Genomic DNA, 57,671 nt, shown 5'->3' with positions numbered 1-57,671 from the left:
CTGCGCTTTCTGGTCTATACGCCAGATGCCCCGGATCGACGCGCCTGGCGCGAATATCGCAACGCCCGGCACATGCTGCGCACGCTACGCGAGAAGCCAGCCCTGCGTGCCTATGTCAAAGAGCGCATGCCGTTGGCCAACCCGGATGAGATCGAGCGCTGGCTGTCCAAGGGCGGGCTGGGCTCACGGGTCAGCCGCCCGGAAATCACCGGCGACTTTCAGCACGCCCGCTATCAGGCCGAAGTCCATGCAGCCCTCGCAGCGGTGGACGCGGCCACCAACACCAAGCTGGAGTTACTGGGCGATTTCAGCCTGCATGTGCTGTGGATCATCCTCGACCTGCTCAGCCTGGTTCTGCCTAACCGTGCCCTGTCACCGCTGTCGTTCGCCCGTGCTGCGATCTCGGTAATCGACACCCACAAGGCGCGCGTCGAAGGTGATCGCATCGGCATGCTGCGCTCGCTGGTCGATGCCTTTACCCACACCAGTGATGGCATCAACAGCATCGCGGGCTCAACCGTGGTGCGCCGGGCAATTCGAGCCATGCCGCCGACACCGCCGCTGTCGCTGCCTCCGACCATGGCCAGTGCGGTCAATACCAGCAAGCTGCGCTACCGGGTCGACGGCATCCACAAGGAGGGCATCTATGAGCAGCCTTCACCCTATCCCGGATTGAGCTTCTACTTCATCAAGGACAGCACGGGCCAGAGTTACCAGGTCGCGTTCGATGGTTACCGCTGGCGGGTGGTCGATCCGCGCAAGCCGGACACCTACACCAAGGTGCCGGTCAAGCGTCGCAAGGATGGCGAATGGGTCGTGGACTCCCCCGTCCTGTGGTACGACGGCCTGCCAGACCTGAAGGCGATGTTCGACACCTGTCGCCTCGCCGAGGTGCCTGCAGGGAGCAAGCGGGAGGATACCGACGGGCTGTACGAGAGCGAGCAAGGGCTTTACCTGCTTGCAGGTGGCCATGCCCTGCCGCTGCGCGCGCATCTGCTGAAGCATTACTACCACTTGCTGCTCGCCGAGCAAAACCGCGAAAGCCCCACCTCGACCATCCTGCGCTGGCAGGACGGCCAATGGCGCCTTCGCGTGCGCCAGGCCGGTCGCAGCAGCGAATGGCTGCCGCTACCGCAGGCTTATTCGGTGAGCCGCGGCAGCAACTGATCGAGGCGCTGGTGCAAGGCACTGCTGCTCGGCCAGTTGCGCAGCAAACGCGCACGATCACGTGCGTAGGCGGGAGCGAAGCTGAGCTGGGTGGCGTGCTGGGTCATGGCATCGAGGTCGATCAAGGCCCACTGGCCGTCCTGCCAGAACAGGTTGTGCCCCTTGAAGTCACCATGGCTGATGCGCTCGGCAATCAGCTGCTGCATCAGCCTGACCAGCGCCTGTACCTGTGCCTCCGGCACTTCGCCACTCTCGACATGGGGCGCGAAGCATGCGGTCAGATCCGGGCCGTCGATGTATTCGGTGACCAGGTAGGCGGTGCTGCGCAGCCCCATCACCCGTTGCTCCAGCACCGCCAGCGGGCGTGGCGTGGCGATGTCGAGAAACGTCAGGCGATGGCCTTCGATCCACGAATGCCAGGCGCGGCTCGGGCGCCAGAAACGCTTGAACCAGTGGGCGGTGTTCTTGATGTTGTAGCGCTTGAGCACCAGCGTGCGACCACCGGCCTCGATACGTGCGACGCTGGCGGCGCCGCCGGTCTTGTACAGGTGGCCCTGCTCGATCAGCGTGTCGGCCTGCTCCAGCACCGGCAACAGGGCAGCCACCTCCTCGCGCCGAATCGCCCGCAAGCCTGAGAGGCTGCGCTCGACGCTGAACAACGTGCAGTCGCGCCCGGCTTTGTCCAGGTAGTCTTTCAAGCGCCAGCTGCGCACCTTGTCGACCTGCTTCTGCAAAGCTTCGAGCGGAAGCGCATGCTCGCCATTGGCCAGCAGGTAATGCACCAGTGCCTCTTCGATGAAGGGTTCCAGGCGCTTGGGCAACTGGGCGAACAACACCCCGAGGTTTTCCAGCACGCGCTGGCGCGACAACTGCTGGCCCGGCGTTTCGGCCTTGATGCCGGCACCGTCGATCAGGTAGAGCTTGCCCTTGTGGCGCAGCAGGTTGTCCAGGTGCAGGTCTTCCTGCCACAGGCCCTTGGCGTGCATCTGCGCCACCGCGGTCAGTGCCTCGCCGAGCACACCATGCTGCTCATCCGCCAGCATCGGCAGATGCTCGACCCTGGCCCAGGCATCGCCCAGGTTCTCGGCGTTCTCAAGGAACTCGAACAGCAGCCAGCCACCCTCGCCATCCTTCAGGCCATCGGCCAGCAGGCGGGGTGTGGTCAACCCCTGTGCAGCCATCAAGCGCACACCCTCCAGCTCACGCTGGAAATGACGGGCGGCGCTGCTGCCGACCAGCAGTTTGGCCAGCACCGGCGTGCCACGCCAGATACCGGCACCGACATAGCGCTGCCCCGGCAGCACGCGCAGCAGGCTGAGCAACTGCAGCTCGGCACTGCCGGCAGCATCTTCGAGCGTCACATTCAGCGGCAGGCTCGGGCTGCGCCCGGCGTCCTTCAGTTCAGACAAACGCATCAGCGGGCCTCTTTTTCACGACGGCGTTGCGTCAGGCGTTGCAGCCAGGTGCCGACCAGCGCGCTGTCGGCCGGCTGCGCCAGGTAGGCGGCGAGCAGGCTGCGCACGTCTGCCTCGCTCCAGGCACGGGCGCGACGCAGCAAGGGCTCGAGGTCCTTGAGGCGGTCACGCATGCCAAACAGCAGTGGCCGCGTCTTTTCCAGGTCGATCAGCTGGGCCTGCCAGCCATCGCGGCGTTCACGAAGGAAAATATGCTTGGGATAGAAACAGCCATGCACCTGGCCGGCGCCGTGCAGGGTACGCGCCAGCTCGCCACAGGCCGCGAGAATGCCCTGGCGCTGCTGTTCAGGCAGTTGCGGCCATTGGCCGAGGAAGCTCTCCAGATCGCTCCACTCGTCGAGCGCGCGGGTCATCAGGATCGCCCGGTGCTTGCCGCCCTGCTTGCGCTCGCCATAGAACACCGCCTGCAACGCCGGGATGTTGAGCTTTTCGTAGCGGCTTATATTGCGGAACTCGCGGGCGAAGGTAGGCTCGCCGAACGGCCGATGCAGGGTACGCGTGTGGTAGTCGCTCTGGCGCTTGAGGTAGTAGCCCTTGCCCTCGAGCTCCAGGCGGAACACGCTGCTCCAGCCGCCGCGCCCGGTGTTGGGTTCGTCAACGGCGTCCAGTTGCAGCGCCCACAGCGCCTCGAAGTCGTTCAGGCCATGGCGTTGCAGCAGCGCCTGATCGACGCTGGCCAGGTAATCGGTCATTCCCTTCCCTCGAAGAAGCTCACCACCTGGCGAATCCGTCGCTTGTCACGGGCATTGAGCCGCGCGTGCCCGCGATATTGCAGGTAGAAGCGCAGGCGCTGGGTGGCCGAGAGGTGATATTTGGCGACCTTGTCCAGGCACGCCAGGTCCTTGATAAGCCGGTGGCGGAGCATGAAGCCGCGCCAGAAATCGCCCGTCGGGCAATCGATGAAGAACAGCGTCGCCTGATCATCCACCAGCAGGTTGCGCCACTTCAGGTCGTTGTGGGCGAAGTGGTGATCGTGCATGACCCGGGTATGGCGCGCCAGCTGACGACTGACATGCTCGACCCAGGCGCGGTCGGCCAGACGCGGATCGTTGCGCTCGGCCAGCGCCGAAAGGTCTTCGGTGCGCGGCAGCTCGCGGGTGATCATCGCCCCGCGGCCGAACGACAGGCCATTGCGCTCCAGCCCCCAGGCCACCACTTCGGCGGTAGGGATGCCCCACTTGGCGAACTGCTTGAGGTTCTGCCATTCGGCCTTGATCCGGGGGCGCCCGAGGAAGCGACGCATGTGCTTGCCGGCACCGGTGTAGCGTTTGACGTAGTAGTTGATCCCATCGCGCTCGATGCGGATGACTTCGCTGAGCGGGTCACGGGTCAGGCGTTCGCCGTCAAGGGCGAACACCGCGTCGATACTGCCGAAATCCGCCGCCAGGTGTTCGTAGCCTGGCGCCAGTGTCCAACCCGCCATCAGAGCGCATCCCCATAGCGTTGCTTGCGATCGTAGAGTTTCTGCGCCTTGCGTTCGAGCCAGGCGAGCAGTGCGGCTTCCTCGCCGAGCACCTGGCGCAGCGGGCGCTGGAAATAGCCCTTGAGGAAGCGCAACTTGTCGCGGCGCGTCAGGCCGATGTCCAGGGCCGAGAAATACAAGGCGGCCAGGTCCTTGTCGCGCCAGCGACGGGTGATTTTCGCCCGAGTCTGTGCGCGGTGCAGGTCGATCACCGACAGTTTGAAGTCTTCCGGCGTCACTGGCCGGTCGGTGTGCAGCAGGAAGTGGCAGATGTAGCAGTCACGGTGGTTGACGCCAGCACGGTGCATGCCGCCGACCATCTTCGCTACCTCGGCGATCAGCGCACGCTTGAGGCGCGGCTCAGGAGGCTGCCTGAGCCAGTCGATGCTGAAGTCTTCCAGGCTGACGGTAGGTGCCAGCTCCTCGGTGACGATGAACGAATGCTGGGCCGCCGGGTTGCTGCCCCGCTCGCCATAGGCGACGGCGGTCATGGTCGGCACGCCGACCTCCTGCAGGCGTTGGATCGCCAGCCATTCCTGGCCGGCACCGAGCACCGGCAGCTTGGCGCTGAACAGGTTCTTGAAGATCTCGCCCCAGCCAATGCCACGGTGAATCTTGACGAAATAGCCCTCGCCCTCGACCTCGGTGCGCAGGGTTCGGCGCCCTTCGAGCTCGCGGTATACCTCGCCCTGCAAGGCTTCGACGGCGTCGAAGGGGTCGCGCCCGGCCCACAGGCGCTTGAAGGGTTCGGCCAGCATCAGCTTCATGCGTGCTCCTGGCCGAGGATCACGTCGGCGGCGTGCTGCGGCATGCTGTAGAGATCGGCGCTGTCGGCAAAGGCCAGGCCGTTGCGCGCCCAGTCGGCGCGGGCCTGCGGGTCTTCGAGCATGCGCTGCAGGTAGGCGTTGAGCTGCTCTTGCTCGAACGGCTCGTCGAGCACCAGGCCGCTGTCGGCCTCGGCGATGTAATGGGCATAGCCGCAGACCTTGGATACCAGCACCGGCAAACCGGCGACCAGCGCTTCGAGCAGCACGGTGCCGGTATTTTCGTTGTAGGCCGGGTGGATCAGCAGGTCGGCGCCGAGCAGGAAGCGCGGGATATCGCTGCGCCCCTTGAGGAACTGCACCTGGTCACCCAGGCCGAGCGTGGCGCTCTGCAGTTGGAACACCTTCGGGTCGTCCTGGCCGATGACCATCAGCCGGGTGCGCTTGCGCAGGCTCGACGGCAGTGCGGCCAGGGCCTTGAGGCTGCGATCGACGCCCTTGGTCTTGAACCCCGAGCCGATCTGCACCAGCAGCAGGTCGTCGTCGCCCAACGCGAACTCCTGGCGAAACGCTGCGCGGATCTCGGCGGCATTGGAAGGTGCCCGGCGATCGTGAGAGATGCCCGGCGGCAGCAGGTGGAAACGCTCCACAGGGGTGTCGTAGTGCTTGATGAACAGCGGTTGCTGCACTTGCGAGATCATCAGGATCTCGGTGGCAGCATCCTTGGCGAACACGGCACGCTCGTATTCGGCGAAATGCCGGTAGCGGCCCCAGCGACGATACAGGCCGCCGCGCAGGGTCTGGGCCTTGTCTTCGAAGCAGCCGTCGGCGGCGTAGTAGACATCCAGCCCCGGCATCTTGTTGAAGCCGATCAGGCGATCGACCGGGCGCTTGGCCAGGTCGGCGGCCATCCAGGCGCTGAGTTTCTCGTTGCGGCGGTGGTTGAACAGCGCCTTGACCGGCGCCACCAGCACTTCGAAGCCCGGGGGGATATCACCTTCCCAGATGAGTGTGTAGACGCGGATCTGATGCCCGCGCTTCTGACACTCGAGGGCGATGCGCATGAAATCGCGCTGCAGCCCGCCGAAGGGGAAGTATTTGTAAAGCACGAAAGCCAGTTGCATCAACGAACATCCTCAGCCAGCAGCAGCGCGCTCAAGCGGCCCGCCACATGCTCGGGATTCAGGCGAGTGAAGCACAGCGGCCACTCGCGTTTGAGATCGAACCGGCGCAGGTCCTCGGCGCTCGGTTTGTAGGTGCACTTCTTCTGCAGGCACGGCGCGCAGGGGAAGTTGCTGGCCTGGTGGATCTGGGCGCGTCCGTAGGCACCGGTCAGACCAGGATTGGTGGGGCCGAACAGCGAGATGGTCGGCACGTCCAGCGCGGCGGCCAAGTGGCCGAGGCCGGTGTCCACCGCCACGCAGGCCTTGGCCGCAGCGAGTATGCGCGCGACCCCTGCGAGGTTCAATTTGGGGAGAACCTGGCAATTTTCCAAGCCTTGGGCGATGCGTTCGGCACGGGCCTTCTCCGCAGGATTGCCCCAGGGCAGCACGACTTTCATCTTGCGCCGCCCCATGCGCTCGGCCAGCTCGCGCCAGTAGGCTTCCGGCCAGTGCTTGGTGGCCCAGGTGGTGCCATGCAGGAACACCACGTAGGGGGCGGTCGGAGGCAGTTGCAGGCGGTTCAGATCGAGGCCGTACTGGCCAATGCCTTCAGGCAGGTCGTAGGCCAGGGACAAGGCGAACAGCTGGCGTACCCGCTCCACCGCATGCTGGCCGACGGCTACCGACAGCCGCCGGTCGTAGAAGCGGCTGGCCCAGCCTTCGCGCGCCGAATAGCGGTCGAGCCCGGCCACCGGTGCCTTGACGTAACGGGTCAACCAGGCCGACTTGACCAGCCCCTGGGCATCGATCACCAGGTCGTACTTGCGCTCGCGCAGGCGTTGCTTGAAGGCCTTCCACTCGCCGCTCTTGAGCGTTTGCCAGATATTCTTGCGCCAGCGCCGGATAGCCACCGGGATCACCTGGCCGACCGCCGGATGCCAGCTCGGGATCTCGGCGAACCCCTCTTCCACCACCCAGTCGAAGCGGATGCCGGGGATGGCGTGAGCGGCATCGGTGAGCGCCGGCAGGGTGTGGATCACATCGCCCAGCGACGAGGTCTTGATGATCAGTACCCGCACTTAGTCGACCTCGGCCACGCTATCGATCAGGTTAGGACCACCCAGGCTGTGCAAGGCGGCGATGACTTTTTCAGGCTCGAGCAGACGCAGGCAGTTGTAGTGGCCGAAGCGGCAGGTGCGTTCGAAGCACGGGCTGCACTCGATGCCGGTGCGCACCACCTCGACCTGGTCGGCCAGCGGCGGAGTGAAGCCCGGCGAGGTCGAACCGTAGACGGCCACCAGCGGACGGTTGAGCGCCGCCGCCACATGCATCAGGCCGGAGTCGTTGGACACCACCGCATCGGCGCAGGACATCAGGTCGATGGCTTCGGCCAGCGAGGTCTCGCCGGCCAGGTTGCTGGACTCTTCACGGAACCCCGGAATCAGCCGGTCGCGGATCTGCTCGCCGACCGGATGATCGTTCTTCGAGCCGAACAGCCACACTTGCCAGCCCTGACGAATCATCGCGTCGGCAACGGCGGCGTAATGCTCCGCCGGCCAGCGCTTGGCCTCGCCGAACTCGGCACCTGGGCACAGCGCCAGCACCGGGCGGTCCAGCTCCAGGCCGAACTTGGCCAGGGCGGCCTCGCGGCTCTGGTCTTCGATGCGCAGGCTCGGGCGGGGATAGGGTTGTGGCAGCGGCGCGCCCGGCTCATAGGCCAGGGCCATGAAGCGCTCGATCATCAGCGGGTAGCGCGCCTTGTCGAGCTTGCGCACGTCGTTGAGCAGCAGGTAGCGCATCTCGCCACGCCAGCCGGTACGCTGGGGGATGCCGGCGAAGTAAGGCACCAGTGCCGACTTGAGCGAGTTGGGCAACAGGATCGCCTGGTCGTACTGGCCGGCCAGTGATTTGCCGATGCGCCGACGCGTGGCCAGCTCCAGGGCACCGTGGCCGAGCGGGAAGCTCAAGGCCTGGCGCACCTCGGGCATGCGCTCGAGGATCGGCCGGCTCCACTCGGGGGCCAGCACGTCGATCACGCAGTCGGGGTGACGCTGTTTCAGGCACTGGAACAGGGTCTGCGCCATCACCATGTCGCCGACCCAGCTGGGTCCAATGATCAGTATTCTCATGCTTTATCCAGAAACATTCGGGGAGGCTGCAGGCTGCTCTACAACCTGGCCTCCCCTCTTTATATTCAGGCTATGTGGCGGACAGTGTACCACTGACATGCCTCGTTCGCGGGCAAGCCCGCTCCTACAGGCCCCCACAGATCTTGAGTGCTGTGGTGTACCTGCAGGAGCGGGCTTGCCCGCGAACGAAGCCAGCGCGGTAATCAGCTCAAACCCAGCTCACCCCAGATTCGCCGCACCTCGCGGCGCTCATCGACAAGCTGCCCGGCATCGATCACCCCGGCTTGCTTCTGCAATGCCTGGCGGTGCGAAGCGGAGCGGAAGGTCTTGTACACCTCGCGCAACAAAATCGCGTCCTCGGCGGGCATCAATCCGGCCTGCTCCAGCTCTTCGAGGATGCGAATGTTATCGGTCCAGCGCAGCAGGGCCGGATGATCGTGGGACCAGGCCAAAGCGGCGTATTGCACCATAAATTCGATATCCACGATACCACCGGCATCCTGCTTGACATCGAACGGCTGGCCGGGCTCGAAGGCGTTGTCGGCGGTACCGGCGACGGTACTCTTGCTGCCCAGGCTGGCGCGCATCTTGGCGCGCATCTCGCTCACTTCCTGACGCAGCGCATCGAGATCGCGGGCCTTGCCCAGCACGCCGGCACGCACCGTTTCGAAGGCACTGCCGACCTGCTTGCAGCCCACCAGCACACGGGCCCGCACCAGGGCCTGGTGCTCCCAGGTCCAGGCCTCGTTCTGTTGGTAGCGCTCGAAAGCCCCGAGCGAGCTGACCAGCAGCCCCGACGCACCGGAGGGACGCAGGCGCATGTCCACATCATAGAGCTGGCCGGAGTTGGTCTGGGTGGTCAGCAGGTGAATGATGCGCTGGCCCAGGCGGGTGAAGAACTGCGCGCCGTCGATGGGCTTGGCGCCATCGGTCTCGGCGTTCGGATCGCCGTCGTGGATGAACACCAGGTCCAGGTCCGAGCCATGCCCCAGCTCGATGCCACCGACCTTGCCGTAGCCGACGATGATGAAACTTGGGTCGCACAGGCTTCCATCACTGCGCTTGGGCTGGCCATGACGGGCCACGGTCTGACGCCAGGCCAACGCCAACACCTGGTCGAGAATGGCCTCGGCCAGCCAGGTCAGATAGTCGCTGACCTTCATCAAGGGCAGGTTGCCGCTGATTTCGGACGCCGCCACACGCAGGCTGTGCGCCAGCTTGAAGTGGCGCAGGGCCTCCATCTGCTGTTCCAGGTCGTCCTCGGGGATGCGCGTCAGCCGCTCGCGCAGCTCCGACGCCAGTTCCGGCGCCAGCGGCGGGCTGAACAGGCGGCCTTCGTTGAGCAGTTCGTCGAGCAGCAGCGGGAAACGCGTGATCTGCTCGGCGATCCACGGGCTGGCGGCACACAGAGTCAGCAGACGACGCAGGGCTCCAGGGTTTTCGGTCAGCAACACCAGATAGGCCGAACGCCGCGCGACCGCCTCCACCAGCGGCAGTACCCGCTCCAGCACTAGGTCGGGGTTGTCGTGCTCGACGGTCTGCGCCAGCAGGCGCGGAATGAAAGCATCCAGGCGTTCCCGGCCAATGCGCTGCATCGAGCGCAGCGACGGGCTGGCACGCAAGGCGGCCAAGCGCCGCAGGGCCTCGCCCGACTGCTTGAACCCGGCCTCTTCCAGTTGGCGGCCAGCGGCCTCCTCGTCCTGCGCCTGCTCCCACAGCGGCGACCACTCGCCGCCCACCACCAGCTCGCCCTCGGCTTCCTCTTCGTCCGGGTCGGCGATCACCTGGCGGAAGTGCCAGTCGACCCGACCACGCCACTGCATCAGTTGGTCATGGAACGCCTGCCAGTCGGCAAAGCCAAGGATGTAGGCGACCCGTTCACGATCGAGCTCGGCATCGGGCAGCATCTGGGTCTGGCGGTCGGCGATGGCCTGGATCGCATGTTCGGTGTAGCGCAGGAACTCATACCCCTCGCGCAGCTCGGCCACCACTGCCGGCGGCAGGTAGCCCTGCCCTTCAAGCGTGGCCAGCACCTTGAGCAGCGGACGTTGCTGCAAGCTCAGGTCGCGCCCGCCGTGGATCAGCTGGAACGCCTGGGCGATGAACTCGACCTCGCGAATGCCCCCGGCGCCGAGCTTGATGTTCTCGGCCATGCCCTTGCGCCGCACTTCCTGCTGGATCAGCTGCTTCATGGTGCGCAGCGCCTCGATGGCAGAGAAATCCAGGTAGCGCCGGTAGACGAACGGTCGCAGCATCTCCTGCAACTGCGCCCCGGCCATCTGGTCGCCCGCCACCACGCGGGCCTTGATCATGGCGTAGCGTTCCCAGTCACGCCCCTGGTCCTGGTAGTACTGCTCCAGGGCATTGAACGAGAGCACCAGCGCGCCGGCCGAGCCATAGGGGCGCAGGCGCATGTCGACGCGGAACACGAAACCGTCGACGGTGACCGGGTCCAGCGCCTTGATCAGGCGCTGGCCCAGGCGGGTGAAGAATTCCTGGTTATCCAGCGAGCGCTTGACCCCTTCGGTTTCGCCGCCTTCAGGGAAGGCGAAGATCAGGTCGATGTCCGACGACAGGTTGAGCTCCACCGCGCCCAGCTTGCCCATGCCCAGCACCACCATGTGCTGCGCCAGGCCGCTGCGGTTGCCGATCGGCGTGCCGAACTGCTGGCAATGGCGCGGGTACAGCCATTGGTAGGCTTCGTCGATCGAGGCGTCGGCAAGCTCGGACAGGTCGCGGCAGGTCTCGCCCAGTTCGGCCTGGCGGGTGATATCGCGCCAGATGATCCGCACCTGCTGACGGTTGCGCGCGCGGCGCAGGTTGCGCGCAAGTTCGTCTTCGCTCTGCGCAGCGTCGGCGGCGGCTTTTATATGGGCACGTAGTTGGCCGGGAGCATAGGTGCGGTCCATTTCGCCGCTGGCGAGCAGCTCGAACAGCGTCGCCGGCTCGCGCTGCGCCTGCTCGAGGACGAAATCGCTGGCAGCAGCCACCTGATCGAACTGCAGGCGATGCGCCGGGCTCCAACTGTCTGGATCAAGATCCGGATGCGCCGCCAGCGCCTCCTGCAGGAATTGTCGGTTACGGGCGACCAGCGGTTGCAGGGCGCCAGGCAGATCGAGCGGCAAAGGCAGGCGCATGGTCTATCCTTGATCGGCGTGAATGAGAGAGGTGGGTGCAGGCAAAGAGGGACGAGCCGCGGTTGGACTGTCATACAAAAGTTGTAAATAGCTGAAAAACTCGAATCATTGGTACGAAACATCAAGAAACCTCTTGTGCCAGTGCGATACCAACCAACAGGAACGTTTTTCTCCACAACCCGAAAGGCGGCCACAAGCCGTTTTTCTGTAGTATTACTACTCCCTCGACTGCTCAAAAGCATGAAATGCCGAAGCATTTGTAGTAAAACTACACGGCGCCGGATGACTGTCCGGCAAATCCAAGAATTCACGACGTCTGCCCAAAAGGCCAGTCGCAAACTCAGGCTTCCGATTCTGGTTGCCTTTCCGCCCTGGAGCAAGCCATGCAAGACCTCGATCCTATCGAAACCCAGGAATGGCTGGATGCCCTGGAGTCGGTCCTCGACAAAGAAGGCGAAGACCGCGCTCATTACCTGATGACCCGCATGGGCGAACTGGCCACCCGCAGTGGTTCCCAGTTGCCTTACGCCATCACCACGCCATACCGCAACACCATCCCTGTCACCCACGAAGCACGCATGCCTGGCGACCTGTTCATGGAACGCCGCATTCGCTCGATGGTGCGTTGGAACGCCTTGGCCATGGTCATGCGTACCAACCTGAAGGACTCGGACCTGGGCGGACACATCTCGAGCTTCGCCTCCAGCGCCACCCTCTACGACATCGGCTTCAACTACTTCTTCCAGGCCCCGACCGAAGAACACGGCGGCGACCTGATCTTCTTCCAGGGCCACGCCTCGCCAGGCGTCTACGCCCGCGCCTTCATGGAAGGCCGCATCAGCGAAGAGCAGATGAACAACTTCCGCCAGGAAGTGGACGGCAACGGCCTGTCTTCGTACCCGCACCCCTGGCTGATGCCTGACTTCTGGCAGTTCCCGACCGTTTCGATGGGTCTGGGTCCGATCCAGGCGATCTACCAGGCACGCTTCATGAAGTACCTGGAAGCCCGCGGCTTCATCCCGGCCGGCAAGCAGAAGGTCTGGTGCTTCATGGGTGACGGCGAGTGCGACGAGCCGGAATCCCTGGGCGCGATCGCCCTGGCCGGCCGCGAGAAGCTGGACAACCTGATCTTCGTCATCAACTGCAACCTGCAGCGCCTCGACGGCCCGGTTCGCGGCAACGGCAAGATCATCCAGGAACTCGAAGGCGTGTTCCGTGGCGGTGGCTGGAACGTCAACAAGGTCGTCTGGGGCCGTTTCTGGGACCCACTGCTGGCCAAGGACACCAACGGTGCCCTGCAGCGCCGCATGGACGAAGTCATCGACGGCGAGTACCAGAACTACAAGGCCAAGGACGGCGCGTACGTCCGTGAGAACTTCTTCAACACCCCAGAGCTCAAGGCCATGGTCGAAGACCTGTCCGACGACGAGATCTGGAAGCTCAACCGTGGCGGCCACGACCCGTACAAGGTCTACGCGGCGTACCACCAGGCTGTGAACCACAAAGAGCAGCCGACCGTCATCCTGGCCAAGACCATCAAGGGTTACGGTACCGGTGCTGGCGAAGCCAAGAACACCGCGCACAACACCAAGAAAGTCGACGTCGACAGCCTGCGTCACTTCCGCGACCGCTTCGACATTCCGGTCAAGGACGCCGACCTCGAGAACCTGCCGTTCTTCAAGCCTGAAGAAGGTTCTGCCGAAGCCAAGTACCTGGCCGAGCGTCGCGCCGCACTGGGTGGCTTCGTGCCACAACGCCGCGCCAAGAGCTTCAGCGTGCCTACCCCGCCACTGGAGACGCTCAAGGCGATCCTCGACGGCTCGGGCGACCGCGAAATCTCCACCACCATGGCCTTCGTGCGCATCCTGGCGCAACTGGTCAAGGACAAGGAAATCGGCCAGCGCATCGTCCCGATCATCCCGGACGAAGCCCGTACCTTCGGTATGGAAGGCATGTTCCGCCAGCTGGGCATCTACTCGTCGGTCGGCCAGCTCTACGAGCCAGTCGATAAAGACCAGGTGATGTTCTACCGCGAGGACAAGAAGGGCCAGATCCTGGAAGAAGGCATCAACGAAGCCGGCGCCATGTCGTCCTTCATCGCTGCCGGTACCTCGTACAGCTGCCACAACCAGCCGATGCTGCCGTTCTACATCTTCTACTCGATGTTCGGCTTCCAGCGTATCGGCGACCTGGCCTGGGCCGCTGGCGACAGCCGCACCCGTGGCTTCCTGATCGGCGGTACCGCCGGCCGTACCACGCTGAACGGCGAAGGCCTGCAGCACGAAGACGGTCACAGCCACATGATGGCGGGCACCATCCCGAACTGCCGCACCTACGATCCGACCTACGGCTACGAGCTGGCGGTGATCATCCAGGACGGCATGAAGAAGATGACCGAAGAGCAACAGGACATCTTCTACTACATCACCGTGATGAACGAATCCTACCAGCAGCCTGCCATCCCGGCCGGTGCCGAGGAAGGCATCATCAAGGGCATGTACCTGCTGGAAGAAGACACCCGCGAAGCCGCGCACCACGTTCAGCTGATGGGCTCCGGCACCATCCTGCGCGAAGTCCGCGAAGCGGCGAAGATCCTGCGTGAAGAGTTCAACATCGGTGCCGATGTATGGAGCGTCACCAGCTTCAACGAACTGCGTCGCGACGGCCTGGCCGTGGAACGCGCCAACCGCCTCAAGCCTGGCCAGAAGCCACAGCAGACCTACGTCGAGCAGTGCCTGAGCGGTCGCAAGGGTCCGGTCATCGCCTCCACCGACTACATGAAGCTGTTCGCCGAGCAGATTCGTCAGTGGGTACCAAGCAAAGAGTTCAAGGTCCTGGGTACCGATGGCTACGGTCGCAGCGACAGCCGCAAGAAGCTGCGTCACTTCTTCGAAGTCGACCGTCACTTCGTGGTGCTGGCTGCCCTGGAAGCCCTGGCTGACCGTGGCGAGATCGAACCGAAGGTTGTCGCTGACGCCATCGTCAAGTTCGGCATCGACCCGGACAAGCGCAACCCACTGGACTGCTGAGGAGTAACTTAAGTGAGCGAACTCATTCGCGTACCTGACATCGGCAGCGGTGAAGGTGAAATCATCGAGCTGTTCGTCAAGGTCGGCGACCGCATCGAAGCGGACCAGAGCCTGCTGACCCTGGAGTCGGACAAAGCCTCCATGGAGATCCCGGCCCCCAAGGCCGGCGTCATCAAGGAGCTGAAGGTCAAGCTGGGCGACCGCCTGAAAGAAGGCGACGAACTGCTGGTCCTGGAAGCCGAGGGCGCCGCTGCGGCGCCTGAGGCTCCGGCCGCCGCCCCGGCTGCTGCTGCCCCTGCGGCCCCTGCGGCCGCTGCACCCGCCGCTGAAGCCGCCCCTGCTCCGGCACCTGCCGCAGCACCGGCTGCCGCCAGCGTGCAGGACATCCACGTGCCGGATATCGGCTCGTCGGGCAAGGCCAAGATCATCGAAGTGCTGGTCAAGGTCGGCGATACCGTCGAAGCCGACCAGTCGCTGATCACCCTGGAATCCGACAAGGCTTCCATGGAGATCCCATCGCCTGCCGCCGGCGTGGTCGAAGAAGTCCTGTGCAAGCTGGAAGACGAAGTCGGCACTGGCGACCTGATCTTCAAGCTGAAAGTCGCAGGCGCCGCGCCTGCGGCCGCTCCGGCACCAGCTGCTGCCCCGGCAGCCGCCAAGGCCGAGGCTGCTCCGGCTGCCGCACCCGCCGCTGCCGCCCCGGCTGCTGCCCCTGCACCGGTTGCTACCGCACCGGCCGCTGGCAGCAATGCCAAGGTTCACGCAGGCCCTGCCGTTCGTCAGCTGGCTCGTGAATTCGGTGTCGACCTGGGTGCTGTTGCCGCCACCGGCCCGCACGGCCGCATCCTGAAAGAAGACGTGCAGGTCTACGTCAAGGCCATGATGCAGAAGGCCAAGGAAGCACCGGCAGCCGCTGGCGCAACCGGTGGTGCTGGCATCCCGCCGATCCCGGCCGTGGACTTCAGCAAGTTCGGTGAAGTCGAGGAAGTCGCCCTGACCCGCCTGATGCAGGTCGGTGCTGCCAACCTGCACCGCAGCTGGCTGAACGTGCCGCACGTGACCCAGTTCGACTCCGCCGACATCACCGAGCTGGAAGCCTTCCGCGTTGCGCAGAAAGCCGTGGCGGAAAAGGCCGGCGTCAAGCTGACCGTCCTGCCGCTGCTGCTCAAGGCCTGTGCCCACCTGCTCAAGGAGCTGCCGGACTTCAACAGTTCGCTGGCACCAAGCGGCAAGGCCATCATCCGCAAGAAGTACGTCAACGTCGGCTTCGCCGTGGACACCCCGGACGGCCTGCTGGTCCCTGTGATCAAGAACGTCGATCAGAAGAGCCTGCTGCAACTGGCTGGCGAAGCAGCTGCGCTGGCTGAAAAAGCCCGCACCAAGAAGCTGTCGGCCGACGACATGCAGGGTGCCTGCTTCACCATCTCCAGCCTCGGTCACATTGGCGGCACCGGCTTCACGCCGATCGTCAACGCGCCGGAAGTGGCGATCCTCGGTGTTTCCAAGGCGACCATCCAGCCAGTCTGGGACGGCAAGGCCTTCCAGCCGAAGCTGATGCTGCCGCTGTCGCTGTCCTACGATCACCGTGTGATCAACGGCGCTGCCGCTGCGCGCTTCACCAAGCGCCTGGGCGACCTGCTGACGGACATCCGCACGCTGCTGCTGTAATGCTGCACCCCGCCTCCCCTCACCGGGGAGGCGGTACCGATTTCGAGCTGCCACGCTCGTACCTCAACCCCGCCCCTGGCGGGGCTTTTTTTGCCTGAAAACAACCTTCCCATGAAGGGCCGCGAGGCGCGCAAGCTTCAGATTTCCGACGCCCAGCCGACAACCTGCATACGCTGCCCCACATGGCCGCTTGCCAGCCCACGGGACATGATGCACCCTTGCTCAACGCGCCGCCGCTTACCTGCGGCATACCGCGCCAACCGCCTTGTTCAAGCGAGTCTTCGATGAAAAGCCAACCCGATGCCGCCAGCCGTGTGGCGGCCGAGGTCGTGACGCAGTTACCCGTGCCCTCGCGGCTCGGGATGCTGCGTTTCGAGCGGCTGAACGAAGCCAGTTGGGCCATGCTCTACCTCGACCCGGGCTGCGATCGCCAGTTCGGTCTGCCCGCAGCCGAACTCTGTGCCCTGATCGGCTCGCCCTATGCCAGTCTCATGGAGCCTGAAGCGCGCTACAAGCTGCACGACGAGATCCAACTGCAGCTGGCGCGGCGCAACCACTACCGCGTGCGCTATACCCTGCACGCCGGCTCCGGGCCCCTGCGCCTGCTGGAGGTCGGCGAGGCCTACAAGCAGCACAATCGCCAACTGCTGCGCGGCTACCTCACGGTGCTGGACGACCAGGCAGAAGAAATCCCGGGCCTGGACGCAAACGATCTCGAGTCACGCAACAGCCGCCTGCAACTGGCCCTGCAACTCAACCAGCGCGCCCAACAGGAGCAACTCGAGCACCTGGAACGGGTGCGTGCCCAGCAGGACCTGATCCTGCGCCTGGCACGCCAGCGCTACAGCGCCAGCAACTCGCTGCTCGAAGCCGCCGAACTGATCACCCGCAGCGCCTGCGAGATCTACAAACTCGACTGCGCCAGCATCTGGTACCTCAACGAGCAACGCCTGGAACCGATCACCGCCTGGTTCCAGCACGAGCAGGCCCACCGCCTGCCGCAGCCGATCGACGCCAGCCGCTACCCCGATTACCTCGACGCCCTGCACGCCAGCCGCGCCATCGACGCCCACAACGCCAGCCATGACCCTCGCACCCGTGACATGGTCCAGGGCCTGCTCAACACCGCCGACAATGCCATGCTCGATGCCAGCATCCGCGTCGATGGCCAGGTGGTCGGCGTACTCTGCCTGGAGCAGACCGGCCAGCCGCGGGCCTGGCAGTCCGACGAAATCGCCTTTGCCGGCGAGCTGGCCGACCAGTTCGCCCAGGTCATCACCAACCACAACCGCCGCACCGCCACCAGCGCCCTGCACCTGTTCCAGCGCGCGGTAGAGCAGAGCGCCAGCGCCTTCCTGCTGGTCAACCGTGACGGCGTGGTGGAGTACGTCAACCCAAGCTTCACCGCCATTACCCAGTACAGCACCGACGAAGTGCAGGGGCATCATCTGGCCGAGCTGCCGGCACTGGAAAACCTCAGCCAGATTCTCTTCGACTCACCCTCGAGCCTGGCCATGGGCAACAGCTGGCAAGGTGAGTTCAAGAGCCGGCGCAAGAGCCTGGAACCCTATTGGGGCCAGCTATCGATTTCCAAGGTGTATGGCGACAACCGCGAGCTGACCCACTACATCGGCATCTACGAAGACGTCACCCAGAGCAAGCTTGCACAGCAACGCATCGAGCGCCTGGCCTACACCGACAACCTCACCAGTCTGGGCAACCGCCCGGCGTTCATCCGCAGCCTCGACGAACGCTTCGCCCGCGACGGCGACAGCCCGATCTGCCTGCTGCTGGTCGACATCGATAACTTCAAGCGCATCAACGACAGCCTCGGCCACCAGACCGGCGACAAGCTGCTGATCAGCCTGGCCCGCCGTCTGCGCAACAGCCTGAGCAGCGGTGGCAGCCTGGCGCGCTTTGCCAGCAACGAGTTCGCCGTGCTGCTGGACGACACCGGCCTCGAAGACGGCCAGAACATCGCCCAGCAGTTGCTGCGCACCCTCGACAAGCCCATGTTCGTCGACAACCAGCTGATCAACGTCACCGCCTCCGTGGGCCTGGCCTGTGCGCCCCTGCACGGCGCCGACCCGCAGACCCTGATGAAGAACGCAGGCCTGGCCCTGCACAAGGCCAAGGCCAACGGCAAGCATCAGGTCCAGGTGTTCACCGAAGTGCTCAACGCCGAGGCCAGCTACAAGCTGTTCGTCGAGAACAACCTGCGCCGAGCCCTGACCCAGAACGAGCTGGAGGTCTTCTACCAACCCAAGCTGTGCCTGCGCAGCGGTCGCCTGTTGGGCCTGGAGGCGCTGCTGCGCTGGAACCACCCCGAGCGCGGCATGATCCGCCCCGACCAGTTCATCAGCGTGGCCGAAGAGACCGGCCTGATCATCCCCATCGGTAAATGGGTGGTGCGCCAGTCGTGCCGCATGAGCCAGGAGCTGCGCGAGGCCGGCATGGGCAATCTGCACGTGGCGATCAACCTGTCGCCCAAGCAGTTCTCCGACCCCGAGCTGGTCAGCTCGATCGGTGCCATTCTCAAGGAAGAAGCGCTGCCCCCGCATCTGCTGGAACTGGAGCTGACCGAGGGCCTGCTGCTGGAGGCCACCGAAGACACCCGGCGCCAGCTCGACGAGCTCAAGCAGCTGGGTCTGACCCTGGCCATGGATGACTTCGGTACGGGCTATTCATCGCTGAGCTACCTGAAGAAGTTTCCCATCGACATCATCAAGATCGATCGCAGCTTCATCAGCGAGATTCCCGCCAACCAGGACGATATGGAGATCACCTCGGCGGTGGTGGCCATGGCCCACAACCTCAAGCTCAAGGTGGTCGCCGAAGGCATCGAGACCTCCGAACAGCTGGCGTTCCTGCGTCGCCACCGCTGCGACGTCGGCCAGGGCTACCTGTTCGACCGGCCGATCCCCGGGCGCGAGCTGGTCGACAAGCTCAGGCGCTATCCGCGCGGGCCGGTGGCCTGACAGGCGCGTAAACCTCGGGCACTATAGGGGCCATGCGGGCCTCTTCGCGGGCAAGCCCCAACCGCTCCCACTGTCAGACAGAGGAACAATCATGGTCCTGCGCTCGGAAATCCTCGTGAACAAAAACGTCCTGCCCACCGCGGAACAGGCCCTGCCTGGCCGCGAAACCCCTATGTCCCTGCCCGAATTCCACTACGTGTTCAAAGGCACCCCGCTGCTCGGCCCATTCTTCGAAGGCAGCATCGACTTCGCCATCTTCGGCCTGGGCTGCTTCTGGGGCGCCGAACGACGTTTCTGGCAGCGTGAAGGCGTGGTCAGCACCGTGGTCGGCTACGCCGGCGGTTTCACCCCCAACCCGACCTACGAAGAGGTCTGCTCGGGCCTGACCGGCCACACCGAAGTGGTGCTGGTGGTGTTCGACAAGGACAAGGTCAGCTACCGCGAACTGCTGGCGATGTTCTGGGAACTGCACAACCCGACCCAGGGCATGCGCCAGGGCAACGACATCGGCACCCAGTACCGTTCGGCCATCTATTGCACCTCGCCGGAGCAACTGGAGCAGGCCAAGGCCAGCCGCGATGCCTTCCAGGCCGAGCTGAGCAAGGCCGGTTTCGGCGAGATCACCACCGAGATCGACCAGGCGCCGACCGTCTACTTCGCCGAGGCCTACCACCAGCAGTACCTGGCCAAGAACCCCGGAGGCTACTGCGGCATCGGTGGCACCGGCGTGTGCCTGCCCCCCAGCCTGCAGGGTAACTGACCCATGATCCTGTTCCATTCGCCGCTGTCGCCGTTCGTGCGCAAGGTCATGGTGGTGTTGCACGAGACCGGCCAGCTGGACCGCGTGACCTTGCAACCCGTCAACATCAGCCCGGTGAGCGGTGACGAGCAGCTCAACCAGGACAATCCGATCGGCAAGATCCCGGCCCTGCGCCTGGACGACGGCAGCGTGCTGCACGACAGCCGGGTGATCTGCGAGTACCTCGACACCCAGCACGTCGGTAACCCGCTGGTTCCCCGCGAGGGCTCGGCGCGCTGGCGGCGCCTGACCCTGGCCTCCCAGGCCGATGCGATCATGGATGCGGCGGTGTCGAGCCGCTATGAAAGCTTCCTGCGTCCTGAAGACAAGCGCTGGGATGGCTGGCTGCAGGCGCAGTCAGAGAAGATCCGCCGAGGCCTGGCGGATCTTGAGCAGCATCACCTGGCAGAGATCGCCTCCGGCTTCGACATCGCCTCGATCGGCGTGGCCTGCGCGCTGGGCTACCTGGACCTGCGCCAGCCGGAGTTCGGGTGGCGTGAACAACAGCCTGGGCTGGCTGCATGGTATGCCCAGGTGTGCCAGCGGCCATCGATGCTGGCTACAGTGCCGGTAGCCTGAAGCCCCCGTTCACGGGCAAGTCGGAGCGCCGACTTGCCCGTGAATGCCTCAACCCGACCTGGCAGGAAACAACATCCCCACCCGAACCGCCAACCAGCGCCCGATCGCCTTGTCCTCCCTCATGCCACCCTCCCCACCCGCGACCAGTCCAGCCGCCGGGTCAGCACCATGAACACCCCGAGCAAGCCAAAACACAGCAGCGAGCCCATCAGCAGCGCATAGTCCTCGGCACTCAGCAGCCCGTAGAGCAGGCCATACAGCGCCGCCAACCCCAGCGCAAAACCCGCCCCGCGCACCGGGCTGTGCAGCACATGGCTCAAGTAGAAGCCGATCAGCAGCACACAGGCCGCCGCCGACAAGCCGTACGCCAGGCCGAAACCCAGGTGTTCCGACAGTGACAGCAGCAACAGATAGAACAGCGCCAGCGCCGCCCCCACCAGCATGTACTGCATCGGGTGCACGCTGAGGTTCTTCAACACCTCGAACAGGAAGAAGCCGGCAAAGGTCAGCGCGATGAACAGCAGCGCGTACTTGATCGCACGTTCGCTCTTGAGGTACTGGTCCACCGGATCGACGAAGCTCACACCAAAGGTGCGCCCACTGAAATCCGCGCACTTGTCCGCACCGGCGCATTGGCGCAGCGCGTCTTCCAGGTTGGTGGCAAAGAACGAGGTCTGCCAGCGCGCGGTGAAGCCCTGGGCATCGATCTCACGGCTGGCCGGCAAGTAGTTGCCGATGAAGCTCGGATGGGGCCAGTTGGCGCGCATCTCGACCCGGCTGCTGCGCCCCACTGGCAGTACATGGAGTTGTCCGGTGCCCTGCAACGCCAGGTCGAAGGCATAACTGAACTCGCGGGCAGCCTGGCCATCCAGCCCCGGCAGAGCGACGCGCACGCCACCGGCCATCCAGTCCAGGCCGGTGCCTGCTTCGAACGGCAGGCGCTGATCGTCGAGGCTCAGTTCCAAGGCGTTCTCGATGCCACGAATATCGCTGATGCCCACCACCATGAACGGTTTGTCGAACCGGTAGTCGTCGTAGTCCTTGTCGATACCCCAGCGCTCGGGCAGCTTGAAGCGGCCACTGACATGGTTCTTGGCATGGAACAACCGCGCCTGGTAGATGCCACGGGCGCGCAGCTCGGTATCGACCTGGCTGGCGACCTCGAAGGTTTCCGGCAGGAAGTACAGGTGGCCGCTGACAGTGCTGGTTTCCTGCACACTCTTGCCGTCCTTGTCGATCCAGCGGCGCTGGTACTTGCGGTACGGCACCACCAGCAGCGGGCCGCTGATCTGCTGATCGAAGCTCGAGCTCTGGGCGATGTCCTGCAGCACGCTATCGCGCGCGGCCTGGCGTTCATCGATCAGGCCACCGATCATCAACAGAGGGATCAATAACAGCAGCATCAGCAGGACGATCATGCCGAGCTTGAAACTCAGGGGCTTGTTCATGGGGCGTTGGCTCCGGTTGTGATGGGCGCAGGTTGCGCCCATCACATGGAGACAATGGGGAGGGTTTGTGCAGATTGTGTGGAGATGGCGAGCCGGTCTCGAATCCGGCGCCGGAATCAGCCCATGCGCCGCGCAGGCAGCCACAGCCTGACCCGCACCCCGCCGTCGACGTTATCGACCGCCAGCGCTCCACCATGCAGCTGCATCACTTCGTCGACAAAGTTGAGCCCAAGCCCGGTGCTCTTGCGTCCGGTCCCTGGCCGCGGCAAGGAATAGAAGCGCTCGCTGACCCGCTCGATGGCGTAATCCGGAATCGCCTCCCCCTGGTTGAACAGACTCAACGCAACCCGTTCGCCCTCCTGCACCCACTCGAACGACAACGTGCCGCCGGCCGGCGTGAAGTCGAGTGCGTTGTCCACCAGGTTCGCCAGCGCCTGGCGCAACAGGAAGGGGTCGCACAGTAACAACACACCACCCGGCACCTGTTGCCGGATCTGCAATCCGGCACTGTCGATCCGCGCCGCATACCCGTGCAGCAACTCGTCGAGCAGTGCCGCAAGCGGCACCTGCTGCTCATCCTCCAGCGCCTGCATCTGCTCGACCCGCGCCAGGTTGAGCAAGCGCTCGATCATCTGCTGCAAACGCTCGCTCTCACGCTCGATATTGCTGGCAAAACGCGCCCGCTGCTCATCCGGCATCGGCCCCTGCAACAGCTCGGAAGCCCCGCGAATCGCCGCCAGTGGGCTCTTCAGCTCATGGGTGAGGGTATGCACATAGCGCTCGACATACGCCTTGCCCTCCAACTGCGTGCGCATGCGCTCCACCGCCGTGGCCAGTTGCAGCAGTTCGCCGCCCTTGTAGTGCGGCAGCGCCGCGCGCTCGCCCTCACTCACCGCCTGGGCGTAGCGGGTGAGGCGGCGCAACGACCGCGCCAGCCACCAGGACAGCGCCGCGCCCACCAGCAGCCCGAGCACGATCAAGCCCAGGCCGAGCGTCAGCAAACGTTGCTCGGAGCGGTCGATATAGGGTTGCAGCGAACTGTTGGGCTTGGCCACCGTCACCACTCCGATGACCTGGCCGTTGTCCATGATCGGTGCCGCCACATGCATCACCGAGGTGCTTTCGTCGTCCGGATCGCTGCGGGTCGAACGCGCGCCATACTGGCCGCGCAGGGTCAGGTAGACGTCGTTCCAGCGCGAGTAATCCTTGCCCAGTGCCTGGCCACTGGAGTCGAGCAGGACGATGCCTTGGGCGTCGGTGACATAGATCCGGTGACTGACCTGGTTTTTCGCCAGCCCCCAGATATCGGCACCCGGGCGGCGCTGCCCGTAGGATTCGAGCACTTGCGGCAGACGACTTTGCCCAAGCGTGCCGGCCTTGACGTCATCGTGAAGGATTTCTGCCAACAGGTTGGCGGTGTCCACCAGGGTTTCCTCGGAAGACTGGCGCACCACCGGGCGAATCTGTTCGCGCACGGTATTGAGCAGGAAGTAACCCGACAACCCGACGAACAGGAAGTACACCAGAAAGATCCGGATCCCCAGGCGCATCAGGCGTGGTCCGGGCTGTAGCTGTAGCCCAGGCCGCGATGGGTCTGGATCGGCTCGGCGTCGGCCACGACCTGGCGCAGCTTGGCGCGCAGGCTCTTGATGTGGCTGTCGACGGTACGCTCGTAACCGGCATCGGAGGACACGCCCAGGCCGTCGAGCAGTTGCTCGCGGCTGAACACCCGCCGGGGTTGCTCGAGCAGGCAGTGCAACAGGCGAAACTCATGGCGGGTGAGTGTCAGCGCCTGGCCACGATAGAGAATGCGCATACCCCGCGTATCGACTTCGAACGGCCGGGCTTCGCCCACCGCCTCGCCCCGGGGCGCCATGCGCTTGAGGATCGCCCGCACCCGCGCAGCCACCTCGCGCGGGCTGAACGGCTTGACCACATAGTCGTCGGCACCGATTTCCAAGCCTACGACCCGGTCGATCTCACCATCGCGGGCACTGAGGAACATCACCGGCACCTCGCTGAAGCGGCGCAGCTGGCGACAGGTTTCGAAGCCGCTGATATCGGGCAGACCGATGTCGAGGATGACCAGGTCGGCCGGACGCTGGCGCATCTGATCGAGCGCGGCGCTGCCCAGGTTCACCCAGGTGGTGGTATGGCCGTCGGCCTGGAGAGCGTAGACCAGGGTGTCGGCGATGGCGGATTCGTCTTCGACGATGAGGATGTGGGGCATGGGTGAGGCTCTGAGGGTCTGGTCGTCGATTGTCCGACCGGGCCCTACCGCCGGACAAGCCCACTCCCACAATTGCAGGTTGACGCTGCACCTGCGGGAGCGAGCTTTGCCTGCGAGAGGCCAGCCCGGACGATCAGCAGTCCGGTTTGTCTGCGGTATAGCGCCGCGCCGGGTTCACCGCCGCCTTGAACTCACGCAGCGCCTTGGCGCCGATCAGCAACGGGTAGTTGAAGTTGCTGCGGTCGGTCAGGTTGACCTCCACCGTGCGCTTGACGTCGCCCAGGCACAGCTCCAGGTCCACCACCGGGCGGCGGGCGGCCTCGGCCGGTTCGTCCTCGTCTTCTTCATCGCCCGAGCGGGCCTTGATCTTGCTGATGCGCGCCACCTTGTGCTCGTAGACCTTGCCGTCGGCGTCCTTGGTCGCCAGGCGGAATCGCACCCACTCCTCGCCGTCGCGGGTGAAGGTCTCGATATCCTTGGCCGACAGCGAAGCGGTCAGCGCGCCAGTATCCATCTTGGCCTTGAGGGTCTGGCCGATCTCGGGGAGCTTGATGTACTCGTAGCGGCCATAGAGTGTCGGCTCGGCGGCCAGCACCGGCAGCGCCAGCAGTGACAGGAGGGCAAGCAGTGGTTTCACGGGAAACATTCCTTGAGATGAGACAGTGCTTAGACTACGCGGGCAGGATAGGTTCGTTGTCATAGCCTATCCAACATAATGTGAAACATTTGTGCCTTCCATTGGGCACTGGACGTTTGGCGTAGGGCCTCGCCCTGCTTATCATTGCCAACCGCAAATTTCACACAACAAGAGTCTCCTTATGCGTCGCCTGCTGACCGGCATTCTCACAACAGCCCTGCTGCTGCTCAACACCCTGGTGCTGATCGGGCCGCTGCTGGTCTTCGCCCTGCTCAAGCTGGTGCTGCCCGGCCGTGGCCGCGACTATGCCTCATGGGCGGTGATGTGGATCGCCGAGACCTGGTCGGAAATCGACAAGGCCATCTTCGCCCTGTGCATCCCCACGCAATGGGACATCCGTGGCATCGAGAACCTGAACCCGAACACCTCCTACCTGTGCATCAGCAACCACCAGAGCTGGGTCGACATTCCCGCACTGATCGAAAGCCTCAACCGCCGGGTGCCGTTCTTCAAGTTCTTCCTCAAGAAGGAGCTGATCTGGGTGCCGCTGCTGGGCCTGGCCTGGTGGGCGCTGGACTACCCCTTCATGAAGCGCTACAGCAAGGCCTTCCTCGACAAGCACCCCGAACTCAAGGGCAAGGACCTGGAAATCACCAAGGCTGCCTGTGAGCTGTTCAAGCGCCAGCCGGTGACCGTGGTCAACTACCTTGAAGGCACGCGCTTCACCGAAGCCAAGCGCGCACAACAGCAGTCGCCGTACCGCCACCTGCTCAAGCCCAAGGCTGGCGGCGTGGCCTTCGTGCTCGCCGCACTGGGCGAGCAACTCGATGCCCTGCTCGATGTGACCATCGTCTACCCCGGCAACAAGGCGCCGGGCTTCTGGGACCTGCTCAATGGCAGCATCAGCCGGGTGACCATCGACATTCAGGTGCGTGAGCTGGACCGCACCCTGTGTGAAGGCGACTACGAGAGCGATCCGGCGTTCCGGCAGCAGGTTCAGGCGTGGGTGAACCAGTTGTGGGAAGACAAGGATCAACGCATCGAGCAGCTGCGCGCCGAGATGCGCTGAGCATGATCTCTGCGTATTCGCGGATCTGGCCGCGAATACGCGTCTAGATGCTCGATTAAAATCCATATTTATAATTGAGATAAGCAACTCTTTGTTTGTCATCGTCCAGTCGCCTGGATAAAAATCGATCTACACAATTACAAAAAGCCAGGATCGATCGATGGCCCACACACCCTCCTCTTCCGCCGAGGCGCCAGCCCCACAACTGCGCCGCGTGCTCGGCCTCCCCGCACTGGTGTTCTTCGGCCTGGTGTACATGGTCCCGCTGACCATCTTCACCACCTACGGCATCGTCACCGAGATCACGGGCGGGCGCACCGCAGGTGCCTATCTCGTCACCCTGCTGGCGATGCTGTTCACCGCCACGTCCTACAGCTTCATGGTCAAGCGTTTTCCGGTCGCAGGCTCGGCATACTCCTACACAAACCTCGCCTTCGGTCCGAATATCGGCTTCCTGGCCGGCTGGTCGTTGCTGCTCGACTACCTGTTCATCCCGATGATCAACTACCTGCTCATCGGCCTTTTCCTCAACCTCGCCTTCCCTGCCATCCCGGCCTGGAGCATCGTCCTGGCATCGATTGCCCTGGTCACCCTGCTCAACGTGATCGGCATCCACTCGGTGGCCAAGGCCAGCAACCTGATCGTCGGCGCGCAGATCGTCTTCATCGGAGTGTTCGTCGCCCTGTCCTACCAGAGCCTCGCCGGACAACCGGTAGAGATGCTGGCTCCGCTGCGGGGCGACGGCAGTGCCCCGGGCTTCGCGGCGTTGATGGCCGGGGCGGCGGTGCTGTGTCTTTCGTTCCTGGGCTTCGATGCGGTGTCGACACTGGCCGAGGAATGCAGGGACGCCCGTCGCGACGTACCGCGGGCGATCATCCTCACCACCCTGGGTGCCGGGCTGCTGTTCACCGTGCTCGCCTATGTCAGCCAGTTGGTGCTGCCAGGCAGCGCATTCAGCAACGTCGACGCCGCCGCCAACGAGGTGATGTTCAAGGCCGGCGGCCAGTTCCTCGCCAACTTCTTCACGGCCGCGTTCGTCGCCGGCAGCCTGGGCTCGGCACTGGCCTCCCAGGCGGCGGTGTCACGTATCCTCTTCACCATGGGCCGTGATGGCGTGCTGCCAAGGCGCACCTTCGGCCACCTGTCGCCACGCTTCGGCACACCGGTGTTCGCCATCGTGCTGGTCTCGGCCTTTTCGCTGCTGGCACTGGTGATCGATCTGGCGACCCTGGCATCGCTGATCAGCTTCGGTGCGCTGGTGGCGTTCTCGGTGGTGAACCTGGCAGTGGTGCGCACGCACCTGATCGACGAGCGTACCCATCGCACTCCGACAGGGCTGCTGCGCTATGGCTTGGTGCCATTGGTCGGGTTGGGGCTGACGCTGTGGTTGTGGACCAGCCTGTCGGCGCTGACCCTGGTGATTGGCCTGTGCTGGTTCGCCCTGGGGCTGGCTTACCTGGCGGTGCTGACGGCCGGCTTCCGGCGGCCGGTGCAACTGGTGGACTTTTCCGAGGCGGGGTGACGGCGTGTCCGCGCCGGCTTTTTCGCAGGCAAGCCCGCGAAAGGGCCGGCTGGCTGTCAGACCGATGGCACCGCACTTGCCGGGCTGCCCCACAGGCTGCCCAGGTTCTGCAGCAACGAACCGGCAATGCCCTGCTGCCCCAGGTACTGCAGGATCAACGGCGCGAACTGGCCGATCATGCCGGTATCCATGCCCAGCGCCTTGAAGGCGTTATCCAGGTCGTTGCGATTCTCGACATTGCCCAGGGCATTGCTCAGCGCCGACGGGTGCTGGTTGTTCTGCCCCAGCAACTCGCCCAGCCCGTTGAGCCCGCCCAGGGCGTTGGCACCGGACAACAGGTCGAGACCGGGCACCGCCTTGGTCAACTGGCCGTAGTCGTCATTGCTCAGGTTGTTGCGCGCAAGGCCCAGCATGGCGCCAGCGCCGCCGACAGCCTGCTCGGGGGTGATCTTCAGTTCGCTGCCCAGGGTGTTGAGCAGATTGGCCTGGGCAGCCGGCGCCTGGACCTGGCCTTTCGGGGTCTGCATGGCCGAGACAGCATTGGCGGCATCGTTGAGGTTGAAGGCGAACACCGGGCTTGCGGCCAGGGTCATCAGGGTTGCCAGGGTGAATGCTTTCATCGGAGGACCTCGTAGGCCGGGATGGCCTGGGAAACGAGGCGTTGGACTGGGGGGCCCGGAGGTTTGTTCCTGCCGGGTGTCGGCAAGCAGCGAGCCCGCCCCACAGGCCTGTGGGAGCGGGCTCGTCCCGCGATTGGGCCGCAAAGCGGCCCCAAAAACCTCAGGCAGCGCTGAAGGTCCTGTGCGGATCGATCACGAATTTCTTCGGCACGCCCGCATCGAACTCACCGTACCCTTCCGGCGCCTGATCCAGGCTGATCACCTGCACGCCCACCACTTCGGCGATGTTGATCCGATCCCACATGATCGCCTGCATCAGCTGGCGGTTGTACTTCATGGTCGGGGTCTGGCCGGTGTGGAAGCTGTGCGACTTGGCCCAGCCCAGGCCGAAGCGGATGCTCAGCGCGCCGATCTTCGCCGCCGCGTCCACCGCGCCCGGGTCTTCGGTCACGTACAGGCCCGGAATGCCGATCTTGCCGGCCACACGGGTGACCTGCATCAGCGAGTTGAGCACGGTCGCCGGGGCTTCGTGCTTGGCACCTTCATGGCCGTGGCCGCGGGCTTCGAAACCTACCGCATCGACGGCGCAGTCCACTTCCGGCTCGCCGAGGATGTCGATGATCTGCTCGTGCAGCGGGGTGTCCTTGGACAGGTCGACCACCTCGAAGCCCTGGGACTTGGCGTGGGCCAGGCGCAGCGGATTGAGGTCACCCACGATCACGCAGGCGGCGCCCAGCAGGCGTGCCGAAGCGGCAGCGGCCAGGCCGACCGGGCCGGCGCCTGCCACATAGACGGTGCTGCCCGGGCCGACGCCTGCGGTGACAGCGCCGTGGTAGCCGGTGGGCAGGATGTCCGACAGGCAGGTCAGGTCACGGATCTTCTCCATGGCCTTGTCGCGGTCAGGCAGTTTCAGCAGGTTGAAGTCGGCGTACGGCACCAGAACGTATTCAGCCTGGCCGCCGGTCCAGTCACCCATGTCGACATAACCATAGGCACCGCCGGCACGGGCCGGGTTGACGGTCAGGCAGACGCCGGTGTGCATCTCCTTGCAGGAACGGCAGCGCCCGCAAGCGACGTTGAACGGCACCGACACCAGGTCGCCGATCTTCAGGCGCTCGACATCGCGGCCCAACTCGACGATTTCACCCGTGATCTCATGGCCGAGAACCAGGCCGACCTGAGCGGTGGTGCGGCCCCGGACCATGTGCTGGTCGGAACCGCAGATATTGGTGGAGACCACCTTGAGGATCACGCCGTGCTCGATCTTCTTGCCGCGCGGATCCTGCATCTTGGGGTAGTCGATCTTCTGCACCTCGACCTTGCCTGCGCCGAGATACACCACTCCACGATTACCAGACATGCTCTTACCTCGCTTGATTTGTATTTATGCAGCGGTGGTTGAAGCGCCGCCATCCCTGGGCGGCCTGTGTTACTGGAATGAGGGGAATTGTGGGCTTGATGGGGGATGTCGCAGTGACTGGATGCGACAGGGGATTATCTGTTTACGGCAGGTCGAAAGTGGTGAGGCCATTCGCGGGCAAGCCCGCTCCTACAACACTGTGGGAGCGGGCTTGCCCGCGAAGAGGCCCGTGCAGACGTCAGAGAACGACAGTCCGGTTGGCATTGAGGAACACCCGTCGCTCGATGTGATACCCCACCGCCCGCGCCAGGGTCAGGCACTCGATATCGCGCCCCTTGGCGATCAGATCTTCAGGATAGTGGCTGTGATCGACCACCTCGACGCCCTGGGCAATGATCGGCCCTTCGTCGAGGTCGTTGTTGATGTAGTGGGCGGTCGCGCCGACCATCTTCACACCCTTGTTGTACGCCTGGTGATAAGGCTTGGCGCCCTTGAACCCCGGCAGCAGCGAGTGATGGATGTTGATCGCCCAGCCATCCAGGCGCCGGCACAGCTCTGGCGAAAGCACCTGCATGTAGCGCGCGAGAATCACCAGCTCAGCGCCGGTTTCCTCGATCACCTTGAGCACCTTGCGCTCCTGGCCCGGCTTGTCGTTCGGGTCGAGCGCGAAGTGGTAGTAGGGAATCTTGTGCCAGTGCGCCAGCGGCTCCAGGTCGGGGTGGTTGGAGATCACTGCGACCACCTCCATGCCCAATTGGCCGATGCGCTGGCGATACAGCAGGTCGTTCAGGCAATGGTCGGCCTTGGACACCATGATCACCACCTTGGGGCGGTGATTGGGTGCCGTCAGCTCGAACGCCATGCCAAAGGCTTCACTGCGCTCGGCGAGCCCGGCACGGAAGGCATCTTCATCGAAACCGTCAGGTGCGCGGAATTCCACACGGATGAAGAAACGCCCCGACAGTCGGTCATCGAAGGAGTGATGCTCGGTGACGTAGCAGCGCTGCTCGAAGAGATGACGCGTGACCACATCGACCGTGCCGAGCATGCTCGGGCAGTCGGCGGTGAGAATCCAGGTGTCCGGTGCCCGACTCATGATCTGCGCTCCTTATGCCTCGATGGCCAGGCCGTACTCGGCCGATGCGTCCTGCAGCCACAGCCACCAGTAGTCGGAGAAGCTGCGGCGGATCACCAGCTCCCAGGTGTCTTCGGCAGTGCGGCGGATCACCAGTTGCGACTTGGCGAACACGGTGCCGACGGCCTTGCCCACAGGGAAGTTGTTCGGGTGTACATCATAGCTGGTGGATTTCATCAGCACGTCGCGCACGTTCGGGCCGCGCAGCTCGAGCAGGGTCTGCCCGCCACTGACATTGACCACCTGGACATGCTGGCCGTCGAGGGCATCGCGCAGCTTCTGCTCGACGCTGAACTCCTGGCCGCCCGGGACGATCAGCAGCCATTCGTCGGGGCCGACCCACTGCAGCGACATGTCACTGTTGGCGACCACCGTCAGCGCCACCGGCAGCTCCAGGCCCAGGGCCTTGTGCACGGCGCCGGCGAACTGCGGATCGTGGCCATCACCACGGATCGTCAGGTGACCGAGGAATTTCTTCTCGCGCAGGGTGACGCCTGCGTTGTTGCGGCCCTTGCCGACCAGGCTGGCCAGGTCTGCGTGGTGCAGCGGCGACTGGGCCTTGGCATCGCTGCCGGGGTTTTGCTGGAAGACGTTGATAGCGCTCATTTCTTACCTGCCTTGAATTCTTGTGCCAGGAACGGCGCCGACCTGTAGGAGCGGGCTTGTCCCGCGATTGGGGCGCAGAGGCCACCATCGCAATCGCGGGGCAAGCCCGCTCCCACAGGGTCCGGCGTGGTCTTCCAATGCCTTAGACGTTCTGCCGCTCACCCTTCGGATCGAAGAACACCGAAGACACGATCTCTGCCTCGATCACGCTGCCGTCGGCCTGTGGCGAATAGACCCGCTCGCCGAGGCGCTTGAGGCCACCCTTGACCACGCCCATGGCGAACGAATAGCCCAGGGAGTTGGCCTTGTAGCTGGAGGTGACGTGACCGACCATGTCCATCGGGATCGGCTGCTTGGGATCGAACACCAGCTGGGCACCTTCAGGCAGCCACACGTTCGGGTCCACAGGCTTGAGGCCGACCAGTTGCTTGCGGTTCTCGCGGGTGGTGTCCTCGCGGTTCATGCCGCGCAGGCCGATCCACGAGAACGGCTTGTTGCGGCCCACGCACCAACTCATGTTCAGGTCGTCCGGCGTCATCGAGCCGTCGGTGTCCTGGCCGACGATGATGAAGCCCTTCTCGGCACGCAGCACGTGCATGGTCTCGGTGCCGTACGGCGTGAGGTTGTACTGCTTGCCCGCCTCGATGATCTTTTCCAGCACGCCCATGGCGTAGTTGGCCTGGACGTTGACCTCGTAAGACAGCTCGCCGGTGAACGAGATACGGAACACCCGCGCCGGCACCCCACCGACGTTGCCTTCCTTCCAGCTCATGAACGGGAAGGCGTCCTTGTCCAGGTCGATATCGCTGATCTGCTCCAGCAGCTTGCGGCTGTTGGGGCCGGACAGGGTCATGGTCGCCCAGTGGTCGGTGACCGAGGTGAAGTACACCTTCAGCTCCGGCCATTCGGTCTGGTGGTACAGCTCCAGCCACTGCAGCACACGGGCGGCGCCGCCAGTGGTGGTGGTCATGATGAAGTGGTTGTCGCCGACGCAGGCGGTCACACCGTCGTCGAAGACCATGCCGTCTTCCTTGCACATCAGGCCGTAGCGGGCCTTGCCCACATCGAGCTTGGTCCAGGCGTTGGTGTACACGCGGTTGAGGAACTCGCGCGCATCCGGGCCCTGGATGTCGATCTTGCCGAGCGTGGAAGCATCGAGCAGGCCCACGCTGTCACGCACCGCCTTGCACTCACGAGCCACGGCGGCGTGAATGTCTTCGCCAGGCTTGGGGAAGTACCACGGACGCTTCCACTGGCCGACATCCTCGAACTCGGCGTTGTTCTTCACGTGCCAGGCGTGCAGCGCGGTGAAGCGCACCGGCTCGAACAGGTGGCCACAATGACGGCCCGCCACCGCGCCGAACGTGACCGGCGTGTAGTTGGGGCGGAACATGGTGGTGCCCATTTCCGGAATGGTGATACCCAGCGAGCGGGCGGCGATGGCCAGGCCGTTGATGTTGCCCAGCTTGCCCTGGTCGGTGCCGAAGCCCAGCGCGGTGTAACGCTTGACGTGCTCGACCGACTCGAAGCCTTCGCGGGTGGCCAGCTCGATGGCGGCAGCAGTGACGTCGTTCTGCTGGTCGACGAACTGTTTCGGGGCGCGCGCAGTGCCTTTGTCGTGCGGCACCTGGAACAGCGCCACGGTGGCCTCTTCCTTGCGCTGCACGGTCTTGGGCAGGCTGCCGACGCTGGCCTTGAAGCCGGCCTCGGTGGCGGCGCGAACACCGCCTTCGAAACCATCGGCGAGGGTGTCGCCCAGCGCATAGACGCCGTTCACGCCACCGACGCACACACGCTTCTGCGGCGCGTCGCCCGGCACGAAGCCGAGGATATCGTCACGCCAGACAGGGCGCCCGCCCAGGTGCGAGGCCAGGTGCACCACCGGGCTGTAGCCCCCGGAAGTGGCAACCAGGTCGCATTCGAGCCATTCGCCAGGGCTGGTGACCTTGTGCGCAGGCACATCGATGGCCGCCACACGGGCACCGGTGACGTGCTTGCCGCCACGGGCTTCGATCACCGCGCTGGAGGTGAGGATGCGGATACCCTTGGCACGCGCCTCCTCGACCAGCGAACCGCGTGGGTTGTGGCGCGCATCGGCGATGGCGACCACCTGCAGGCCGGCATCGTGCCAGTCAAGGGCGGTGCGGTAGGCATGGTCGTTGTTGGTCGACAGCACCAGCTTGCGGCCCGGCGCCACGCCATAACGGCGCACATAGGTGGAAACCGCTCCGGCCAGCATGTTGCCCGGCAGGTCGTTGTTGCCGTACACCAGCGGACGTTCATGGGCGCCGGTAGCCAGCACCACACGCTTGGCCCGCACACGGTGCACGCGCTGGCGTACCTGGCCGATCGGCGCGCGGTCACCGAGGTGGTCGGTGAGGCGCTCGTGGATGGTCAGGAAGTTGTGGTCGTGGTAACCGTTGACCGTGCTGCGCGGCAGCAGGGTGACTTCGGCCAGCCCCTGCAGCTCGGCAAGGGTCGCAGCCACCCAGTCGGCGGCCGGCTTGCCGTCGAGGGTCTCGCGGCTGTCGAGCAGGCTGCCGCCGAACTCTTCCTGTTCATCGGCCAGGATCACCCGCGCCCCGCTACGGCCGGCCGCCAGTGCAGCAGCCAGGCCTGCCGGGCCGGCACCGACGATCAGCACGTCGCAGTGCTGGTTCATGTAGTCGTAGCTGTCCGGGTCGTTCTGCAGCGGTGCACGGCCCAGGCCCGCCGCCTTGCGGATGTACTTCTCGTAGGTCATCCAGAACGACTTGGGATACATGAAGGTCTTGTAGTAGAACCCCGGCGGCATCATGTTGCCGCCGACCTTGCCGATGATGCCCATCACGTCGTTGTTGACGTTCGGCCAGCCGTTGGTGCTGCTGGCCACCAGGCCCGAATACAGGGCCTGCTGGGTGGCACGCACGTTGGGGATCTGGGTGGCTTCGCTGGAGCCGATCTGCAGGATAGCGTTCGGCTCTTCGGTACCGGCGGCGATGATCCCGCGCGGGCGCGAATACTTGAAGCTGCGCCCGACGATCTCGACACCGTTGGCCAGCAGCGCGGCGGCCAGGGTATCGCCGGCATAACCCTGGTAGGTCTTGCCGTTGAAGGTAAAGTTCAGAACCTTGCTGCGGTCGATGCGACCGCCGCTGGCGAGGCGATAGACCTGGCTCATACTTTTTCTCCCTGGCCCTTGGCGGTCGCCGGTGCGGCGCTTTGTCTGGATGCGGCGGTCACCTGAGGCTTCTCACCGATCTTGTAGGTTTCGAGAATCTCGTAGGTCACCGTGTCACGGGTCACGTTGAAGTACTGGCGGCAACCGGCGACGTGGTCCCACAGCTCGTGGTGGATACCGCGCGGGTTGTCGCGGAAGAACATGTAGGTGCCCCACTCTTCGTCGGAGCAGGTGTTCGGGTCCAGCGGGCGGGCGATGTGCGCCTGGCCTGAAGCGTGGAATTCTTCTTCGGAGCGCAGCTCGCCGCAGTGGGGACAGAAGATTTGCAACATGACGATTGTCTCCGGGTCAGTGGGCGACGGCAGCAGCGCCGTGTTCGTCGATCAGCGCGCCGTTGTAGAAACGGTCGATGGAGAAAGGCGCGGCCAGTGGATGCATCTCGCCCTTGGCCAGGCTCGCCGCGAAGACGTTGCCCGAGCCCGGAGTGGCCTTGAAGCCGCCCGTGCCCCAACCGCAGTTGAAGAACATGTTCTTGACCGGGGTCTTGGAGATGATCGGGCACGCATCCGGGGTGGTGTCGACGATGCCGCCCCACTGGCGGTTCATGCGCACGCGCGACAGGATCGGGAACATCTCGACGATCGCCTGCAGGGTGTGCTCGATGATCGGGTACGAGCCACGCTGGCCATAACCGACCCAACCGTCGATGCCGGCGCCGATCACCAGGTCGCCCTTGTCGGACTGGCTGATGTAGCCGTGCACGGCGTTGGACATGATCACCGAGTCGATGATCGGCTTGATCGGCTCCGACACCAGTGCCTGCAGGGGGTGCGACTCCAGCGGCAGGCGGAAGCCGGCAAGCTTGGCCATGTGCCCGGAGTTACCGGCAGTGACCACGCCGACGCGCTTGGCACCGATGAAGCCCTTGTTGGTTTCCACACCGATCACCGCACCGTTCTCCTTGCGGAAACCAATGACTTCGGTCTGCTGGATCAGGTCCACACCCAGGGCGTCGGCGGCCCGGGCGAAGCCCCAGGCGACCGCATCGTGGCGGGCCACGCCGCCGCGACGCTGCACGGTGGCGCCCAGGATCGGGTAACGGGTGTTCTTCGAGCAGTCCAGGTACGGGATCTCGGCCGCGACCTGGTCGGTGAGGATCAGCTCGCCATCGACACCATTGAGGCGGTTGGCGTTGACCCGGCGCTCGGAATCGCGGATGTCCTGCAGGGTGTGGCACAGGTTGTAGACGCCGCGCTGGGAGAACATCACGTTGTAGTTGATGTCCTGCGACAGGCCTTCCCACAGCTTCATGGCGTGTTCGTAGAGGTGCGCGGACTCATCCCACAGGTAGTTGGAACGCACGATGGTGGTGTTGCGCGCGGTGTTGCCACCGCCCAGGTAACCCTTCTCGACCACCGCGACGTTGGTGATGCCGTGTTCCTTGGCCAGGTAGTAAGCCGTGGCCAGGCCATGGCCGCCGCCGCCAACAATGACCACGTCGTAGACCTTCTTGGGGGTCGGCGTGCGCCACATGCGCTGCCAGTTCTCGTGGTGGCTGAGGGAGTGCTTGAGAAGGCCGAAGCCCGAATAGCGTTGCATGGTGTTCTACTCCACTCAGCGGTAGACCGGGAAGTCGGCGCACAGGGCGGCGACGTTCTTGGCGACATCGGCTTCGACGTCGGCGTCGCCCAGGTTGTCCAGCACATCGCAGATCCAGCCCGCCAGCGCCACGCACTGGGCAACCTTGAAGCCGCGGGTGGTGACGGCCGGGGTGCCGATGCGCAGGCCCGAGGTGACGAACGGCGACTGCGGGTCATTGGGCACAGCGTTCTTGTTGACGGTGATGTGGGCGCGGCCGAGGGCGGCGTCAGCATCCTTGCCGGTCAGGCCCTGGCGGATCAGGCTGACCAGGAACAGGTGGTTGTCGGTGCCGCCGGAAACCACGTCGTAACCACGCTCGATGAACACCTGGGCCATGGCCTGGGCGTTCTCGATGACCTGCTTCTGGTAGGTCTTGAATTCGGGCTCCAGAGCCTCCTTGAAGCACACCGCCTTGGCTGCGATCACATGCATCAGCGGGCCGCCCTGGGCGCCAGGGAATACGGCAGCGTTGAGCTTCTTCTCGATCTCTTCGTTGGACTTGGCCAGGATCAGGCCGCCACGCGGACCGCGCAGGGTCTTGTGGGTGGTGGTGGTGACCACGTCGGCAAAAGGAATCGGGTTCGGGTACAGGCCCGCAGCGACCAGGCCGGCAACGTGGGCCATGTCGACGAACAGCAGCGCACCGACTTTATCGGCGATCTGGCGGAAACGTGGGAAATCGAGGGTTTTCGAGTAGGCCGAGAAACCGGCGACGATCATCTTCGGCTTGTGCTCGACGGCGAGGCGCTCGACTTCGTCGTAGTCGATCAGGCCGGTATTGGTGTCGATTCCGTATTGAACGGCGTTGTACAGCTTGCCCGAGGACGACACCTTGGCACCGTGGGTGAGGTGGCCGCCGTGGGCCAGGCTCATGCCCAGGATGGTGTCACCGGCCTGCAGCAGAGCGAGGTAGACCGCGCTGTTGGCCGAAGAGCCGGAGTGCGGCTGGACGTTGGCGTAATCGGCGCCGAACAGCTGCTTGGCGCGCTCGATGGCCAGTGCCTCGACCTTGTCGACGTGCTCGCAGCCACCGTAGTAGCGCTTGCCCGGATAGCCTTCGGCGTACTTGTTGGTCAGGCCGCTGCCCTGGGCCTGCATGACGCGCTTGCTGGTGTAGTTCTCCGAGGCGATCAGCTCGATGTGATCTTCCTGGCGCTGTTCCTCGGCATTCATCGCCGCCAGCAGTGCATCGTCGTAACCCTGGATCTGGTCTTGCTTGCTGAACATCGTGTTTCTCCCGGCAGCGATCGCTTCTTGTCTGATGAGGGTCTTCTCACCCTTTGCAGCGATGGTATGACTGGGCCGGGGGGCACAGATGCCTGCGCGCGCCTTGCAATGGCGCGTTTACGACATAGCGCTCCGGGGAGGTTCACTGGCTTTCTTCGACAAGTCGGCTACCTAGTATTTCTGTCAGTTTCCAGGCAGGCCAGCGTAGGCTTACCCTCACTGGCACCAGTGACGCGTCAGTCAAATGCGAGGGTCGCCTTGGCTCTGTCTGAATAAGCCTTGAAAAGGTCAGCAAGGCGAAAACAGCCAAGGAACGGCCTGAGTCGCGCCCGACTTTACGGGGTGAAAGTGAGCATTTCGACTGGGCTGTTGCATCAGGCTGTCTTCAGCGATCACCGATTATCAAGGCTTTTCGTACAGAGCCTGACCATCAATAAGCCAGGAGCTCATTCATGAATACTCACCCAAGTGACAATCCGGCATTACTCCTACAGGCCAATGTTGGTAGCGTTTTCAAACAAGGTCAGGCTTCGCTGCCAGTGATCCATCGGCAGATCAAGCTCGCTGGAGGACAGGCGACCGTCACCGTGTTGTTCGGCGACGGTTCGTCCAAGGTGGCCACGGTCTCTGCGGACAAAACCGTGCCGTATCTGACGTTGGACGACATCGTATTCGAGGGCAACAGCCTTGGCCGTGTCAGCAGAGTGCTTGTCGACGACGCTGGCAATGAACAGCCGTCCTACAGCTATCAAACCTTGGAAGCGCCCGGCACTACATATCCAGCTGACGCGCCGAAAAGCCGTGTGAGCTACAACCCTACCCGTGGCGGTACTTTCCAACCAAGCGCCGCTGAAAAAAATACCGTACTGGATCGCACCGTGTATGAGTTGGCGAGCGGGGAAATTTTCCTTGTCCTCAGAACACAGGACATCAATGACACTTCCATACGCCGCACTTACTCTTCGAACAATGTATCCGGCTTGCCCATGCTGCCCGCCTTACTGGCGGTAGGTGATTACTACGTCAGCCCGGACAGTAGCAACCTGCTGTCTCTGGTAGTAGGACGGCGCAAGCGCTCTTCCAATGAAGTGGAAATAGTGTTGGCCAGCCTGGAGGAACAACCGAAACGCAGTACGCGCGTGTTCACCACCCCCCCCTCATCTGCCGATACTGCCGACATTGCCGGCGAGTTTAATTTCGCGCCCACCGCACCTTCAGCAACCAACGGCAACGTACAAGAAGTTGATTCATTGAAGAACGCCCGCGCACTGATCGCCAGTTCACGCAACCTGTCCGTGCACCTCAATCAATCGGGAACGACGTACTATCGGTTGTTTTACCCTGATCGCCCTGGAGAAAACATCAGGGTTCAAGCCGAGCATGGCTCATTCAACACTGAGCTTGTGAACGACGTGCTGCTGCCCCATTACGCCCCTGGGGATTTTGTCTATGAAAATGATGCATTTCATGACCTGACCAAAATCGTGGACGACGACGGCGCGTCTGTCATCACGCATGCCCTGACAGAGCCAGCGATCCCAGAAGCCCCGTTGCAGGATGATGGCCTCGCGCTCACGACAACCGGGCAGACGGTGACCATTAACGGCGAAGAAGAGATTGTGGTATCCCGCCAGGTTATCTCGGATTTTGAGTGGGGCTTCATCTTGCGCATGCTCACGCTCAGTAATCGTACGTTTCACATCAAGAGCTACGCCGCACAACCTATCCTTGGCGGCTTCGGCGATGTGATCATCCACAGATCGGCCGGCCGATGGTTGTACGCCACGGGGATGTATCGCAGCTACACCGCAAATTCTGGTGCTCCCGTGCAACTGATGACCGCACAACTGAACAATGCACTTGAGTGACCGCTTCACCTGCGCAGCGCTATAGGGAGCGTCTGCGCAGGTTTTGCGTTGTATAGGCAACTGGCGAATCCTTGGTTTAAAGTGCTGGCTCGCTTTGCTCACAGGACAGCGCCATGACAGACAAGAGCCAACAATTCGCCAGCGACAACTATTCCGGCATCTGCCCTGAAGCCTGGGCGGCGATGGAAAAGGCCAACCAGGGCCATGAGCGTGCCTATGGTGACGATCAGTGGACCGAACGCGCCTCGGAATACTTCCGCAAGCTGTTCGAGACCGACTGCGAGGTGTTCTTCGCCTTCAACGGCACTGCCGCCAACTCCCTGGCGCTGGCCTCGCTGTGCCAGAGCTACCACAGCGTGATCTGCTCCGAGACCGCCCACGTCGAGACCGACGAGTGCGGCGCGCCGGAGTTCTTTTCCAACGGCTCCAAGCTGCTGACCGCACGCAGCGTCAACGGCAAGCTGACCCCGGACTCGATCCGCGAGGTCGCGCTCAAACGCCAGGACATCCACTATCCCAAGCCGCGCGTGGTCACCATCACCCAGGCCACCGAAGTCGGCAGCGTGTATCGCCCCGACGAGCTCAAGGCAATCAGCGCCACCTGCAAGGAGCTGGGCCTGAACCTGCACATGGATGGCGCACGCTTCTCCAACGCCTGTGCGTTCCTCGGCTGTTCGCCGGCGGAGCTGACCTGGAAGGCGGGCATCGATGTGTTGTGCTTCGGTGGCACCAAGAACGGCATGGCGGTGGGCGAGGCGATCCTGTTCTTCAACCGCGACCTGGCCGAAGACTTCGACTACCGCTGCAAGCAGGCCGGGCAGCTGGCCTCGAAGATGCGCTTCCTATCGGCGCCCTGGGTCGGGCTGCTGGAAGACGGCGCCTGGTTGCGTCACGCACAGCATGCCAACCACTGCGCGCAGTTGCTGGCTTCGCTGGTCAGTGACCTGCCGGGTGTCGAGCTGATGTTCCCGGTGGAAGCCAACGGGGTGTTCCTGCATTTACCGGAATTCGCCATCGAAGCCCTGCGCGGCAAGGGCTGGCGCTTCTACACCTTCATCGGTAGCGGTGGCGCGCGCTTCATGTGCTCGTGGGATACCGAAGAAGCGCGGGTGCGTGAGCTGGCGGCCGATATCCGCGCAATCATCGGCAGCTGATCGAAAGGCACTCGGCGAGAGCGGGCTGTTTGGGACCGGGCTTGTGGGGGCCCGACAAGCCCGCTCCTCCACTCAAGGTCATCAGCAAGACGTTGCCCTGCCTCAAGCCTGGATTCAGGCCTCGCCGATGGTCCGGGCGATAGCGTCCACCGCAGCATCCACCTTCGCCTGAGTGCGTTCGAGCGTCTGCGCGTGCTCGCGCTGCAACTCGATCTGCTTGGAGCACAGGTTCAAAGCTGCCAGCACCAGCAACTTGTCGCCGATCAATGTGGGGTAGTTGCGCTTGGTCTCGGCCAGAGCGACGTTGAGCATGCGCACGGCCTGCGAGAGCGTCTCTTCCTGGCCCTCGGGCGCCTTCAGCGAGTAGTCGGTGCCGAGAATGTTCACCACATTGATCGGCTGCGCTTGCAGTCTCATGCGCCTACGACACCTGCACTGGCACGCTCGACCAGCGCCTGGATGCGCGCGGCGGTAGCGCCGTGCTTCTCTTCCTGCTCCATCAGCGACAGCTGCAGAGTCTCGTTCTCTTCCTTGGCCTGGGCCAGTTCCTGATCGAGCTTCTGGTTCTGCTCGGTCAGTTGTGCGTTCTTGTGCATCAGGTCGCCGACCAGTTGCTCCAGTTGATTCAGGGATGCTTCCAACATACGTCTATCTCGGTTGTTGCAAAGGGCGCACACGATAAAGAAAAGCTCGCGCCCCCGCCATTAAAAATCAGGTAAGGGAGGGTGTGTTCCGGCAGATTGACAGGCTTGCGGGCACCTTGTTCCGGCCTGGATCAACCGCCTGTCAGGAAGAACGAGTGTAAATCCTCGTTTAGCCCCCCATTGCCTAAAGACTCGTGCGTTCCGACCGATAGGCAGGTAGGTCAAATTCCTTCGCATGGACGCGAGCCTTCCCTCCGGATCTCGACGTCATGTCCCTACGCAATCTGAATATCGCCCCACGCGCCCTGCTCGGCTTTTCCCTGATCGGTGTGCTGATGCTTAGCCTGGGTATTTTTTCACTCATCCAGATGGGCAACATCCGGCAGGCGGGCATCATCATCGAGCAGGTCAATGTCCCGAGTATCAAGCTGCTGGACGAAATGACCGCGCTCAACCTGCGCCTGCGCACCCTGTCCTATCGCCTGCTGGTCAACCGGGATTCGCAGGCCGATACCATGCGCCTGATGGACGAACGCAACGCCCAGATCGACAAGGCTCGTAGCGCCTACGTGCCGCTGATCGCCGAGCCTGAGGAACAGGCCGCATTCGACCAGCTCGGCCAGTTGCTGACGCAGTACCGCCAGCTTGAAGCCCGTATGCGCAGCCTGAGCCAGGCCGACCAGCTCGATCCTCTGCGCGAGATGCTCAACCGCGACCTGCTGGCCAACTCCGACCAGATCAACAAGGCCATGGACCGCCTGCTGCAGATCAACACCGCGCAGACGCGCAAGGCCAACGAGGAAGCCGCACGCCAGTACGACAGCGCCTTCATGCTGGTGATTGGCCTGCTGGTCGCTGCCACGGTGCTCACGTTGCTGTTCGCGCTGCTGCTGACACGCAGCATCGTGCGTCCGATCGACGACGCCCTGCGCGCCGCCGAACAGATCGCCGAAGGCGACCTCACCCAGCGCGTCAGCACCGACGGCACCGACGAAGCCGCCCGTCTGCTGCAGGCCATGGCCAAGATGCAGGACAAGCTGCGCGACACCCTGCAACTGATCTCAGGCTCTGCCACCCAGCTCGCCTCGGCCGCCGAGGAACTCAACAGCGTCACCGACGAAAGCGCGCGCGGCCTGGCCCAGCAGAACAACGAGATCCAGCAGGCCGCCACTGCGGTTACCGAGATGACCAGCGCCGTCGAAGAGGTTGCCCGCAATGCCGTCAGCACCTCGGAGGCCTCGGGTGAAGCCAGCCGCTCGGCCGGCGATGGCCGCGACCTGGTGATCGAGACGGTCGGCGCCATCGAGCGCATGAGCAGCGACGTGCAGACCACCGCCAGGCTGATCGAGGATCTGGCCGGGCAATCACGCGATATCGGCAAGGTGCTGGACGTGATCCGCGGCCTGGCCGACCAGACCAACCTGCTGGCACTTAACGCCGCCATCGAAGCGGCACGTGCCGGCGAGGCTGGACGAGGCTTCGCGGTGGTGGCTGACGAGGTGCGGGCATTGGCCCATCGCACCCAGCAATCGACCAGCGAGATCGAGCGGATGATCGGCAGCATCCAGGGCGGCACCGAGCATGCGGTGGAATCGATGCGTACCAGTACCGATCGAGCCGAATCGACCCTGAACATCGCTCGCGGCGCTGGCCTTGCATTGGACACCATCACCAGCGCCGTGGCGCAGATCAACGAGCGCAACCTGGTGATCGCCAGCGCTGCCGAGGAGCAAGCCCAGGTGGCCCGCGAGGTGGACCGCAACCTGGTGAACATCAATGACCTGTCGGTGCAGAGCGCGACCGGCGCACACCAGACCAGCATGGCCAGCGCCGAGCTGTCACGTCTGGCGGTGGATCTGAACGGGTTGGTGGCGCGGTTCAGGACCTGAACACGCAAATCCTGCAGCAGCAACTGTCTTGTTCAAAACCTGAGGGCCAGCCCAATCCCCTGTGGGAGCGGGCTTGTCCCGCGAACACGGGCGTAGCCCGTGCCAGGCAGCAGCGGTTCGCCGCACCGACAGGTACGGTACAACGGATCAATACTCGATCCGCACATCCCCCTTGGGCACGCTGCAGCACGACAGGATGTAGCCTTCGGCTTCGTCGTCCTCGGTGATCCCGCCGTTGTGGTCCATCTCCACTTCACCGCCGAGCTTGAGCACCTTGCAGGTGCCGCAGATGCCCATGCCGCAGGCCTTGGGAATCATCAGCCCGACTTTCGCCGCCGCCGCATGCACCGTCTCGCCCGGGGCGATGCGAATGCTCTTCTCGCTGCCGACGAACTCCACCAGGTTGAGGTCCGCCACATCCACTGCCGGCGCCTCGGCCGCCGCTTCGGCATGCTCGACCGCATCGGCCTTGGCCTCGGCCGGCGTCGCGCCGAACGATTCCTCGTGGTAGTTCTTCATGTCGAAGCCGACCGCTTCGAGCATGCGCTTGACCGCGTTCATGTAGGGCGTCGGCCCACAGCAGAAGATCACCCGCTCGAGGTAGTCAGGCGCGATCAGCTCCATCAGCCGCTGGTTCAGGTAACCGCGATAGCCCGCCCAGGGCTCGCCCAGGCCGTGCTTCTCGCAAATGATGTGCAGGCTGAAGTTGGGGATGCGCGAGGCCATGTGTTCCAGCTCGCGGTGGTAGATGATGTCCTTGGGTGAGCGGGCGCTGTGCACGAACACCATGTCGACGTTGGCGTTGGTGTCGTAGAACCAGCGCGCCATGGACATCACCGGGGTGATGCCGACGCCGCCGGAAAGGTACAGCGCCTTGTTGGCCGGGAAGTCGATGGCGTTGAACAACCCCACCGGGCCGTGCACGGGAAGCTCTGCGCCTTCGTGCAGGGTGTCGTGGAGGAAGTTCGATACCAGCCCGCCGGGCACGCGCTTGACGGTGATCGAGAAGCTGTAGGGGACTGATGGCGAGCTGGAGATGGTGTAGGAACGCATCACTGGCTTGCCTTCGATCTCCAGCTCCAGCGTCACGAACTGGCCCGGCTTGAAGAAGAACATGATCGGCTGGTCGGCCATGAAGCAGAAAGTGCGCACGTCCCAGGTCTCCTGGATGACCTTGACGCAGCGCACGATGTGGCGGCCGTTGGCCCAGGTCTGGGTGGTGACCGGATTGAGGAAGGTTTCGGACATGTTCTTCTCCAGCAGCCGACTATCGGCCTTCTTATGGCTGCGATAATGCGCAACGCCGTGACGTCGCACATTCCCATCCGCGACATCGGCGTGCTTATCGCGACCAGCCCCAAGGTACAAGGGTTGGCGCGTCGGAATTCGATTCGGCCATGTCGCCCATGGATATGGTTCGCGAACGGCGCGAACGCACACTCCTCGGCAAATAGAACCGCCGTTTTTTCGCTGACAGCCTTGCGCCAACCACAACAACGATTAGCCACCTTTCGCCGGCCGACAACGGCCTTGAGGATATAACGATGGACGTCACCGCAACCCTGAGCCTGGGCGATCCACTGGAACCTGCACGCAAGGCCACCGCCGAGATGCTGCAGACCCGCGAGCGGACCTACTCGCTGCCGCAGCCGTTCTACTGCGACGAACGCCTGTTCCAGATCGACATGCAGGAGATCTTCCACAAGGAGTGGCTGATCGCGGGGATGACCTGCGAAATTCCATCGAAAGGCAACTACCTCACCCTGCAGATCGGCAAGAACCCGGTGATCGTCATCCGCGGCGCCGAAGGCAAGGTGCACGCTTTCCACAACGTCTGCCGCCACCGCGGTTCGCGGCTGTGCGTCAGCGAAAAGGGCAAGGTGGCCAAGCTGGTCTGTCCCTACCACCAGTGGACCTACGAGCTCGACGGCCGCCTGCTGTTCGCCGGCACCGAGATGGGCGCCGACTTCGACATGAACCAGTACGGCCTCAAGCCGATCAACGTGAAGACTGCCGGCGGCTACATCTTCATCAGCCTGGCGGAAAATCCGCCGGCCATCGACGAGTTCCTGGCCACGCTCGACCACTACATGGAACCGTACGACATGGAGAACGCCAAGGTGGCCGTGCAGACCACCTTGATGGAAAAGGCCAACTGGAAACTGGTGCTGGAAAACAACCGCGAGTGCTACCACTGCAACGGTTCGCACCCTGAATTGCTCAAGACCCTGCTGGAGTGGGACGACACCAACGACCCGCGCGCCGACCAGGCGTTCAAGGACCACGTCGCCGCTTCCGCTGCCGCCTGGGAAGCCGAGAAGATCCCTTACCTGCACAAGAGCCATGGCCTGCGTAACCGCATCGTGCGCATGCCGCTGCTCAAGGGCACCGTGTCGATGACCATGGACGGCAAGCAGGCGTGCAAGAAGCTCATGGGCCGCATCAAGAACCCCGACCTCGGTTCGATGCGCATCCTGCACCTGCCGCACTCCTGGAACCACTGCATGGGCGATCACATGATCGTCTTCACGGTGTGGCCGATCAGCGCCCAGGAAACCATGGTCACCACCAAGTGGCTGGTGCACAAGGATGCCGTCGAAGGCGTCGATTACGACCCCGAGCAGATGCGCAAGGTGTGGGATGCCACCAACGACCAGGACCGCCGTCTGGCCGAAGAGAACCAGCGCGGGATCAACTCCACCGCCTACCAGCCGGGCCCGTACTCGAAGACCTACGAGTTCGGTGTGGTCAACTTCATCGACTGGTACAGCGACCGCGTCCTGGCCAACCTGGGTGCGGAACCTGCGCCATACCTGAAGGAAGTCAAGGCGCAGTAAGCCTTCACGGGTGTTGATAAACGCCACGGCCGAGCGATCGGCCGTGGCGTTTTACATTGCAATCCAAAGGAACTAAACATGTTATCCACAGAGTTGTTCAGATGTTCTGTGGACAGGCGTCGAGCCTCGGCAGACGACAGGCTGATCATTATTTGATCAATTCTCTGAAAGCCTTTGATCCAGAGGCCTGCAAGTATTATCGAACACCTTGTCCACAGATACGCCAACAGATTTTGTGGGCACATGCAGACCGCGTGGAAAAGTGCTGTGGATAATGGCCTTGACCCCTTGTCAATCATGGCCTTGAGAGTGATTAAGGCGACTTTGGTCAATTATTGACCAATAGCTTGCAGGCCAATGAAATCAAGGCATCCAGCGGTTGCCCAACATATTATCCACAGAGCCGCCAACAGTGATTGTGGGAAACCTCATGGGAATGACCCGGGATTGCCATGGGTGATTCACGGAGCGGGCTGTATGTTTTTTGATCAATGCTCTACACGCATTGATTTCAAAGGGCTGTAGCGAAGCGCGAACACTTTATTCACAGGGTCGCGAACAGATTTGGTGGGCAACTCTCTGTGGGAGCGGGCTTGTCCCGCGAACACGGGCGTGGCCCGTGCCAGGCAGCGCGGTGTTCTTTTCGCGGGCAAGCCCGCTCCTACAACAGCCCCAACCAGTCAGCGCAACACGCCTTCCTCCACCAGCAACTTGAGGATCGCTTCGGCACCCTCCTGCGGGGAAACATCCTTGAGCACCTTGCCGCCACCGCCACTGGCCTTGGCCGTGGCTGCCTTCATCCGATCGGCGCCGCTCTTGGCCTTGATCACCTTGAGCCGCTTGGGCCGCGGGCGGGCAGGCTGCAAGGCGTCGCCTTCGAGCAGTTCATCGTCCACCACCGCCACGTTACGCGCCGCCAGCACACCCCGCCGCGCAGGGCCAAAGGCGCTCTGGCGCGGCTTGGGCGCGGCGTTATCCACAGTCGCCAGCAACGGCAGGCGTACCTTCAACCGGCGTCGTTGACCGCGCGGCAAGGCCTGCAGCACCTGGGCGGTGCCATTCTCGATCGACTCCACCTCAGCCAGGCCCACCACCAACGGCCAGCCCAGCCTCTCGGCCAGCAGAAACGGCAGCATGCCCGAGCCTTCACCCGTCTCGGCCTGGCTGCCGGTCAGCACCAGTTGAGCACCAGCGTCGCGCAGGTAATCCCCCAGCACCCCCAGCACATCGGCCCCCGCAGGCTGCTCGAGCACATCCAGATGCTCCAGGCCCATGCCCAGGTAGCCGCGCAGGGCCTCTTCGCGCGGGTCGCCGGCATGTACCACCTGCAAGTTATCCCCAGCCAGCTGCAAGCCCAATTCGACAGCGCGTGCATCCTGCTCGGCGCGGCGAGCGCGACCAGAGCTGGGGTGAGCGCCGATGGAAACCAGGCTGATGACTTTCGTACTCATGCTCGTGCCCTTATGCCGCGTCGCGCCGAGCGCCGCTGCGGTAGTTGTCCACAGCCTCGATCAGTGCCTGGAGAATCGCCGCGCTGTCGCCAATCACCGACAGATCGGCCCGTTTGATCATGTCGCAGCCGGGATCCATGTTGATCGCCACCACCTTGTCGCAGGCACCGATACCTTGCAGGTGCTGGATGGCCCCGGAGATCCCCACCGCCACGTAGACCCGCGCCGTGACCCAGGTACCGGTGGCACCAACCTGGCGGTTGCGCGGCATGAAGCCGTCGTCCACGGCGACCCGCGAGGCGCCCTCGGTTGCCCCCAGGGCCGCAGTTGCCCTGTGGAAAAGTGCCCAGTCCTTCACACCGTTGCCGCCGGAGACAATGAATTCGGCTTCGGCCATGGCGATGGCCGCCGGGTCTACCGCCACCGATCCGAGGTCTTCGATGCGCGACAGGCTGCGCGCCACGCCTGTGGACAACGTGACCGGCAGCGCTTCGTGACGGGTTTCGCTGACCGGCTCGGCGCATTCGGCGGCGGCCAGTATCAGGCGCGGCAGGCCGCGCTGCAGGTCCTGCTGGCCGGCGCCGGCACGGCCGATGCACTGGCCGTCCTTGATCTGCCAGACCCGCGTGGCCGGGCGCTCGCCGAGCGCTGCCCCCAGGCGCCGCCCCAGTTCGCCGCCACCGGTGCGGCTGTCAGGCAGCAACCAGTGCTGCGGCGCAAACTGGTTATCCACAGCCCGCAAGCCCTGGACAAGCTGCTCGGGCACATAGCCTTCGAATGCTTCGCCATCGATGACCAGCAGGCGATCGACACCGGCTGTGGAAAAGTGGCTTTCCTTGTGTTCGCCAAAGACGACCGCAAGCACTGCCCCCTCACTGCCGGCAAGGCTGCGGGCAAGGCCGAGCAGGTCGCGGTCGTGGCTGCCGAGGCGGCCACCGACCATGTCGGGCACCACGGCGATGTAGAACGCCGGATCCGCCACCTGATGCAAGGGCAATTGCACCTCGGCGGCTGCCGTGCGCCGACCGCCGATCGCCGTGCCCTGCTGGGCACCGCTGCGGTCGATACGCTTGAGGCCGCTGGGGCCGATGAAGCCGGCAGCGATGGCGTGGGGGTTCTTGCGAATCAGCCCGTTGGGGCCCATCCAGCGCGTCTGTTGCGTCTGCATCGCCGCGTGCAGCGGATGCAGGCGGTTACGGGCAATCCACTCGGCGCGAGGATCGCGGCGGATGATGTCGCTCATCAGTGCACCTCCGCAGGTTCACGTTCTACCAGGTTCGATTTGCTCGCAGCGGCGGGCGTCTCGTCTTCGATCAGCACATCGGCGACCAACTCGGCCAGGTCCTTGATCTGTGGGCGCGGCTCGACCACACCCTCAAGCATCGCCGTGCACTGTGGACAACCCACCGCCACCAGTTCGGCCTCGGTCTCGCGGATATCGTCCATGCGCATGTCGGGGATACGCTGCTTGCCCGGGATGTCGGTGATCGGCGCACCGCCGCCACCGCCACAGCAACGCGAACGGAAGCCCGAGCGCTGCATCTCGCGCACCTCGATGCCCAAGGCCTTGAGCACGTCGCGCGGGGCCTGGTACTCGCCGTTGTAGCGCCCCAGGTAGCACGGGTCGTGGTAGGTCACGCTACCGCCCTTGTGCTGGCCGAGGTTGAGCTTGTTGGCGGCGATCAGTTCGGCGATGTAGGTGCTGTGGTGCTGCACCTGGTACTCGCCGCCCAGGGCGCCGTATTCGTTCTTCAGCACATGGAAGCTGTGCGGATCGCAGGTGACGATGCGCTGGAAGCGGTATTGGCCCAGGGTCTGGATGTTGCGCCTGGCCAGGTGCTGGAAGGTCGCTTCATCGCCCAGGCGACGGGCCACGTCACCGCTGTCGCGCTCTTCCAGGCCGAGCACGGCGAAGTCCACACCCGAGGCCTTGAGCACCTTGACGAAGGCACGCAGGGTGCGCTGGTTGCGCATGTCGAAGGCGCCGTCGCCGACCCAGAACAACACCTCGGTGCTCTTCACGTCCGACAGCAGTTTCAGGTTCAGGTCGGCGGCCCAGTTCATCCGCCCACCGGGGTTGAAGCCGCCGGGGTTGTCGGTGGCGATCAGGTTGTCGAGCACCTCGGCGCCCTTGTTCGGCGTCGCGCCCTTTTCCAGCGTGAGGTGGCGGCGCATGTCGACGATGGCATCGACGTGCTCGATCATCATCGGGCACTCCTCCACGCAAGCGCGGCAGGTGGTGCACGACCACAGCGTCTCGGCATCGACCAGGCCGTTGACGATCGGCTGGTGCGGATGACCGCCATGCTCACCAACCGGTTTACCGGGGTAAGGGCTGCCGGCAAAGGTCGCATCGGTGCCACCGGCCAGGCCGATGACCATGTCCTGGATGAGCTTTTTCGGGTTCAGCGGCTGGCCGGCGGCGAATGCCGGGCACATCGCCTCGCACTTGCCGCACTGCACGCAGGCGTCGAAGCCCAACAGCTGGTTCCAGGTGAAATCGACTGGTTTTTCCACACCCAGCGGCGCGTTCGGGTCTTCCAGGTCGAGCGGCTTGAGACCAGTGGAGCGACCGCCGCCGAAACGCTCGGCACGGCGGTGCCAGGCCAGGTGCAGGGCACCGGCGAAGGCGTGCTTCATCGGCCCGCCCCAGGTCATGCCGAAGAACAGCTCCGACACACCCCACAGCACGCCAAGGCCGAGAATGCCGACCATCACCCAGCCGCCGGTATTGGCCGGCAGGATGCCCGCCACCGGCAGGGTGGCGATGAAGAAGCTCGCGGCGAATACCAGCAGGCTTTTCGGCAGGCGCATCCACGGGCCCTTGGACAGGCGCGAAGGCGGATTCAGACGACGCTTGAAGACGAAGATCGCGCCGCTGAACATGATCACCGTAGCGACCAGCAGCGCGTAGCCAAGGATCTTGCTCTGCAGGCCGAAGCCATGCACCAGGATCGCCAACAGCGCCGACAGGACGAAGCCACCTGCAGTGGCCACGTGGGTCTTGGACATGTACTTGTCGCGCTCGACCACATGGTGCAGATCGACCAGGTAGCGCCGCGGCATGGCCAGCAGGCCACCGAGCAGGTCGACCTTGCTCGGCCGCCCGCGTCGCCACATGCGCACCCGGCGCAGGGCGCCGAGCACCGCCAGGGCGAGTGCGGCGAACAGCAGGATGGGTAGAAGGGTGTTCAACATGGGAGGCTCCCACAACAGCGGTTGCAAGGGGTTCAGGCCCCTGGAATCCTGCACTGGCCCTGTGGGAGCGGGCTTGCCCGCGAATGCGCCAGGTCAGACACCCCTGTTGTTGGTGCTGACGCTTTCGCGGGCAAGCCCGCTCCCACAGGGGCCGGTGTGTGCCGACAGATCGATCAGAAATCCTTGCACAACCGCAAGGCGTCATAGATCGCCGCATGCACGTTGCGCTGGGCCACGCAGTCGCCGATGCGGTACAGCAGGTAGCCCTCGCCCGGCTGGCTGAGGATCGGCTGCGGCTGGATCGCGAACAGAGCGTCGATGTCGATTTGGCCCTTGTTGCGCGAACCCTCCTTGAGCCCGTAGTACAGCTCCTCGTCCGGGCGCACGCCGTTCTCGATCACCACCTGGTCGACCACACGCTCTTCCTTGGCCCCGGTGTATTCGTTCTCGAGCACCGCCACCAGCTTGTCGCCCTCGCGGTAGACCTTCTCCAGCATCATGTCCCCGGTCATGATCACTTCCTTGGGGTAGATGCTGCGGTAGTAGGTCGGGAAGGTCGTGCCGCCCATGGCCACGCCCGGCTTGATGTCGTCGGTGACGATCTCGACCTGGCTGCCCTTGTCGGCGATGAAATCAGCGGTGGACATGCCGGTGAATTCGCAGATGGTGTCGTACACCAGCACGTTCTTGCCCGGTGCGACCTTGCCGTCGAGCACGTCCCAGCTACTGACCACCAGCCCTTCGGCGGCGCCCCAGTGCTCGTTCTGCTCGATGAACGGATGACCGCCCACCGCCAGCACGATGATGTCCGGGCGCAGGTCCTGGATGGTCGCGATGTTTGCCGCAGTGCCCAGGCGCAGGTCAACCTTCAGGCGCGCGAACTCGAGTTGGTACCAGCGGGTGATGCCAGCGATCTGGTCGCGCTGCGGTGCCTTGGCGGCGATGGTGATCTGCCCGCCGATCTGCTCCTTCTTTTCGAACACGGTGACGTCATGGCCACGCTCGGCGGCCACCCGTGCGGCCTCCATGCCGGCAGGGCCGGCGCCGACCACCACCACCTTGCGTTTCGGCCCGGTGGACTTCTCGATGATGTGCGGCACGCCCATGTATTCACGGGACGTCGCGGCGTTCTGGATGCACAGCACGTCCAGGCCCTGGTACTGACGGTCGATGCAGTAGTTGGCACCGACGCACTGCTTGATCTGGTCGATCTGGCCCATCTTGATCTTGGCGATCAGGTGCGGGTCGGCCATGTGCGCACGGGTCATGCCGACCATGTCGACATAGCCGCCTTCGAGAATGCGCGTGGCCTGGTTCGGGTCCTTGATGTTCTGCGCGTGCAGCACCGGGACCTTGACCACTTCCTTGATGCCGGCCGCCAGGTGCAGGAACGGCTCCGGCGGGTAGCTCATGTTGGGAATGACGTTGGCCAGGGTGTTGTGGGTGTCGCAACCCGAGCCGACCACGCCGATGAAATCGATCATGCCGGTGGCGTCGTAGTAGGCGGCGATCTGCTTCATGTCCTCGTGGCTCAGGCCATCGGGGTGGAATTCGTCACCGCAGATGCGCATGCCCACGCAGAAGTCGTCGCCGACCTCGGCGCGTACCGCCTTGAGTACTTCCAGGCCGAACTTCATGCGGCCTTCGAAGCTGCCGCCCCATTCGTCGGTACGCTTGTTGACCCGAGGGCTCCAGAACTGGTCGATCATGTGCTGGTGCACCGCCGACAGCTCCACGCCGTCCAGTCCACCTTCCTTCGCCCGGCGCGCAGCCTGGGCGTAATTGCCGATCACCCGCCAGATCTCCTCCACCTCGATGGTCTTGCAGGTGGCGCGGTGCACCGGCTCACGAATGCCGGACGGCGACATCAGGGTCGGCCAGTGGAAACCGTCCCAGCGCGAGCGACGGCCCATGTGGGTAATCTGGATCATGATCTTGGCGCCATGCTTGTGCATGGCGTCGGCGAGGTTCTGGAAGTGCGGGATGATGCGGTCGGTGGACAGGTTCACCGAGGCCCACCATTGCTGCGGGCTGTCGATGGCAACCACCGACGAGCCGCCACAGATGGCCAGGCCGATGCCGCCCTTGGCCTTCTCTTCGTAGTACTTCACGTAGCGCTCGGTGGTCATGCCGCCATCGGTGGCGTAGACCTCGGCGTGCGCGGTGCTGAGCACGCGGTTGCGGATGGTCAGCTTGCCGATCTGGATCGGCTGGAACATTGCTTCGAATGCCATGACGCTCTCTCCGGCTTACAACGGCTTTGTAACGAACAGGCCATCTTCGTGGCCTTCTTCAGAACCGCCATAGACCTGCTCCGCCACAGTGCGGATCGAGCTGCCACGGGCAGCGAGGATCTGGTCCATGGCACCGGCGAACCAGCCGGTGAACATGTAGTCGACCTTGCGGCCGCATTTTCCATACACGTAGACGAACGCCGAGTGCTTGAGCTTGACGCTGCACGAGCCTTTGTCGAGGTCGATGTCCTGGATCTCGAACAGGCCCCAGCCACGCTGGCTCAGGCGCTTCATGTAGTGCTCGAACACCGCCACGCCTTCCAGGCCATGGCACTCGGCTTCTTTTTCACACCAGTGCCAGGCAGACTTGTAACCCGCCTTGTAGAGGATCTCGGCATAGGCGTCGGCGCCCAGCACTTCCTCGATGCCGATGTGGTTGTTGACGAAGAAATGCCGCGGTACGTACAGCATCGGCAGGGCGTCGGAGGTCCAGACACCGGTCTCGCTGTCGACTTCGATTGGCAATTGCGGGGCGATCTTGGCCATGGAAACTCAACTCCATAAAATTTTTTGTTTGGATGCCCCGGCGTTGCTGGCAAGGGCTTTCAGGCTCGGAGTGCGGCTTTATTCGCCCCACACATCCTTGAGAACGTTCACCCAGTTCTCGCCCATGATCTTGCGCACCACGCGTTCGGAATGGCCGCGCTTGAGCAGGGTCTCGGTGAGGTTGGGGAATTCGCCCACGGTGCGGATGCCCAGCGGGTTGATGATCTTGCCGAAGTTGGTCAGGCGACGGGCGTAGCCCTTGTCGTGGGTCAGGTACTCGAAGAATTCCTGGCCGTGGCCCTGGGTGAAGTCGGTGCCGATACCGATGGCGTCTTCACCGACGATGTTCATGGTGTACTCGATGGCCTCGGCGTAGTCGTCGATGGTCGAGTCGATGCCCTTGGCCAGGAACGGCGCGAACATGGTCACGCCGACGAAGCCGCCGTGGTCGGCGATGAACTTCAGCTCTGCATCGGACTTGTTGCGCGGGTGCTCTTTAAGGCCCGACGGCAGGCAGTGGGAATAGCAGACCGGCTTTTTCGATTCGAGGATGACTTCCTCGGAAGTCTTGGAGCCCACGTGCGAGAGGTCGCACATGATGCCGACACGGTTCATCTCGGCGACGATCTCGCGGCCGAAGCCCGACAGGCCGCCGTCACGCTCGTAGCAACCGGTGCCGACCAGGTTCTGGGTGTTGTAGCACATCTGCACGATGCCCACGCCCAGCTGCTTGAACACGTCCACGTAGGCGATCTGGTCTTCGAACGCATGGGCGTTCTGGAAGCCGAAGAGGATGCCGGTCTTGCCCAGCTCCTTGGCCTTGCGGATGTCGGCTGTGGTGCGCACCGGCATCACCAGGTCGCTGTTGTCGCGGATCAGTTTCTGGCTGGCGGCGATCTGGTCGACCGTGGCCTTGAACCCTTCCCAGACCGACACGGTGCAGTTGGCTGCGGTCAGCCCGCCTTTACGCATGTCTTCGAACAGCTCGCGGTTCCACTTGGCGATGATCAGGCCATCGATGACGATGCTGTCGGCGTGTAATTCGGCTGGGCTCATCAGGCTGTCCCCTTTTGTCGAGTTGGGCGACGCCGAATCGTGTGCCGGCGCTTTGGGGCCAGCATATGCCTGCGGCCTGTGTCGCCCCGATGCAAAAACGACAGGGGGTTTGCCGAAAGCGTCAATGAGCGACATGGCATGCTCTGGCACGCTGCTGGGCAATGAGAGCGAGTCTCGACAAGAACCGTTCATGAACATTTTCTCCGCCCTCTACCACCCGGCTCGAGGCTGAGCGAGAATCTCGACGATTCGTCAGCCTGTTCAGGAGAAAACGGATGAAATCAAAGGCATGGCTGGTACTGCTGTTCGTGGCGCTGGGCGCCCAGGCCGCCGAAGAAGAAAGCACGCCCTGCGACAACGTCGAGACCGACCAGCAGACCTATGCGTGCGCGGCGTACAACAAGCAGACCGCCGAACGCGAACTGAAGGCCGCCTATGACGACCTGATCCAGCGCATCCGTGACCAGTACGCGGACGAAAACGACAAGGCCGTTGCGCTCAGCGGACGCATGGAGGCGGCCGAGAAGCTCTGGACCCAGTTGCGCGATGCCGACTGCAAGGTCGAGACCTATGCCGAGAAACCCGGCAGCAAGGCCTTCGAGGCGGCGTGGAATACCTGCGTGGCGCAGCGCAGCGATGAGCGGTCGGAGTATCTGCAGTCGGTGGGGCAGCAGTGATTATCTAATGGCCCTTTCGCGGCCAAACCCGCGAAAGGGCCAGCGCAGCCCCCATCACACCGCCCTGGCCAACCTGTCCTCCCGCGGGCAACGTTCGAACCGCGCCCGATAACAGCGGGTGAAATACGACGCCGACTCGAACCCGCACGCCACACCCACTTCCAGCACGCTCATGTCGGTCTGGCGCAGCAGTTGTCGGGCCTTGTCCAGCCTGAGCCGCAGGTAGAAGCCGCTGGGCGTGTCGTCCAGGTGCAGGCGAAACAGGCGCTCCAACTGACGACGGGTCACCTGCACGGCATCGGCCAGCACCTGGGTGTTGAGCGGTTGCTCGGTATTGCGCTCCATCTCGCCGATCACCTTCACCAGCTTCTTGTTGCGAATGCCGTAGCGCGTGGCGATCTCCATGCGCTGGTGGTCCTGGCGCGGACGAATACGGCTGACCACGAACTGCTCCGACACCTGGATCGCCAGCTCGCTGCCGTGGGCCTGGGCGATCAGGTCGAGCATCAGATCGATGGACGCCGTCCCTCCCGCGCAGGTGATCCGCCGCCGGTCGATCTCGAACAGCTCCTGAGTCGCCTGCAGGCGCGGATAGCGCTCCTTGAACGCCTCCAGCGCCTCCCAGTGCAAGGTCGCGCGATAGCCGTCGAGCAGGCCCGCTTCGGCCAGCACCAGCGCACCGGTATCGATGCCGCCGAGCGTGCCGCCGTCATGCTCGACGCGCCGCAGCGCCTGTTGCAGCACAGGGCCATAGCAGGCCAGCGGCTCGAAGCCGGCGACAACCAGCAGCATCCCTCCCCGCTCGCTGTCAGACAGCGATTGGTCGGCATTGACCGACATGCCGTTGCTGGCCTGCACCGGGCCGCCGTCCAGGCTCAGCACCTGCCAGCGATACAGCGCTCCGCGAAAGCGATTGGCCACCCGCAAGGGCTCCACCGCACTGATGAAGCCCAACGCAGAAAATCCCGGCAAGAGAAGAAACTGGATCGTTTCCGGCATCGCTGACTCCTGGGAAGTGGGTGGTCGCTGCAGTGCAACTCTTGGTCGCCAGCGTGCGATTGCCCACTGTGCCATGGGCGTAACTTTTTTCCCACGGCCCGCAGAGGCCGGATCCCATAACAATACGCACTGCCGATGGAGAGCCACCATGCATCGCTTTATCCGCCGCAGCCTGTTGTCCCTCGCTCTCAGCACCACCGTGGTCACCCCGCTTTTCGCCGCCGAGCCCGCCGCATGCAAGAACGTGCGCCTCGGTGTGGTCAACTGGACCGACGTCATCGCCACCAGCGCCATGGCCCAGGTCCTGCTCGACGGCCTGGGCTACCAGACCAAACAGACCAGCGCCTCGCAACAGATCATCTTCGCGGGCATCCGCGACAAGCGCCTGGACATGTTCCTCGGGTACTGGAACCCGATCATGACCCAGACCATCACCCCGTTCGTCGACGCCAAGCAGGTCAAGGTGCTCGACCAGCCCAGCCTGGAAGACGCCCGCGCCACGCTCGCAGTACCCAAGTACCTGGCCGACAAGGGCCTGAAGAGTTTTGCCGACATCCACAAGTTCGAGAAGGAGTTGGGCGGCAAGATCTACGGCATCGAGCCCGGCTCGGGCGCCAACACCCAGATCAAGGCGATGATCGCCAGCAACAAGTTCGACCTGGGCAAGTTCCAGCTGGTCGAGTCGAGCGAGGCCGGCATGCTCGCCGCCGTCGATCGCGCCGTGCGCCGCAAGGAGGCCGTGGTGTTCTTCGGCTGGGCGCCGCACCCGATGAACGTGAACATCGACATGGTCTACCTGGGTGACAGCCAGGACGCCCTGGGCCCGGACGAAGGCCGTGCCACGGTCTGGACCGTGACCGCGCCCGACTACGCCGAACGCTGCCCCAACGCCAACCGCCTGCTGGCCAACCTGAAATTCAGCGCCGAGGACGAGAGCCGCATGATGCAGCCGCTGCTCGACCACAAGGACCCGCTGGAATCGGCACGCCAGTGGCTCAAGGACCACCCACAAGACAAGGCCCGCTGGCTTGAAGGCGTGACCACCTTCGACGGCAAGCCGGCGGCTGACAACCTCAAGCTCACCGCCAACTGACCCGGCCTCTTCGCGGGCAAGCCCGCTCCTACAGGTTATGCGCATGCCATGAGCTGTAGGAGCGGGCTTGCCCGCGAAAAGCCCAACACCGAACTCACAGAACAGACACGCCTGAAGGATTTACCCCATGAACCACGACGTCATCATCACCTGTGCCCTGACCGGAGCCGGCGACACCGTTGCCAAGAGCCACCTGGTCCCGGTCACCCCCAAACAGATCGCCGAAGCCGCCGTCGAGGCCGCCAAGGCCGGCGCCACCGTGGTCCACTGCCACGTCCGTGACCCGCAGACCGGCCGCTTCAGCCGCGACGTCGCGCTGTACCGCGAAGTGATGGAACGCATCCGCGAATCCGACGTGGACGTGATCGTCAACCTGACCGCCGGCATGGGTGGCGACCTCGAGATCGGCCCGGGCGAGGCACCGATGGACTTCGGCGCCGGCACCGACCTGATCGGCCCGCTGGAGCGTCTGGCCCACGTCGAGGCACTGCTGCCCGAGATCTGCACCCTGGACTGCGGCACCCTCAACTTTGGCGACGGCAACTCGATCTATGTCTCCACCCCGGCGCAACTGCGCGCTGGCGCCAAACGCATCACCGAGCTGGGCGTGAAGGCGGAGCTGGAGATCTTCGACACCGGCCACCTGTGGTTCGCCAAGCAGATGATCAAGGAAGGCCTGCTCGACGATCCGCTGTTCCAGCTGTGCCTGGGCATCCCATGGGGCGCGCCGGCCGACACCACCACCATGAAGGCCATGGTCGACAACCTGCCGGCCAACGTCACCTGGGCAGGCTTCGGTATCGGCCGCATGCAGATGCCGATGGCCGCACAGGCGGTGCTGCTCGGCGGCAACGTACGCGTGGGCCTGGAAGACAACCTCTACCTCGACCGTGGCGTGCTGGCCAGCAACGGTCAACTGGTCGAACGCGCGGTGGAGATCATCTCGCGCCTCGGTGGCCGCGTGCTGACCCCGGCCGAAGGCCGCGAAAAAATGAATCTCAAGCGTCGCTGATCGCACTGCCCCCTGTAGGAGCGGGCTTGCCCGCGAAAAATACGGCGCGGGGCATGGCACCGGCTTCG

At 63.9% G+C, this 57,671-nt stretch carries 45 protein-coding genes and 1 pseudogene (1 of these 46 only partly in view); 16 read left to right on the top strand and 30 right to left on the bottom strand.

What is annotated here, in order from left to right:
• Positions 1-1,167, top strand: partial view of a dermonecrotic toxin domain-containing protein gene (locus tag ACK3BK_RS01850; RefSeq protein ID WP_411383641.1) — the end only. It extends 1,632 nt beyond the left edge of the window; 1,167 of the gene's 2,799 nt are visible here — the last part of the coding sequence; its start codon lies beyond the left edge, outside the window; its stop codon occupies positions 1,165-1,167.
• Here ACK3BK_RS01850 and ACK3BK_RS01845 read toward each other — a convergent pair.
• The 8 genes from ACK3BK_RS01845 to glnE form a co-directional block, all read right to left on the bottom strand.
• A complete protein-coding gene (locus tag ACK3BK_RS01845; protein ID WP_411383640.1) occupies positions 1,140-2,582 on the bottom strand; it encodes a lipopolysaccharide kinase InaA family protein in 1,443 nt (480 codons plus the stop codon). The genes ACK3BK_RS01850 and ACK3BK_RS01845 overlap by 28 nt on opposite strands.
• Positions 2,582-3,334 (bottom strand): lipopolysaccharide kinase InaA family protein, encoded by a 753-nt coding sequence (locus ACK3BK_RS01840; RefSeq protein WP_411383639.1) that lies wholly within the window; start codon positions 3,332-3,334, stop codon positions 2,582-2,584. Before ACK3BK_RS01840 ends, ACK3BK_RS01845 begins: the two co-directional genes overlap by 1 nt.
• A complete protein-coding gene (locus ACK3BK_RS01835; RefSeq protein ID WP_186667493.1) occupies positions 3,331-4,065 on the bottom strand; it encodes a lipopolysaccharide kinase InaA family protein in 735 nt (244 codons plus the stop codon). The genes ACK3BK_RS01840 and ACK3BK_RS01835 overlap by 4 nt, the downstream gene beginning before the upstream one ends.
• Positions 4,065-4,871 carry a lipopolysaccharide core heptose(I) kinase RfaP gene (gene rfaP / locus ACK3BK_RS01830; protein ID WP_186667492.1) on the bottom strand — a complete coding sequence of 269 codons (807 nt, stop codon included), beginning with the start codon at positions 4,869-4,871 and terminating at the stop codon, positions 4,065-4,067. The genes ACK3BK_RS01835 and rfaP overlap by 1 nt, the downstream gene beginning before the upstream one ends.
• On the bottom strand, positions 4,868-5,992 hold the full coding sequence (locus ACK3BK_RS01825; protein WP_186667491.1) for a glycosyltransferase family 4 protein: 1,125 nt from the start codon (positions 5,990-5,992) through the stop codon (positions 4,868-4,870). The genes rfaP and ACK3BK_RS01825 overlap by 4 nt, the downstream gene beginning before the upstream one ends.
• Positions 5,992-7,050 (bottom strand): lipopolysaccharide heptosyltransferase I, encoded by a 1,059-nt coding sequence (gene waaC, locus ACK3BK_RS01820; protein WP_411383638.1) that lies wholly within the window; start codon positions 7,048-7,050, stop codon positions 5,992-5,994. Before waaC ends, ACK3BK_RS01825 begins: the two co-directional genes overlap by 1 nt.
• On the bottom strand, positions 7,051-8,100 hold the full coding sequence (waaF, locus tag ACK3BK_RS01815; protein WP_186711380.1) for a lipopolysaccharide heptosyltransferase II: 1,050 nt from the start codon (positions 8,098-8,100) through the stop codon (positions 7,051-7,053).
• A 203-nt stretch (positions 8,101-8,303) separates the two neighbouring features.
• Complete coding sequence (gene glnE, locus ACK3BK_RS01810) at positions 8,304-11,237, bottom strand: bifunctional [glutamate--ammonia ligase]-adenylyl-L-tyrosine phosphorylase/[glutamate--ammonia-ligase] adenylyltransferase (RefSeq protein WP_411383637.1); 2,934 nt, start codon at positions 11,235-11,237, stop codon at positions 8,304-8,306.
• Between the two features lie 383 nt (positions 11,238-11,620).
• On the opposite strand from glnE, the gene aceE reads away from it, so the two are divergent.
• The 5 genes from aceE (at position 11,621) to ACK3BK_RS01785 (ending at position 20,290) form a co-directional block, all read left to right on the top strand.
• The gene (gene aceE, locus ACK3BK_RS01805) at positions 11,621-14,266 is read left to right on the top strand and encodes a pyruvate dehydrogenase (acetyl-transferring), homodimeric type (protein ID WP_054892164.1); all 2,646 of its coding nucleotides are present in this window, start codon (positions 11,621-11,623) and stop codon (positions 14,264-14,266) included.
• Between the two features lie 12 nt (positions 14,267-14,278).
• A complete protein-coding gene (gene aceF, locus ACK3BK_RS01800) occupies positions 14,279-15,934 on the top strand; it encodes a dihydrolipoyllysine-residue acetyltransferase (RefSeq protein WP_411383636.1) in 1,656 nt (551 codons plus the stop codon).
• Between the two features lie 284 nt (positions 15,935-16,218).
• Positions 16,219-18,912 carry a putative bifunctional diguanylate cyclase/phosphodiesterase gene (locus ACK3BK_RS01795; RefSeq protein ID WP_411383635.1) on the top strand — a complete coding sequence of 898 codons (2,694 nt, stop codon included), beginning with the start codon at positions 16,219-16,221 and terminating at the stop codon, positions 18,910-18,912.
• Between the two features lie 91 nt (positions 18,913-19,003).
• Positions 19,004-19,672: a peptide-methionine (S)-S-oxide reductase MsrA gene (gene msrA / locus ACK3BK_RS01790; protein ID WP_411383634.1), complete on the top strand. Its 669-nt coding sequence runs from the start codon at positions 19,004-19,006 to the stop codon at positions 19,670-19,672.
• Between the two features lie 3 nt (positions 19,673-19,675).
• Positions 19,676-20,290, top strand: a complete 615-nt coding sequence (locus ACK3BK_RS01785; RefSeq protein ID WP_186667484.1) for a glutathione S-transferase — start codon at positions 19,676-19,678, stop codon at positions 20,288-20,290.
• A gap of 119 nt (positions 20,291-20,409) precedes the next feature.
• Here ACK3BK_RS01785 and creD read toward each other — a convergent pair whose 3' ends face one another.
• The 4 genes from creD to ACK3BK_RS01765 form a co-directional block, all read right to left on the bottom strand.
• The gene (gene creD, locus ACK3BK_RS01780; RefSeq protein WP_186720155.1) at positions 20,410-21,738 is read right to left on the bottom strand and encodes a cell envelope integrity protein CreD; all 1,329 of its coding nucleotides are present in this window, start codon (positions 21,736-21,738) and stop codon (positions 20,410-20,412) included.
• Between the two features lie 116 nt (positions 21,739-21,854).
• Positions 21,855-23,288, bottom strand: coding sequence for a two-component system sensor histidine kinase CreC (gene creC / locus ACK3BK_RS01775; RefSeq protein ID WP_186711522.1), 1,434 nt, complete (start codon positions 23,286-23,288; stop codon positions 21,855-21,857).
• Entirely contained in the window at positions 23,288-23,968 is a 681-nt protein-coding gene (gene creB, locus ACK3BK_RS01770; RefSeq protein ID WP_186667481.1) for a two-component system response regulator CreB, read from the bottom strand. Before creB ends, creC begins: the two co-directional genes overlap by 1 nt.
• Positions 23,969-24,101: 133 nt before the next feature.
• The gene (locus tag ACK3BK_RS01765; RefSeq protein WP_411383633.1) at positions 24,102-24,605 is read right to left on the bottom strand and encodes an ATP-dependent zinc protease; all 504 of its coding nucleotides are present in this window, start codon (positions 24,603-24,605) and stop codon (positions 24,102-24,104) included.
• A 181-nt stretch (positions 24,606-24,786) separates the two neighbouring features.
• Here ACK3BK_RS01765 and ACK3BK_RS01760 point away from each other — a divergent pair, with 181 nt between their 5' ends.
• Positions 24,787-25,674, top strand: a complete 888-nt coding sequence (locus tag ACK3BK_RS01760; protein ID WP_186720162.1) for an acyltransferase — start codon at positions 24,787-24,789, stop codon at positions 25,672-25,674.
• Between the two features lie 160 nt (positions 25,675-25,834).
• Positions 25,835-27,196, top strand: coding sequence for an APC family permease (locus ACK3BK_RS01755; protein WP_411383632.1), 1,362 nt, complete (start codon positions 25,835-25,837; stop codon positions 27,194-27,196).
• Positions 27,197-27,252: 56 nt separating this feature from the next.
• On the opposite strand, the gene ACK3BK_RS01750 is transcribed toward ACK3BK_RS01755, so the two are convergent.
• From ACK3BK_RS01750 to ACK3BK_RS01715, 8 genes are all read right to left on the bottom strand, one after another.
• A complete protein-coding gene (locus ACK3BK_RS01750; RefSeq protein ID WP_186720164.1) occupies positions 27,253-27,816 on the bottom strand; it encodes a DUF2780 domain-containing protein in 564 nt (187 codons plus the stop codon).
• A 160-nt stretch (positions 27,817-27,976) separates the two neighbouring features.
• Positions 27,977-29,176 carry a formaldehyde dehydrogenase, glutathione-independent gene (gene fdhA, locus ACK3BK_RS01745; protein WP_054892154.1) on the bottom strand — a complete coding sequence of 400 codons (1,200 nt, stop codon included), beginning with the start codon at positions 29,174-29,176 and terminating at the stop codon, positions 27,977-27,979.
• Between the two features lie 238 nt (positions 29,177-29,414).
• Positions 29,415-30,272 (bottom strand): formyltetrahydrofolate deformylase, encoded by an 858-nt coding sequence (gene purU / locus ACK3BK_RS01740; protein ID WP_186667476.1) that lies wholly within the window; start codon positions 30,270-30,272, stop codon positions 29,415-29,417.
• 12 nt (positions 30,273-30,284) lie between these two features.
• Positions 30,285-30,917, bottom strand: a complete 633-nt coding sequence (locus ACK3BK_RS01735; protein WP_186667475.1) for a sarcosine oxidase subunit gamma — start codon at positions 30,915-30,917, stop codon at positions 30,285-30,287.
• A gap of 142 nt (positions 30,918-31,059) precedes the next feature.
• The gene (locus ACK3BK_RS01730; protein ID WP_186667474.1) at positions 31,060-34,077 is read right to left on the bottom strand and encodes a sarcosine oxidase subunit alpha; all 3,018 of its coding nucleotides are present in this window, start codon (positions 34,075-34,077) and stop codon (positions 31,060-31,062) included.
• On the bottom strand, positions 34,074-34,409 hold the full coding sequence (locus ACK3BK_RS01725) for a sarcosine oxidase subunit delta (RefSeq protein WP_186667473.1): 336 nt from the start codon (positions 34,407-34,409) through the stop codon (positions 34,074-34,076). The genes ACK3BK_RS01730 and ACK3BK_RS01725 overlap by 4 nt, the downstream gene beginning before the upstream one ends.
• 16 nt (positions 34,410-34,425) lie before the next feature.
• Positions 34,426-35,676 (bottom strand): sarcosine oxidase subunit beta family protein, encoded by a 1,251-nt coding sequence (locus ACK3BK_RS01720; protein WP_054892149.1) that lies wholly within the window; start codon positions 35,674-35,676, stop codon positions 34,426-34,428.
• A gap of 15 nt (positions 35,677-35,691) precedes the next feature.
• A complete protein-coding gene (locus ACK3BK_RS01715) occupies positions 35,692-36,945 on the bottom strand; it encodes a serine hydroxymethyltransferase (RefSeq protein WP_063542290.1) in 1,254 nt (417 codons plus the stop codon).
• Between the two features lie 452 nt (positions 36,946-37,397).
• Here ACK3BK_RS01715 and ACK3BK_RS01710 point away from each other — a divergent pair, with 452 nt between their 5' ends.
• Together ACK3BK_RS01710 and ACK3BK_RS01705 are read left to right on the top strand one after the other, a co-directional pair.
• On the top strand, positions 37,398-38,813 hold the full coding sequence (locus ACK3BK_RS01710; RefSeq protein WP_411383631.1) for a hypothetical protein: 1,416 nt from the start codon (positions 37,398-37,400) through the stop codon (positions 38,811-38,813).
• A gap of 113 nt (positions 38,814-38,926) precedes the next feature.
• Positions 38,927-39,967, top strand: coding sequence for a low specificity L-threonine aldolase (locus ACK3BK_RS01705; RefSeq protein ID WP_411383630.1), 1,041 nt, complete (start codon positions 38,927-38,929; stop codon positions 39,965-39,967).
• A gap of 114 nt (positions 39,968-40,081) precedes the next feature.
• On the opposite strand, the gene ACK3BK_RS01700 is transcribed toward ACK3BK_RS01705, so the two are convergent.
• Positions 40,082-40,384 (bottom strand): cell division protein ZapA, encoded by a 303-nt coding sequence (locus ACK3BK_RS01700; protein WP_054892146.1) that lies wholly within the window; start codon positions 40,382-40,384, stop codon positions 40,082-40,084.
• A complete protein-coding gene (locus ACK3BK_RS01695) occupies positions 40,381-40,611 on the bottom strand; it encodes a hypothetical protein (RefSeq protein WP_054892145.1) in 231 nt (76 codons plus the stop codon). Before ACK3BK_RS01695 ends, ACK3BK_RS01700 begins: the two co-directional genes overlap by 4 nt.
• Before the next feature lie 269 nt (positions 40,612-40,880).
• On the opposite strand from ACK3BK_RS01695, the pseudogene ACK3BK_RS01690 reads away from it, so the two are divergent.
• Both ACK3BK_RS01690 and ACK3BK_RS01685 read left to right on the top strand, forming a co-directional pair.
• Positions 40,881-41,597: pseudogene (locus tag ACK3BK_RS01690) on the top strand (MCP four helix bundle domain-containing protein); the annotation flags it as partial.
• A 30-nt stretch (positions 41,598-41,627) separates the two neighbouring features.
• Positions 41,628-42,500: a methyl-accepting chemotaxis protein gene (locus tag ACK3BK_RS01685; protein ID WP_411384435.1), complete on the top strand. Its 873-nt coding sequence runs from the start codon at positions 41,628-41,630 to the stop codon at positions 42,498-42,500.
• A gap of 147 nt (positions 42,501-42,647) precedes the next feature.
• Here the strand turns inward: ACK3BK_RS01685 and gbcB are convergent, their stop codons facing one another.
• Positions 42,648-43,748 carry a glycine-betaine demethylase subunit GbcB gene (gene gbcB, locus ACK3BK_RS01680; protein WP_411383629.1) on the bottom strand — a complete coding sequence of 367 codons (1,101 nt, stop codon included), beginning with the start codon at positions 43,746-43,748 and terminating at the stop codon, positions 42,648-42,650.
• A 296-nt stretch (positions 43,749-44,044) separates the two neighbouring features.
• Here gbcB and gbcA point away from each other — a divergent pair, with 296 nt between their 5' ends.
• Entirely contained in the window at positions 44,045-45,337 is a 1,293-nt protein-coding gene (gbcA, locus tag ACK3BK_RS01675; protein WP_186667467.1) for a glycine-betaine demethylase subunit GbcA, read from the top strand.
• Between the two features lie 680 nt (positions 45,338-46,017).
• On the opposite strand, the gene ACK3BK_RS01670 is transcribed toward gbcA, so the two are convergent.
• From ACK3BK_RS01670 to ACK3BK_RS01645, 6 genes are all read right to left on the bottom strand, one after another.
• Entirely contained in the window at positions 46,018-46,788 is a 771-nt protein-coding gene (locus ACK3BK_RS01670) for an electron transfer flavoprotein subunit beta (protein WP_186711265.1), read from the bottom strand.
• 10 nt (positions 46,789-46,798) lie between these two features.
• Positions 46,799-48,031 (bottom strand): electron transfer flavoprotein subunit alpha/FixB family protein, encoded by a 1,233-nt coding sequence (locus tag ACK3BK_RS01665; protein ID WP_186667465.1) that lies wholly within the window; start codon positions 48,029-48,031, stop codon positions 46,799-46,801.
• Positions 48,031-49,986 (bottom strand): dimethylglycine demethylation protein DgcB, encoded by a 1,956-nt coding sequence (gene dgcB / locus ACK3BK_RS01660; protein WP_186667464.1) that lies wholly within the window; start codon positions 49,984-49,986, stop codon positions 48,031-48,033. Before dgcB ends, ACK3BK_RS01665 begins: the two co-directional genes overlap by 1 nt.
• 173 nt (positions 49,987-50,159) lie before the next feature.
• Positions 50,160-52,220: a dimethylglycine demethylation protein DgcA gene (dgcA, locus tag ACK3BK_RS01655; protein ID WP_411383628.1), complete on the bottom strand. Its 2,061-nt coding sequence runs from the start codon at positions 52,218-52,220 to the stop codon at positions 50,160-50,162.
• 15 nt (positions 52,221-52,235) lie between these two features.
• On the bottom strand, positions 52,236-52,766 hold the full coding sequence (locus ACK3BK_RS01650; RefSeq protein ID WP_411383627.1) for a DUF5943 domain-containing protein: 531 nt from the start codon (positions 52,764-52,766) through the stop codon (positions 52,236-52,238).
• A gap of 78 nt (positions 52,767-52,844) precedes the next feature.
• Positions 52,845-53,822 (bottom strand): dipeptidase, encoded by a 978-nt coding sequence (locus tag ACK3BK_RS01645; RefSeq protein ID WP_186667463.1) that lies wholly within the window; start codon positions 53,820-53,822, stop codon positions 52,845-52,847.
• A 275-nt stretch (positions 53,823-54,097) separates the two neighbouring features.
• Between ACK3BK_RS01645 and ACK3BK_RS01640 the strand changes: the two genes are divergently transcribed.
• A complete protein-coding gene (locus tag ACK3BK_RS01640; protein ID WP_054891723.1) occupies positions 54,098-54,499 on the top strand; it encodes a lysozyme inhibitor LprI family protein in 402 nt (133 codons plus the stop codon).
• A gap of 54 nt (positions 54,500-54,553) precedes the next feature.
• Here the strand turns inward: ACK3BK_RS01640 and ACK3BK_RS01635 are convergent, their stop codons facing one another.
• Positions 54,554-55,498 carry a GlxA family transcriptional regulator gene (locus ACK3BK_RS01635; protein ID WP_186667462.1) on the bottom strand — a complete coding sequence of 315 codons (945 nt, stop codon included), beginning with the start codon at positions 55,496-55,498 and terminating at the stop codon, positions 54,554-54,556.
• Positions 55,499-55,646: 148 nt separating this feature from the next.
• Here ACK3BK_RS01635 and choX point away from each other — a divergent pair, with 148 nt between their 5' ends.
• Together choX and ACK3BK_RS01625 are read left to right on the top strand one after the other, a co-directional pair.
• Positions 55,647-56,591, top strand: coding sequence for a choline ABC transporter substrate-binding protein (choX, locus tag ACK3BK_RS01630; protein ID WP_186711268.1), 945 nt, complete (start codon positions 55,647-55,649; stop codon positions 56,589-56,591).
• A 127-nt stretch (positions 56,592-56,718) separates the two neighbouring features.
• Positions 56,719-57,603 (top strand): 3-keto-5-aminohexanoate cleavage protein, encoded by an 885-nt coding sequence (locus tag ACK3BK_RS01625; protein WP_186667460.1) that lies wholly within the window; start codon positions 56,719-56,721, stop codon positions 57,601-57,603.
• Positions 57,604-57,671: the final 68 nt, after the last annotated feature.

Source organism: Pseudomonas sp. L7 (genome assembly GCF_046605565.1).
Taxonomy (GTDB): domain Bacteria; phylum Pseudomonadota; class Gammaproteobacteria; order Pseudomonadales; family Pseudomonadaceae; genus Aquipseudomonas; species Aquipseudomonas wayambapalatensis.
The sequence above is the reverse complement of the archived record's forward strand: the minus strand, read 5'-3'. Positions and strand labels throughout refer to the sequence as shown.

Coding starts and splice junctions, on each gene's coding strand:
- ACK3BK_RS01700 (WP_054892146.1), bottom strand. CDS start 40,384: ATGAGACTGCAAGCGCAGCCGATCAATGTGGTGAACATTCTCGGCACC.
- creC (WP_186711522.1), bottom strand. CDS start 23,288: ATGCGCCTGGGGATCCGGATCTTTCTGGTGTACTTCCTGTTCGTCGGG.
- creD (WP_186720155.1), bottom strand. CDS start 21,738: ATGAACAAGCCCCTGAGTTTCAAGCTCGGCATGATCGTCCTGCTGATG.
- ACK3BK_RS01725 (WP_186667473.1), bottom strand. CDS start 34,409: ATGTTGCAAATCTTCTGTCCCCACTGCGGCGAGCTGCGCTCCGAAGAA.
- ACK3BK_RS01785 (WP_186667484.1), top strand. CDS start 19,676: ATGATCCTGTTCCATTCGCCGCTGTCGCCGTTCGTGCGCAAGGTCATG.
- glnE (WP_411383637.1), bottom strand. CDS start 11,237: ATGCGCCTGCCTTTGCCGCTCGATCTGCCTGGCGCCCTGCAACCGCTG.
- ACK3BK_RS01625 (WP_186667460.1), top strand. CDS start 56,719: ATGAACCACGACGTCATCATCACCTGTGCCCTGACCGGAGCCGGCGAC.
- ACK3BK_RS01705 (WP_411383630.1), top strand. CDS start 38,927: ATGACAGACAAGAGCCAACAATTCGCCAGCGACAACTATTCCGGCATC.
- ACK3BK_RS01635 (WP_186667462.1), bottom strand. CDS start 55,498: ATGCCGGAAACGATCCAGTTTCTTCTCTTGCCGGGATTTTCTGCGTTG.
- ACK3BK_RS01695 (WP_054892145.1), bottom strand. CDS start 40,611: ATGTTGGAAGCATCCCTGAATCAACTGGAGCAACTGGTCGGCGACCTG.
- rfaP (WP_186667492.1), bottom strand. CDS start 4,871: ATGAAGCTGATGCTGGCCGAACCCTTCAAGCGCCTGTGGGCCGGGCGC.
- waaF (WP_186711380.1), bottom strand. CDS start 8,100: ATGAGAATACTGATCATTGGACCCAGCTGGGTCGGCGACATGGTGATG.
- ACK3BK_RS01645 (WP_186667463.1), bottom strand. CDS start 53,822: ATGAGCCCAGCCGAATTACACGCCGACAGCATCGTCATCGATGGCCTG.
- dgcB (WP_186667464.1), bottom strand. CDS start 49,986: ATGTTGAACACCCTTCTACCCATCCTGCTGTTCGCCGCACTCGCCCTG.
- ACK3BK_RS01665 (WP_186667465.1), bottom strand. CDS start 48,031: ATGAGCGACATCATCCGCCGCGATCCTCGCGCCGAGTGGATTGCCCGT.
- purU (WP_186667476.1), bottom strand. CDS start 30,272: ATGAGTCGGGCACCGGACACCTGGATTCTCACCGCCGACTGCCCGAGC.
- msrA (WP_411383634.1), top strand. CDS start 19,004: ATGGTCCTGCGCTCGGAAATCCTCGTGAACAAAAACGTCCTGCCCACC.
- ACK3BK_RS01795 (WP_411383635.1), top strand. CDS start 16,219: ATGAAAAGCCAACCCGATGCCGCCAGCCGTGTGGCGGCCGAGGTCGTG.
- ACK3BK_RS01840 (WP_411383639.1), bottom strand. CDS start 3,334: ATGACCGATTACCTGGCCAGCGTCGATCAGGCGCTGCTGCAACGCCAT.
- ACK3BK_RS01755 (WP_411383632.1), top strand. CDS start 25,835: ATGGCCCACACACCCTCCTCTTCCGCCGAGGCGCCAGCCCCACAACTG.
- ACK3BK_RS01730 (WP_186667474.1), bottom strand. CDS start 34,077: ATGAGCCAGGTCTATCGCCTCGCCAGCGGCGGTCGCATCGACCGCAGC.
- fdhA (WP_054892154.1), bottom strand. CDS start 29,176: ATGTCTGGTAATCGTGGAGTGGTGTATCTCGGCGCAGGCAAGGTCGAG.
- ACK3BK_RS01685 (WP_411384435.1), top strand. CDS start 41,628: ATGGCCAAGATGCAGGACAAGCTGCGCGACACCCTGCAACTGATCTCA.
- gbcB (WP_411383629.1), bottom strand. CDS start 43,748: ATGTCCGAAACCTTCCTCAATCCGGTCACCACCCAGACCTGGGCCAAC.
- ACK3BK_RS01760 (WP_186720162.1), top strand. CDS start 24,787: ATGCGTCGCCTGCTGACCGGCATTCTCACAACAGCCCTGCTGCTGCTC.
- ACK3BK_RS01845 (WP_411383640.1), bottom strand. CDS start 2,582: ATGCGTTTGTCTGAACTGAAGGACGCCGGGCGCAGCCCGAGCCTGCCG.
- ACK3BK_RS01825 (WP_186667491.1), bottom strand. CDS start 5,992: ATGCAACTGGCTTTCGTGCTTTACAAATACTTCCCCTTCGGCGGGCTG.
- ACK3BK_RS01650 (WP_411383627.1), bottom strand. CDS start 52,766: ATGGCCAAGATCGCCCCGCAATTGCCAATCGAAGTCGACAGCGAGACC.
- ACK3BK_RS01735 (WP_186667475.1), bottom strand. CDS start 30,917: ATGAGCGCTATCAACGTCTTCCAGCAAAACCCCGGCAGCGATGCCAAG.
- creB (WP_186667481.1), bottom strand. CDS start 23,968: ATGCCCCACATCCTCATCGTCGAAGACGAATCCGCCATCGCCGACACC.
- ACK3BK_RS01640 (WP_054891723.1), top strand. CDS start 54,098: ATGAAATCAAAGGCATGGCTGGTACTGCTGTTCGTGGCGCTGGGCGCC.
- ACK3BK_RS01750 (WP_186720164.1), bottom strand. CDS start 27,816: ATGAAAGCATTCACCCTGGCAACCCTGATGACCCTGGCCGCAAGCCCG.
- aceE (WP_054892164.1), top strand. CDS start 11,621: ATGCAAGACCTCGATCCTATCGAAACCCAGGAATGGCTGGATGCCCTG.
- ACK3BK_RS01715 (WP_063542290.1), bottom strand. CDS start 36,945: ATGTTCAGCAAGCAAGACCAGATCCAGGGTTACGACGATGCACTGCTG.
- ACK3BK_RS01670 (WP_186711265.1), bottom strand. CDS start 46,788: ATGAGTACGAAAGTCATCAGCCTGGTTTCCATCGGCGCTCACCCCAGC.
- choX (WP_186711268.1), top strand. CDS start 55,647: ATGCATCGCTTTATCCGCCGCAGCCTGTTGTCCCTCGCTCTCAGCACC.
- ACK3BK_RS01835 (WP_186667493.1), bottom strand. CDS start 4,065: ATGGCGGGTTGGACACTGGCGCCAGGCTACGAACACCTGGCGGCGGAT.
- ACK3BK_RS01720 (WP_054892149.1), bottom strand. CDS start 35,676: ATGCAACGCTATTCGGGCTTCGGCCTTCTCAAGCACTCCCTCAGCCAC.
- dgcA (WP_411383628.1), bottom strand. CDS start 52,220: ATGGCATTCGAAGCAATGTTCCAGCCGATCCAGATCGGCAAGCTGACC.
- ACK3BK_RS01710 (WP_411383631.1), top strand. CDS start 37,398: ATGAATACTCACCCAAGTGACAATCCGGCATTACTCCTACAGGCCAAT.
- gbcA (WP_186667467.1), top strand. CDS start 44,045: ATGGACGTCACCGCAACCCTGAGCCTGGGCGATCCACTGGAACCTGCA.